Raw genomic sequence first — 57,671 nt, 5'->3', positions numbered from 1 at the left:
TTTGATTTCGAAATTACCAGGATTATTTATAGCATATTCAATTAAAACCTTCGATCCTACTTCTTTTTTATTGACTCTCTGAGAAAGTTTTTCCTTCTGGACATAGACTGAATCTCCAACTTGATAGGTTATTGTGATAATTTGAACAAATCCCATTCCTTTGGGTCCATACCCAAGTGCATTTTCTGTAATTACAGCTTTTATTTCTGCTGTTTTTGTCCAAGGAGCAAAGGGTATTTCAAAATTATTCCACGCCAGGTATAGAAAAACGCCAAGCCCTAATATTCCGATTATCCAAGGATTCTGCTTTGCCATTTTATAATTGAGTCTATCAACCTACTCGCTTTTTCAATTTCTTTGGGAGGTGTTATTTGTGAACAGGGAGGTTATTTTCTTTCTACCCAGTTTTCTAACTTTAAGTTTTTAATATGTCGGAAATCTTTTACGTTGTCGGTTACTAAAGTCATTTCATTTGCAAGTGCAGTAACCCCAATTATCAAATCAAACTCATCGTGTAGAGGCGTTCCTTTTTTACGTAGATAGACCTTGTTAAGTGCATACTGATCTACAATCCCAAAGATTGGAATTATTGTCAGTCCTCTTACAAATTTGTCAACGGCTTTGTGTGACCTTTTAGGATTATCGCTGTTTTCCGCTCCGTATTTGAGTTCAAAAACTGTTATTTCGGAAATAAAACAATTTTCAAGGCCTTTCTTCCGGATAATTCCATCAAGATTAAGTTTTCCACGCAGAAAAAATATGCAAATATTCGTGTCTAGCAAATATTGCATATGTTACAAATTCAAATCTTTTGTTCTGAACTTTCTGCTTTCCCTAATATCCTTATTAATTTCTTCTGCCGGCTTATCTGATGCAAATCCCCCGAAAGAACTGAAAAAATCTTTTTCATCAAACCTTCTGCCTTTCTTAATAGAATTTGTAAGCCGTTCGAGCAATTCCAATTTACTTACAGCACTTAAACTTTCAAAAAGTGCTGAATAAGTTTCCACAATATGGCGTTCCGCATGTGTCATACTCTGATTTTTAATAAATATACGAAATTTCTTCTTTATACTCATTTTTCATATTAGTAGGTTTCTCTAAAACTTTTTGGTAGCGTATTGCCTGTCTGAGCGAGCCAATATCATTTCAGTAATTGCCCTCGTTTTTCTACCATTTCCATCTTCAAATGGGTGGATGGTAACAAACCATAAATGTGCCATTGCCGCTTTAAGAACAGGGTCAACTTCTATTTCATTTTCAATCCAATCTAGAAGTTTTCCTTGCAAGTGCCCGATTTCACTTAATTTCAAAAGCACTTTCTTGCCATCCCAAGTAAAATCAGTCCAATTATCTCTGTTTTGAATATAAAAAGCCATATATCCGCAAATTATGCGGTTAATACACCTCCTAATCTCCGCAATTTTTGCTTTAAATAAGTTTATAATTCTCCACATTGCCCTGCTTTTTTTGATTGTTGGGTATAGTTGCGGCTGATAACCTGTCTTATTAATACCTATAAGGATAATAATAAGCAGTAAACCATCAGCACCCCCTTTATCAAACTGTAGCCTGTTAAACACAAGTGGAACTCAAAAATTAATGAAGCAAGGACTTAAAAGCGCTACTAGACAATCAATTCGTCTACTTTTTAATAATTTTACTGCCACGTAATTCCCTGAATTACCCAACAAAACCAATCCAATCCCCATAGAAGAAAGCTGACTCGGAGCTTGAGTCCAATCCCGATCGATCGGGACTACAATGAACCGAAGCCTTACTTCGCATCATTGTAGCTTAATTGTTCTCTGCTGGCTTTTTCTTTAATTCAATTTTGCTTATTCCAATATAATAGCCTGATTTTTTGAAGAATTAACTCTAAGATTTTTCTATCTTCCCTTGCATGACTTAATTGATATAACAGCTTACTGAGTTTAATTACAATCCTCTAAGGCTTCTAGTGTTTCGATTAGTTCATCAACGCCATAATTCATTTTTTTAATCGCTGCTGAAATATAATTTTTAGCATTTGATAGATAATCACTTAGGTAATCAATATTATCCTCGTAGGCTGCACTTGACAATTCGCTCATTGCTAAATTAAGTTCCCTTTTAGCTTCATAAAAATAATCTTCGGCATCATCTGCATTATCCTCAGCATCAGAACAATCTATATTTGAAGCTTCATCTTCGGCATCATCTGCTTCATCTTCTGCATATCCGATATCTCTTTTCGCATTTCCAATATAGCTTTCAGCATTACTTGCATATGATTGAATATCATTGAGACTATTATCCTTATCATAGCAGGATTCTATTTCGTACATAGCACTTTTTATTTTCTTTAAGGCATCTTCATAATATTCATAGGAATCTTCAATTTGTTCGACCACTTCTTCTTTTTGACCAAATGCTAAATGGCCCAACATTATTAGTCCGATTGTAATTATTTTTTTCATTCTTTTTTTTTATTTGCCTTCAACGTTTTGGCACTTTGAGATGGCTGGAAGTTCATAACCCATGAATTTTCAGCTTAACGAAAACTTGATGCGAAACGATAATTCTACTAAATTCCAGCTAAATCAAAATGGCTGTTAGCGGTAGTGCCTCTATTTTTTTGCGTAATCAATTAAAATTCTTGTTTTTGGTAATACTTTTAAATTCTGCCTATCTGATTTGTCAAAACCTGAATTTTCTATAATGTCAGTACACTTCTTAAACGCTTTTAAAGCTTTGGCGTCATCATTTAAAATTAGCAACAACTCCCCACAATATTTTTCCATTTTTTTGTGATTATTTAAAGTTGGTTGGTTTTCTTTTTCAGTTATTATTCTGAAAAGCATTAAAATATGAAATCTTACTTTTTTAAATGAACTGTCTATACTTCCTTTTCTAAAAAAAGATTCTAATTTGTAAAAAGCAAAAGCACTTGTATAATAAGGGGCATATGAATGGACGTTGTTGAAAATTTGAGCTTTACCTTCATTAAGTCGTTTTACGATAGTTCCAAAGAAACTTGTTACATTATGAGGTTCATCTAAAAACATTGCAGCGAAAGATTTTATTTGATATGGCACAGTTATAACTTTTGATTTCAGTACACTGTTGTCCGAATTATATTGTTTTGCTCTTCTTTCATAATATATTTTTGCATCGCCTGCGTATGAATTGTAGTATTGTTCTAAACTTCGTTGAAATTGTGTTAAGGCCGCTAATTGCTCTTTTTTAATTGGTGTTTGATTATTAGTTGCAAGTGTAATTCTGGTTTTAATTTCATCATCATTTGTTGCAATTAATTTTATAGGTATTCCAACATTATTAATATTATCACTTTTTCTATTATTATAAAGAACGTTACTTGTTTGACAACCATTTACAATTTGATAGTCTGAAATTGTAAATTGGTCTCCTGTTGGCGATATTGAACTTGCAACAATTGTTACTCCATTATTTAGTACACTAAATATTTCCGAGTCTTCATTATTTAGTGTTAAAGCGATTCCACCATTTACGTCATTATTGTCTCCTTGAAAATCTCTTACATTATCTTCAAATACATTTAAAATATTGTCTTCGCTATCTGAAACAATTTTTAAAAATTCAGAGAATGGCAGAAGTCCGATATATGCTTGAGATACACCATTTATTTTAGGTAATGTAATTCTATTGTTGAAATTTATAGTTGTACTTATGGTTTCCTTTGTTTTCCTATACGCTGTTGCCAATTCTCTCGCACCAAAAGGATTAAAGTTAACTTTTTCAAAAAGGTTAGTCTGTTCAAGATTTCCAACCCCATTTTCAATTATTCCCTTTAAATTGGCATCATTCATCCATTTCCCTGTAGTAATGTAAAAAAGTTTAATTGAAGGATTTTCTCTAAATCACGGTGCTTTATTAAATATATAGTTAGATACTTCTGCAAATTTTTTAATATCATCATTTCTAACCAATTTTGGTTTAGTTGAAAAAAAATCAAGGACTCCAAACATAAAAGTATTTATATCAGCACCATCAAAACTCGGGGAAGTTTTCGATTGCACAAACAGGTATTCAATTTCTAATGAATTGTTTTTTTCTAATAAATCATCCACTTCGTCAGTGCTTTCAACAAGTTGTCCATTCACAATTATTGCTATACCATCAATTCCTGTGTCATTTCCATCTCCAACTGTTAATGTTTCAATATCAAATGTCTTATTGTATTCGTTAGAGACGACAGTATAGTTTGCTAACTTTTCAAAATCTTTTGATTCGTCTTCAGAAATAATTTCTAAATTTGATAACAGTTCTGTAATTAAACTTTCGGTTATTCTGTCCATATTTTCAGTTTACTTTAAATGTTCTTTTTTTTCGGCATTACCGCTAACGGGATTCAGCTTGGAGACGGCGGGCTTTCTGAGACGTTCGCTTCCAGCCTATTATTCCCAACTTCTTAAAGATATTGATTTTCATATTTACTCGGTTCTGCCCGCTGTATCAAAGGTAATGTTATGCATAGGCATTCCTTGGGAGTAATCAATGATTAAATATTTTAAATCCAATTCACTACTAAGTAGATTTACTGTTTTTTCTCCAATACCTGAATAGTTTTTCACTTTCTGCTTGGGCAAATGTCCATAGGGATTTTCAGTCAATTCTCTAAGATCACTTTTATAGACTGACTCTTCAAGAGACCCACTAATTAATTCCACTATTTTTCCTGAATTAAGAACTATTGAGATTGTATTTAACCATTTCCAATAATCGAATTGTTCCCTTGAAATCCAACCATTAAACGTGTACTCATAAAAGTGATGATATTCAAGTAATAAAAATTTCACATCTTTATCTCAATCTTTCTTTTAAATAAAAATGAATGAAATCTTAAGATTTCACTTGCCTTATTAACTGTTAAGTATTATCTTTTTCCTTTAATTACCTCTATCTCTTTGCTCCCTATATCTATATCAAATTCAACAAATCTTGTTCGGAAGGGAAAATCAATCTTCATAATTTATGGATGTTTAGTCCTCCCTTCAAAAATTATTTTGTCTCGAACATCTTTTAATTTAAGTGCTTTTTTAATGGATGAAATTGAAAAATAGATTCCAATTATTATCAGGAAGATGAACATGTCCAAAAACTCCAATTTAAATTCATCCTATTCAGTTTTGTGAAGAAAATATATTGTAATAAAAATGAGGACAGGAAGGATAACAAATAGAATTCTGTTAATTAATATTTTCCTAATCATTTGGATGTCGGTTCATTTGCTTATGCATAACGTTTGGTATATGAAAAGTAGGCGATTATGAAGCACTAAACTTTCGGTTAAGTACAAAGTCTGATACGAGCCAAAAACCTTGAATTTAGCACTGTTTCGCCTATTTTTTATATACATTGTTACAAGCTGGTATTTTCCACTTCGTTTAATTTAAACTCTTTAGCATTTTTATTAATTATTGCAATTAGCGTATTTACAAATTCAGAAAAGTCAGTTCCTTTTTTATTATTTCTTGTGGTATTATACCTCTATAATCTATCAAATGAATTGAATCCGTTAGATTTTTTTCAGCACTTAAATTTTCCGAAATTAAAGGCTTAATTGTATTTCCTATGTTGGTTACAAATTTTGTAAGTGGCAACACTTCTTCAATAGGTAAATGGTATTTGTCATTTATACCTGAATATCGAGTTATATCTACAGAGCAGAGTGCATAGTTTTCGTTTTCCTCAACTGCTCTTTGAAGTTGAAGTTTACTCATTGATACTGAACTAACAGAACTCCATCTTGACTTTACTTCGATAAAATATATTGGTTTTTCATCTATAATAATAACAATATCTTGTCCTCCTTGAATATCTGATGTTTCTATTTCTTTGCTATTATCGAAAGTGACTCTTTCTTGTAATTCAAATGATAGTTTTTCTCGAATAAGTCTTTCTATGTTTGTTCCAATTTCATATTTATGTCGAAAGTCTGATTTATTTTCAATTTGTTGTTGGATTAATGTATTGGCGACATTAAGTATATCTTCAAAGTTTGATTCTTGTATTAATTTTCCAAGACTTTTTAATTGAGATTCTTTTAGCGTTACAATTGAAAAAATATCATCTTTTGTATTTTCATTTGTAACTATTTCAAGCATTAAATTAGCTTTCTTATCATCTAGTCTTGGAAATAGTTCAGCATATTCTTTTTTACTTAATTTTGAAATTATACCAAGTATTTCCTCTTTGAATGGGTGTTCGTTAATATCTCTTATATCTGTATTGAAAAAAGTTTCTTCAATTTGTGTTGTAAGGTATTTAGTTGTGATAAATCTATCTTCTGCTATGAAACTATTGAATTCTTTATAAACTAAATCTTCTCTAATTTCTTCAATATTAACTTTGTTATACAAATCTTTAATTTCTATCAAAACTTCTAAATCACGCTTCAAATCATTAATAGATTTTAACTGATTTATTTGATTTGGAAATATTTTTGAATTTGAAAAGACATCCTTTAAACTATCTTCGTTGCAATTTGCAATGTCAAGTAAAAACTGAATATTTTTTTCTACCCAAACTTTGTTATGAAATTGCAATAAATTGCAAAAGGCTTGAGCTAAAATTTTACGTGCTGACCTAATATCAAGATTGTCTTCTAAATTGCTAAGGTTATTTAATTCTATTAGGTCATCATCTAGCGTATAATAAATACTGATAATTTTAGTAAGATTAATAGGTTTACTCTGTGAATTAATGTTGTTGCTTAGTTTGCAATATTTAATAAGGCTCTTAAAAAAAACAAAATCAATTTTTTCGATTGAAGCATCTATATCATTATAATCATCTAGTTCAGTTGATTCAGGAAGGCATATTTTAGAACTAATTTGTAATTCATCTAATATAGTTTTCACACTATTAGAGAAACTTTTTCTATTAAATGTTTCGTAATGAAAGTTGAAATGGAAATCTGTATGAATTAATTTTTCAATTGAATCTGGGATTAATATTTTACCAATGTTGATTAATGTCTCGTTTAAGTCCATAGGTGTTAGTAATGGAGCTAAATAACGAAATTGACCATCTAGATTTGGAAGTAAAGTCAATTCTGAAAAATATTTTGTTTTCTCAATACCAATTAAATGACTGTAATAATTAATTAATGTTGATTTATTAAAACTAGATAATTCTTGTTCAGAAATATATTCTACAATATTTTTATGACCAACAAAGATTAGGCTTTCGTTTGACCATTCATTTGCATATTCACTCCACATTTGAACAGACGAACTGATAGGTAAGTTGTCTTTAAATTTTGATGTTATTTCGTAAATCTCATTAAAACAATTTATATTCTCTAAAATCTCTTGCTCAAAAAAGCAAACTTCATTAACTGGTTTAAAACCAGTTAATGTTTCAACAATAGGCAATGCTTTAAATTCTTCTGTCCATAATGATTGTAAACCTTCAAAATACTCGTTTAAAAGCGTATTCTCAGAATCTCTTTGAAAATTTATTTTAGCATATAATAAAGGGTTTGAAACCTTTAGAACATTGCTCTTTAGAAAATCAAAGATTATTTTGGATGCCTTTTCAATTAATCTAGTATTTTCTTGCTCTTGTTCCTGAACTTGGTCTTTATTACTCTTTAAATGAATACCATCTCTTGGTTCGGTAGGTAGGAATTGTTTACAGTTTATAATAAAGTTTAGGCCAAAATCCTCTGAACCGATTAATGGATAGTATAAAAATAAACGAGCTATTCGCTCTGGAAACGTATATAGTTCTAAATCTTCATTAATTGGTAAGATAATTTCAATTTCGTCAGTTTCATCAATAATTGAATAGACTATTTTATTGTTCCCGTTTAGTTTAATTGTTGTTTTAAAAAGATTGATTCCTTGATGGTTAGGAACTTTTATTTTTGATATTCTTTCAAAGAAAGTCTGTTTATTATCTTTTAGTATTTCAACTTTGTTTAGTCTATCATTGATTGTTAAAACAATCGGGATATAGTCTTCTAAATCTTTGCTTGATTCTTCAATGTATTTTTGTTCTTGCGAACTTTCTGGTTTAAAAGTAAAAGTTGTTTTATTGGTATGATTTGGTAAAATAGCACCTTCTCTTATTAGGTTATAAACTTTTTCTTTTTGATTTTTAATATTTTGGCTAAGTTCTTTCCATTCTCTAGGACTTCTGTCTATTAAGAAATTCTTAATCTCAAAATATGTTTCCTTTGCTTTTAATACAGAGTTAATTTCAAATTTTCGTCCAAACGTATGAGTTGTTAAAAAACCTGTTCCATATTTTCCTACTTCAGGAAGTTCTGATTCATCTCCATACTTTCCACTCACTTGTTTTATTAATGAGATAAAAGATTTAGTGTTAAATGGCGAACCATTATGTGTAAAGGAAAAGCCATTATTTCGGTAATCAATAGTAACTTCACAATTCTCCGATAAATCACAAGCGTTTTGCACTAGTTCCCAAACTGCTCTATTTGAGGAAAATGAATTGAAGTTTTCAAAACCTCTAATCATTTTATCTGCGTGTTGCTTTAAGTCTGATAATTCAGATTCATTAATTGCATTATTTAGAATTTCCTCTCTCTCTAATTTTGAAGTTTCTTCCATTTATTTTGTTTGGTAGGATGTTTTTTTATACTTGCTTGTAACGGTTAGTATAAGAATAGTAGCCGATTGCGTGGCACTTTCCTGTTAAGTTACAAGAAAATTGAAGCGGGCTACAACCCTTGTATTTACTGCTATTTCGGCTATTATTTTTATGCATTGTTGGGCACTGGTATTCTACTCTCTAGTTAAACTATAATTTTAAGACTTATTTTTTCAATATTTATATCATCTATCCATTCAGTAAGATTTTCAGTTGCTTCAAATAAAGCAAAAGCTTCTTCATTTTCTATTTTAACATGTCCACCATGAGCAACTATATTTCTATTTTCAATCCAAAAAACTCTAATAACTTCATAATGTTCTGGCTTTTCATTTTTATAATTTAAACCTATTATTCCTTCTAGAAATTCACTCACTAAACCAGGTAGAAATGTACTGCTTACTTTTTTATTTAAACGATATTTTTTCACAAATTCATCTCTATAAAACACATCTTTTGTAGATATTTTTTCATGTAAAAGTTTGAAGAATTTATTTATGGTTATATCAAGTGAATTTGCAACATTTAAAACAACTTCTCTATTTTGATTTTTTGCATATTGATATATTGCATCTAAATATAAAGTTCTAGCAAAATCAACATCAATATTATTGGTCAAATTATCTATTGCATTTTTCCATATTTCTAGATTTATAGGAATTCCTTTATTGTAGCGTATTATTGTCAGTAAATTTGAATGATGCTTAAATCTCTCGATTGCACCACTTCTTTTAATCATGCCTTCTGTTGACACTCCTTCATTATCCAATCTAGGTTTACCAATCCAAAATTGACCGGATAGATTTCTTAAGTGAGAAATAAAATTATCTATAAATTTAGGGGTATCATTTGCAAAATCTTTGGAAGTATCAAAACGTATTGTATCAACAGGTGAATAGCTCAAAAGTTTATCAGGAAGGTTAGAATCAGAGAGTTTCAGTTTTGTTGCTTTATCAAAACTGAAAAACGGATTTTGCTGAACATACATTCCAATGTGATTTATTGATTCATCATATAAAGGATAAGAACTAATACCTTGAGGAACAGGTAAATTTTCTTTTCTACCTTTTGAATTAAAATAAAATATTGGTTTGAAAGTAAAATCATGATTATATGGATATGACTTATATGGTTTATGTAATCGAAAATCGATATCCATGAATTTAAAAAATAAAGCTTGATTTAAAGACTTAGAGTCAATTATCATATTGTGTGAAAATGTATAGAAATGTGCGTATGTAAACATATTAATTTATTTTTTATGACCATCCATTGCAGAAAGCTTCTCGTACTTGTGCCCAACGTGATTCAGCTTGGAGACGGCGGGCATTCAGAGACGTTCTCTTCCAGCCTAATTCTAACTTCTTAAAGATACTAAACTTTCAATTTACTCGGAACCCCCCGCTGTATCCAAGGTGATGTTAGCAGAATTCATTTTAGTCCTTCCTGTAATACTTAATTTCCTTAACCCGCCAATTACTTTTTCTTTTTCAATCAACACTAATGTAGATGTACCAGTTTTTTGGAAACCACCATCTTTCCAAATAGTAATGTAGTAAAAACCTTGAGTGAGGCTGTCGTTGAAACTCACTCTACTTATTTCGGGCCTAAACTTGAAATTTTCATTGGTATAATTTTCTTCAAAATCTATCGGTTCAATTTTGTATTTTTCATTCAAGTAAAGAGTATTATAACCAATATATCTTGACTTAAGTGTTGCAAAGTTTTTTGTGGTAGTCAAATCAAAGTAAACAATATCACTAGTATCATAGATATTAATTAACCAATCATTTTGCTTAATTACTTCAGGTAACGAAATCAAATTACCATCAAATGCTGCAATATGGACAATACTACATTTCTTTTCTACAAGCTCCTTAAAAATAAATTCCGATGAATTATCATCTTCATTGAATGGAATTGTATCATAAAAACTACTCAAATCATCTTCAACCCACTTACAATAGTTTGAATAATAAAATGATTCAAATACTTCAGGAAGAGTTTTTGAAAGCGAAGTAATTTCTTCATTTTCATAGACATAATTACCTTTACAACTAAGTAAAAGTATCATCTTTAAAATAATGAATATCCTCGGTCTCAACTTTTTTTATGATTTTCTGCTAACGGGATTCAGCTTGGAGCCGGCGGGCATTCAGAGTCGTTCCCTTCCAGCCTAATTCTAACTTCTTAAAGATACTGAATTTTAAATTTAACGGAACCGCCCGCTGTATTCCAAGGTGATGTTATGGACTGTTTTCAATTAACTGCCTTTCAAAAAAGTAAAAATACCTTATTATGTTTTCATATTTCCCTTCAAACAATCCATCAATTATTGAAATTTTTAATCCATTTGGATACTCCACACCCATATTAAATCTTGGAGAATCGGGTGGGTTTGAAAATTTCTCATCAGGATAATCTATTATTTTAACCACTTCTAATAGGTTATTTATTTCATTTATTATTTCAATATTAAAATTATACTCGTTTGGACCTTCTATTTCAGTGTACTCTATTCCATTAAAATTAACTGTGCCATCTGGAAAAATTTCTACTTGAAAAACTGGACAAAATCCATGACAAGGTTCAATTTCGAAGTATCGCCTATTAAAATTCATGCCTTGTGTGGATTCAAATTTTTGGAATGTATAACCTACATCATCAATTGCTAAGGTTAATTCATTGTCTTTTTCAAGTTTTACAAAGCAAGTATCATAGATGTTTTCAAAGTACTCCTGAGTGTTCTTGACGATTAGCATTTCATCATTAATGGTGAACTCAAACAAGCCTGGAGCTTCATAAATAGGATGCATCATTACTGAATCCCTGGATAAAAGAATTTTATCATCGTTAAACCAAAACCCATTTAGTTTTTGAGAAATATTTTCTTCTTCTCTTTTATTGCATGAAAGGAGAGTCAAAAATAAAAATATGTAGAAGGTTATCTTCATCGTTTTTGAAATAGTCCATAACTCGTTTATATGCGCAGTTTTATTGTACAATATATCCGTATTTTGTTGACTTGGTGCAGTTTTATTTCCTTTTATATATTCACTATATGATCGCAAACCTTCTTCAATCCCTCGATAACTTAGCGCTATTTTTAAAGTCCCTTTTTACCAATCCATTTTGAAACCATGGTCCGCTGGGTCAATGTGCCATTTGTCCAATAAACCTTTGGCTGCACGTAGATCGTAATGGTTGCGGTTCAATTCTTCTGTAGCTCCGATCATTCCCAGTACTGCCTTGTGGCTGAATTCGGAATCGTCTTCTATGCAGTCTATTACATTTAAAGCATGGGTTCTGGCAAAAGAATTGGGCGTCATCAATACCTCGGCCAAGGCTTGCCTTGCTTTGTCCTTTTCTCCCAAATTGTACAGGGCTTCTGCAGCAACTGATTTGACATTTGGAGAGGGATCATTTAAAGCCGCTTCCAGTTCTTTGATGGCTGACTGGGCTTTTTCTCCCAATATTAACAGCCCTGTTGCTCCCCAATACCGCTCGGCGGCTTCCTGGGAGGACAATAGGCTTATAAGTTGTGGAATGTCTTCTTCTTTTGCGGTGGATGCTAAATTGGCTCCGTCAATCAACTTTTCTAAATCCAGGTTGGATTCCCGCATATAATCATAGGCGGTGGTGCCTTTGGTCCTGTCAATCAATTCTGCCTCAGGTATAAAACCTGTATCCCAAATTTTCAACATCCATACCTTCGCCGCTTTTCGCATCCTTTCAAGATCTTCCTTGTATTTTGGATCATTGGCCAGGTTGTTCACTTCCCAAGGGTCATTTTCCGTGTCATACAATTCTTCCGCAGGTTTGGTATTCCAGAAGGCAGATTGTATTTCGTTACATTCGCCCGCTTTATAGGCTGCTTCCCAGGACCTGATAGAAGGTGCCCTGAATAAATACTCCAGGTACTGACCATAAATCCTGTAGGGAATGTAATTTCGAATGTACCTGAATTTCTGGTCACGCACTGCCCTACTCATGTCATAGCGCTCATCCATTCTCCCGCGAAACATGTACACATATTCCGGATCTGCCGTTTTCTTCTCTCCCAAAAAGGCTTCTCCCTGCAAGTATTCAGGAATATCTGTTCCGATAATGCTAAGTAGTGTAGGAAATAAATCCACAAAACTGATCATTCTATCTACCTTGTCTCCAGGTTTTTCTGCTGGAAACAAATGCTTGTATTTTTCTGGTATTCTTACGATAAAAGGCACTCTAGTACCGGTTTCATACACATAGCGTTTGCTTCTGGCCAATACTCCTCCATGATCGCCATAATAAAAGACAATGGTGTTTTCCGCTTCTCCACTTTCTTCCAATTCTTGAAGTAGCTGCCCAATTTTTTGATCCATGTCCTCCACCTTGTCATAATACTGCGCCCAATCATGGCGCATTTCTGGGGTATCCGGATGGTAAGGAGGTAAGGTCACATCCTCCGGTTTATGCCTAAGTTCTTCTGTAGGTATAGACTTATGGATGGAGCTTTCGTGGGTGATGGTGGTGTTAAAAACGGCGAAAAAGGGTTTACCTTCCGGCCTGTTTTTATAATGGGCATCTTTACTTGACTCGTCCCAAATATTTACATTTTGTTCGGGATTGATATTGTAATCCTCCTTGACATTGTTGGTGGCATAATAACCTGCCTCTCTCAACATTTGGGGATAGAATTTTACTTCATCCGATTTGTCATAATAACTCCTCATGTGCTGGTTGCCACCCGAGATCGCATAAATACCTGTCAAAATGGTGTTCCTAGCCGGGGCGCATACCGGCACATTGGCATAGGCATGGGTATAAAGAAAGCCCTCTGCCGCTAGGGCATCCATATTCGGCGTGGTAGCAAATTCATCGCCATAACAACCCGCTATGGGACTATTATCTTCACTGGTGATCCATAAAATATTGGGGAGAGGTAATTCTTCTGCAGACTTGGCACATCCAAAAAACAATACAAGTAAAAGGGAATATAAGGTCGGTTTCATTTTGGGATTTGATAATTATTAATGCGAAACTATAAATAAACTGATTTTTTTTGGTTTTTAGTGACTACCGATGAAAAACCAATAATTCACAAGTTCCCTCATCGCATATTTATAACTAAAAAGCCCTTCAAATATTTACCTATAACCTGATTTGGATTTATATATTTACAGGTAAGATGTCGTTTAAAGGATCAAGCAAGTACCCTCCTTTTTAATAGACACAATAAGCGTTTCAGGAAAATCCCCCATTAAGCTATTAAAACATCCAAGACCTAACTTTTTTATGGCAATTCTTTACAAAAAAGAAATAAAATTCTATATATTGTATCAAATATTTTCATAGTTTATGTCTACAATACATAGAGGACTTACTGTTACTGTCACTATAGATGAGGACAAGCTGAGTAATGTCAATGCCCTTTTATTTCAATTCCGAAACGATCTTAAAACCAACAGGGATCAATTCGAAAAGTCATTGCCTGGCACCTTCTTTATAAGTTGGCTGACCCTCCCTTCTCAAATTTATAATGAGACGGAGCGACTCCCTGCAAGAATTATTTTAATGACCAGTTATGTCGGGGACAAGCAAGAACATTTGAATGAACTGGTGGATTTTCTGGCACCACAACTCAACCAAGTGTTCGGAGAAAGTCATGAATTTCCAGATAATTATAAGGGGAAAGCAGACATGCTTAATTTCCTAAATAAAAAGAGCGTTGCCAACACCTTTTACAGTGGGTTTAAATTCTTGACCACTTCTGATGTGGCCAAGGAAAAAGAACTTAAATCAGCCGTATGGGAACATGCCCAACAATTGAATGCCACCAATGACGCCTCCCAGCTATCGCCTTCCTATATTAAGCGACAGATTGAAGACTTTGTCGCCAATAACCCCGCACTCAATTGGGCCGTAGAGGAAATTCCTTTTGCCCGACAAAATAAAATTCAAATGCTTTTGCCCCTTGTTCTTCTGGGACTGGTCATGGCTACTTCCATAATCTGCATTGTGCTTTGCTTTTTTATCGATGCCCTTTTCGTGAAAATTATGGCCTGGGTTTTCCCCTTATTTGTAATCATCATGGGAGGCTTATTGTTGCTGCTTCGCCAAAATGAAAAAAATCCTCATATGGCTAGTGAGGAATTGTCAGATGAGGAAATCAGAAAAATAGTAGCTTTGGAAACACATCCTGTTCTCAATGAAATGACAGTTATCGCCCCCTTAAAAAAAGGCTGGGTAAGAAGGGCTTTTCTATTTGTCAGCCTGAAATTAGTAAACTTCTTAACTTATTTTACTTATATCCCTACTGTTCATACAGCACGTTGGTTACAGTTAGACAAGGGAAAACGCCTGGTTTTTATTGCCAATTTTGACAACCTCTCTGAGGCCTATGCACATGACTTTGTAGACAGTGAGAAGAGGACCAAAAATATGGCGGTCATATTTAGCCATGCCTTTGGTTTTCCCGCTACCCGTTGGTTGATTCACAAGCAATACAATCATCGAAGCAAATACATGAAAGGGGTCAGGGCTCATCAGAAAATCACACAATTCTGGTACTGTCAAAATCAATACGAAAGTGTGGAGAATCTAAAAAGAAACAGGGCTTTCCGGGAAGGCTTGTTCAAGGAGATGGATGATGAAGCAATTAAAAAATGGCTATTAACGATTTGAAGCTATGGAATTGGAAAAAGAAGACATTCAAGGGTTAATGGTTCGTGGTCATGGAAACCTGACAAGTGCCAGGTTTTTACTGTACAATTGCACGGATCCCAAGGGCTCTTGTGATTTTTTAAAGGAAATAACGCCCTTAATTACGCATGCAGAAGAAAAACCTGAGGAAGAAGCCATCCATATTGCCTTCACCTACGAAGGGCTAGCCTTTCTAAACCTTCCAGCACCTGTTTTAAACAGCTTTTGTAGGGAATTTAAAGAAGGCATGTCCGCAGAACAAAGGAATAGCGTATTGGGAGATATAGGTGATAATGATCCTGAAAACTGGACCTGGGGCAATGACAGCATCCATTTTCTATTGATGGTGTATGCAAAAGACCAGGCCCAACTGGATAAAAGCATGCTCAGGATAAAAGAGCAAACGGACCGATGTGGCATTAAATTGATTCACACCCTTCCTACCGGCCTTTTACAGCATCAAAAGGAACATTTTGGTTTTAGAGATGATATTTCAAGGCCCGTCATTCGGGAACTATTAAAAGAAGCTCCTCCTGAAACTGCTACCACTTTTCCTGCCGGAGAATTCATCATGGGCTATAAAAACCTTTATGATGAATATGCTCCTGCCCCCTTTGTGCCTCAGGAATTGGACAAAAAAGAATTCTTGCCCTATCATCCTGATTATCCAGAAAGAAAGGACTTGGGGAAAAATGGCAGTTACTTGATATTCAGACAAATGCACCAAAACGTCCACGCCTTTTGGAAATACATGAAAGAACAAACGGATGAAAAGGCTGCAGCCATCAAATTAGCTAGTAAAATGGTTGGCAGATGGCCAGACGGTTCTCCCCTGTCGCTGTGTCCCATGCAGCCCGATTCCGCTTTATCCGAATCCAATGATTTTGGTTTTTGGGACGATGATCAGGCCGGACTCAAGTGCCCTATGGGTGCCCATATCAGAAGGACCAACCCCAGAGATCATCTGGTGACAGAAAAAAGCAAAATAGACTCCACTGAAATGGCGGCCAAGCATCAAATGCTGAGAAAAGGAAGGCCTTATGGCCCACCAATTACTCCAGCGTTGGATCCGAATGACATAATGGACGCAAGTGAGGATGAACAAGAAAGAGGGCTTCATTTTATATGCATGGTCACAGACATTAGAAGGCAGTTTGAATTTGTCCAAAACAACTGGGTTAGCTTTCATAAATTTGGAGGCTTGGAGAATGATGCAGATCCAATTATTGGCAACCATTACAACAATGGAAAATTCAACACGGATGAGTTCAGTGTTCCCAATTATCCTATTAGGAAAAAGTATAAAAATCTGCCCAATTTCACCTTGATTAAAGGGGGTGCCTATTTCTTTTTCCCCGGTATAAAAGCTTTACAATACATCGCAAGCCATGACTGAAGAACAAAACACCTTAGCCGAGGAAAAGGAAATCCAAGACCTGATCCAAACCATGAAGGAATACCTGGACAAGGAATACCTGGCTGGTGAAAAACTCAGGAATTTCCATCCTAAAATGCATGGTCTTCTAAAAGCGACCTTAACCATTCCAGTTGATTTGCCAGAGGAATTAAAGCAAGGGCTGTTTAAAAACCCGGGGATTTACCAAGCCTGGATAAGGCTCTCCAATGCGCCTCCTAAAGTAAAATCAGACAAGCCGGCCTCTGGAAGAGGGTTGGCGATCAAAGTGCTGGATATTCCCGGGGAAGTAATTGAGCCAGATCCCATAGGAGTGCCTACCCAAAATTTCCTACTCACCACCAGCCCTATTCTGTCCGCCTGGAATATTTCCTTGTACGCAAAAGCCATTAAAGCGGTATTGTTTGGGCTTTGGGAGCAACTTAAATTCGCGGTTAACCCCTCCCATTGGCGTAGTATATTCCTGACTTTTAAGTACAGTAAGAAACATGATAACCTGCTTTCACAAACCTATTTCTCAGGAGGGGCCTTTAAATTTGGTCCTGAGCTGTTTGTGAAATTTGTGCTGACTCCTGATGATCCTAACTTGGGCTACACCCTGGATCAAGCCAAAGGGGATGACTTTCTGAAATCACAATTGATCAAAGACTGCGAAACTACAGCCCATGGCTTTACGCTAAACGTACAAATTCATAAAAATGACAAGCTACAACCATTAGAAAACACCTCCATCGCTTGGGAAGCGGAGCTTATCCCAATTGCAGAACTGAACATCCCACAACAATCTTTTGACACTGCTGAGCGGGTAGAAATGGGAAAAGAGATGGAGTTTTCTCCCTGGATGGGACTAAAGGAGCATACTCCTGTGGGAGGAATCAACCGGGCTAGAAGAAGGGTCTATAAAGAACTGGCTGCTTATCGTAAAAAGTAATGCTGGGCTGATAATTTCATCCATTGCTAATCTATTAAATGCAAGAACACTCATTTTCAACTACTTGTAAATACAGATTTGTTTTGGTATTTTAGTAAAACACCTTTTTCAATTTACCTATTGCTGAAATTTTTATCGCCATCGTTTTATTTTGTGGCCTTGAATGAAAATTGAAACCTATTGAGAAAAAGCCTGGCTATGAAAGAGACTTGCATTTCCTTGATTTTGACAATAATGCTCGCTTTTTCTACTGTCGCGCAAGTGCCATCCATTGCTTTGCCATCAAGTCCTTCACCCACCCTTGCCAACCCTTCGATAGACGCACTCACTCCTTCAAAAGGGCTCCCCTACAAAGAAGAGATAAAACAAATTCATGCGCTAAAAGAAGCTTACGATTCACTGAATCAGCAGATCAAGGAATTAAAGACTACTAAATTAGACAGTGCTAAAAAGGACAGTCTGATAAATGCTGTGAAAACAGGTGGTCAAAAAGTACTGAGCCAGGAAAAGGAGATGCTACAAAACTTGGTATCCAGCCCAAATCCTTCAAGCGATAAATTAAAAAACAGCGCCAATTACCTTTCGAAGCAGGTTGAAATATCCCAGAAAGCCTTAAAACAAGCAGAAAACATTCCCGAAGTAGAAGCCATTCTCTTGCAAAATGAAGAGAACCTAAAGGCATTGAGCAACGAATGGCTAATGCCTGAAATTGAACAACAATTGAGCGGAAATTTGAACAATAAGATTGCCCCACAAAGCACCGAATTTGTAGATTTTTATGGGAAAGGAGCAATGAAAGAACTAAGCCGGGAGAACGTGGAAGGCTATCTTTCCATGGCACAAGCCAGGTCAATAACCAAAGAAAAGGCAAAAGATATCTCTAACGAATACTTGCAAAACATTGGCAATAATTACAGCAAAATAAACCTGGACTCCCTTGGGAATATCAAAGTTACCCCGCCAAATAAAGCTGTTGAGAAATTCAGTCTTAAAGCGCCTAACACCTTGAAAAAAGCGCCAATATTAGATAGAATGGGTTTGTACCTTTGGTATGATCCACTCACTTCATTTGGAGAAGGGGTATTTGGAGATCTTGGCATTAAATACAGCATTAGCAGTCAGTGGCACACCTTTGCTGGGTTAATAATCAAACGCCAATTTAAAAATCAATTGGGGCCAACGAGTACAGGTGAAGGAATAAAAGGAGGAATGCGCTTTAGCCTGGGAAATTGGTTGCTTCAGGGAGAGTTGGCAAGAAGTCGCATAAGCTTGGCGTATGCACCGGGTTATGAAAGCAAAAATTTTGATGGCGCCATCTGGTTATCAGGTTTAGGGGCAGGAAGAACCATTCCAATGGGGAAAAAGCTTCAATCGGTAGTTTTACTGAGCTGGGATCCTCTATTTAAAGAAAGTCGTGGCCTTTCAAGTTCCAGGTTTCAATTTAGAATTGGCTTTGAGTTAAAGCAATTGAAAAAAATCACAGAAAAAATTCCCGGAAACCTTATCCCCACAAATCCCCGCCCAAAGGCTACTTCCAAAATATTGGATTGACCAGACAGTCACAATTGATAAATTCCCGGATGTTAATAACAAACCACAAAGAGCCGGAAGCAAAGTTACAACACAGCTAGTAGGTGGGTGAACGTAAATTTAATTTTCTGCATCAAGGTTCAACCCCTTACAGGGTTGCGGGTGAGGGATGTAATGGCTTTTCCGTGAGTAAAACTCACGGTTATTATTGTTCAAGTCCTTCAGACTTGGGTCATAATACCCACCTTTCATAACAAACATTTATCAGAAATGTCAGGAAAAATTTTATTTAAAAATGTAATAGAGAGAAGCTTGTAGGTACAACTCAGCTAGTAAGTGTGTGAACGTAAATTTAATTTGCGCATCACGGTTCAACCCCTTACAGGGTTGCGGGTGAGGGATGTAATGGCTTTTCCGTGAGTAAAACTCACGGTTATTATTGTTCAAGTCCTTCAGACTTGGAATAGGAATACCCACCTATCTTAACAAACAATTATCAGAAATGTCAGGATCAATTTTATCTAAAAATGTAATAGAGAGAAGCTTGTAGGTAGGTACAACACACTTAGTAGGTGGGTGGACGTAAATTTAATTTGCGCATCGCGGTTCAACCCCTTACAGGATTGCGGGTGAGGGATGTAATGGCTTTCCGTGAGTAAAACTCACGGTTATTATTGTTCAAGTCCTTCAGACTTGGGGTAGTAATACCCACCTATCTTAACAAACATTTATCAGAAATGTCTGGAACAATTTTATTTAAAAAGTTAATCGAAAGAAGCCTGTAGGGCTTCAATAATAATAACCACGGGTGAAACCCGTGGACGGCCAATTCCACATCTATTCCTCAACCCCGATAGCGGGTTGAACAAGACTTCACATCACAAGCGTTACCCAATCATAGATTTCGGCTGTTAGGTTTTAAAGCTACTTTAAAGGTGCCCTGAAATTTGCAAACACTTATCAGAAACGTCAGGAACAGTTTATTTAAAAATGTAATAACCTGAGTTCGACCCAAGATGATGAAAAAATCGTCATTCCAAGACCTATCATTTCCGAAATGCAGAAATCCAGATGACAATATCCAATGCCGCACTCCAGCAGAGTGCAATCTTTGTGTTATATGTCCGATTTTCATATACATATTCAATTAAAAAGACAATTGTCACTTTTTTGCTGCAGGCCTGCCCTGAAGCGGAGCAACTCAGGGCCTGTCCTGACCCTAGTCAGTGGCCCAAAAAGTAACCAACCTGTCCAGAGACATCGGGAAAAAGCCCGCCGCTATGTATCTTTTTGGCTAAAATTTAAGGCCTCCCACACACAGGCAAACTCCTTGTTTTGGTTTCAATGTTGGCATTGCTTTTTTAATGTTAAACCAAAAACTTCGTCAAACAGTGCCTATGCCCTTGCCAATCGCTGCTTAAATTTCTTAACGCCAAAAAGCTACAAGGCGGAAATTAATATTTTTGTCATTCCGAGACTTTGCAGGGGCTTTACGTAAAGAAAGTCGAAGGAATCTTAAACGTTATGAGATTGCCACACCCTTTCCAACCTCCAACTACCCCTAAAAAGGGTTCGCAGTGATGGTGTATTCGTTTTTTTAGGACAATTTCAAATCGAACTGAAGTTAATCGAAAGAAGCCTGAAGGGCTTCAACAACAATAACCACGGTTGAAACCCGTGGACGGCCAATTCCATCTATTCCCCAACCCCGATAGCGGGTTGAACAATACTTCTCATCATAAGCCTTATCCAATCTTAGATTTCAGCTATTAGGTGTTAAAGCTACTTTAAAGGTGCCCTGAAATTTGCAAACACTTATCAGAAACGGCAGGAACAGTTTATTTAAAAATGTAATAACCTGAGTTCGACTCAGGACGATGAAAAAATCGTCATTCCGAGACCTATCATTTTCGAAATGCAGAAATCCAGATGACAATATCCAATGCCGCACTCCAGCGAAGTGCAATCTTTGTGTTATATGTCCGATTTTCATATACATATTCAATTAAAAAGACAATTGTCACTTTTTTGCTGCAGGCCTGCCCTGAAGCGGAGCAACTCAGGGCCTGCCCTGAGGTGATTCAGTGGTCAAAAAACTAACGAACCTGCCCTGAGACGTCAGGGAAAACCCCGCCGCTGAGTAGCTTTTCGGCTAAAATTTAAGGCTTCTCGCACACAGGCAAACTCCTTGTTTTTGGTTTTAATGTTTGCGTTGCTTTTTTAATGTTAACTAAACCAAAAACTTCGTCAAACAGTGCCTGTGCCCTTGCCAATCGCTGCTTAAATTTCTTAACGCCAAAAAGCTACAAGGCGGAAATTAATATATCTGTCATTCCGAGACTTTATTAGGGCTTGGTGTAGAGAAAGTCGAAGAAATCTCCAACGGTATGAGATTGCCACACCCTTTCCAACCTCAACTACCTCTAAAAAGGGTTCGCAGTGATGGTGAAGCCGTTTTTTTGGACAATTTTAAATCGAACTGAAGTTAATCGAAAGAAGCCTGTAGGGCTTCAATAATAATAAGCACGGGTAAATTCCATGGACGGCCAATTCCACATCTATTCCTCAACCCCGGTAGCGGGTTGAACAAGACTTCTTGTCACAAGCGTTACCCAATCATATATTTCGGCAGTTAAACTGAGTTCGATTATAAAATAGTGCCAATTACGGGATATAATCACTTCCGAAGCAAATCGATAATCGCATGCTAAAGCAAACCATTTTACAATCAACCCAAATCTCATTTTCAGCGACTCTCCCATAATCAAGAATGCAGAGCCTGTCCCGGCCAAAGTCGGGAGGGATTTTAATGGGAATAATAAAGCTATCACGAAATTGATATTAGTGACGGTTGCGAAAAAAATCCCCTTCCCCCCTTTAAAAGAAAGGGGGATTTACCAATCTGCTTTTTCTGTGTCTATTTCAGGGAGGGAACTGCTTGACTAAATAAACCCAATTTTACCAGCAAGTATTTAAATCGATCTGAAGTTAGAAGTTAATCGAAAGAAGCCTGTAGGGCTTCAACAATAATAACCACGGGTGAAACCCGTGGACGGCCAATTCCACATCAATTCCTCAACCCCGATAGCGGGTTGAACAATCCTTCTTGCCACAAGAGCCACCCAATCATAAATTCGGGCTGTTAGGTTTTAAAGCTATTTTAAAGTTGCCACAAAATTTGCAAACAGTGAAATCAAACAAAGGATTATGAATCCTGGATACGCGACAAAAAGGCATTTTTGAAAGTCTCCCCACCAAAAAAGGCTTGTTGGACTTCCCAATCTTTAAATCTTGGAAAGGCTTTCTCAACTCGCTCTCTGTACCAAGGCTCTACAGATAGCCCCCAATGTGGAATGGCACCAAAGTCCAGCAACTCTCTTTCTAAACGCTTAAACAAAGGCAAGCTACCAGTCACTCCTTTTACGCTCACCAACTCAATCATACAAATATCTTGTTGGTTCATCATGGATAAATGGGCATCACATTGTTTGACAAATCGCAAAGAAAAAGGTGCTGCCAACAGGTGTTGGTAAGCCTGGGCTTCTTCACAGACTTTAATGATTAGGTCTACCGCATCGAAAACCTTTTCCAATGGAAAGCCAAATTCTACTGCATAGCCATAGAATTTTAGTTCCCCCAACCCCTGATCCAGCACAAAACGAGACTCATCTTCAAAGCCTCCTCCTTCATCTCCACGATGGTCGATTAATCTGTGAATGGAATTGTTGGTCATTGCAGGAATGGCCTGGTGATTTTTATTGAACACCCAAGGGGAAAGCCTACCTGAAATTGCTATTCCTGAGATAAAGGAGGAAATATAATTCCTTTCTCTCCCCGCCTGTTCTGTATTTGGTTTTTCACTGTAATCTCGGGTAGTCACCAGGCATTTTCTTTGTTTGCCATCTTCAGTGGCGGCAGTCATGTCCCGATAAGGATTGATCAAAACTTCAAAATGTCGGTGCGCATTGATGAATGTGTACACATCCTCTTTCTGCATCTCTGCTTTAAGTTCTTCCCAATTGTAACTGATCCTTTCTTCGAAAAGTCTATAATTGGGTTGGGCTTCTAAAATCATAGAAAACACAATCCCTACAGAACCAATTCCAACCATTACTGCATTGAATTTTTCATCGTCCTGAATCAATTCAATCCCGTGTTTTTTCACTTCTTCATCCTTATTAAATTCAATAGGATTAGTTATTCCATCGCTAGGTTCTACCCTGAAAATCTTACCCCCTTTTCCTACAATGGTCATTGATTTGGCAAAAGCTGAAACAGGACCAATTCCAATTCCAGAACCATGAGTTGAGGTAGAAATGGCCCCAGTAATGGACTGAATGCTTGAGCCCCCCTGATTGATCAAGGCCAATTTATGATAAGTCAACGCTTGAATTAAATGCCTGATTTTTGTTCCTCCCCCTGTCTCAAAGAGGCAATGCTTTTCCAATGTTTTTTTATTGCCGAAATTCACGGCAACATCAAACCCATTTTTATATTCCTCTTTTATCCATTGTTTGGCAGGTCTCTGGGTCATGTTCATGTTTTGGGTGCAAACCAAAAAATCTTCACATTGGGCTACTGCCGTAAGCGCATGTCCAGAACCTACTGCCCTCACTTTTCTATTTTCTTTCTCAGCATTTTTCACCATTTCACTCACATCCAACAAGCCCTTAAAATCATACCATTGACAGGATTCATCCTCGGGAGAGAAATTTTCATAATCCCCATTGCCCGGCACAAAAAACTTCAAAGGCTCAGAAAAATGATTGCCATACCAATTGCTCCACATCCGCCTGAGAGGCTTGTCCTTCTCAAAAAAATCATCTCTGGTCAAATCCTTATCGAGGGATAAAATCACACACTCATGGGCTGCCATTTTCTTATTCAATTGGCCCTCGATGAGCCTTCTAATAAACCTTGGTGTAACCACAAAATTGATAATGTTTACCCAACGGTTTCTTTTCGTTCTCGAACAATGATGCGTAAGGGTATCGTCCAATACTTCAATATGCGAAGGAACATTCTTTCTATTAAAAACTACCTGAACCAATAATCCAAAAAGCACCCAAGAGACTACTGTATTACCTTTCTTCCAGGTAATAAATTTCGTTAATGCGGACATGTATCTAATCTTCTATTTTAAAAACCATTAAACAACTACCTAATTTATTGAAAATATTAAAAACACGCATGATTTACGCTTCATTAATTTCAATTTATTAACAGTCTAGGCGTTCCCTTAGAAATGACTGCTTGCTTTATATGGGTTATTCGATATCTTTGTGTCCATATACTATGCACGGGGTGCTTGACATTTGTCAGGCTGAGAAAATACCCGAAACCTGATTTGGATAATGCCAACGTAGGGATGCAAGCCAGATTTCCTTTTGTAATTTGAAGCTACATTCCACTGGTTTTTTCCGGTCGAATGTTTTTTTTATAAACGAATTACAAAATGGAAATAGAAAAGCAAAAAACTGGGCTGATTCCTCAGCAACAGAGAAACTGGCAAAACAGACCCGAATGGTTTTTCAACCGAGACCATACTGACACCTATGAACTTTGGTATGAAGGCCGCTACAAAAGAGCTGAAGTCTGGCAGAAAAAAATAATGGAACAGTTGGTGACCAAAGACAAAAGGGTGAAAACCTTATTGGAATTTGGCTGTGGCACGACCAGGTTCACTAGATGGTGGAAAGAAATTGGCATAGAATCCACTGGTGGAGACATCTCTCCTTTAATGCTTTCTCAGGCCATTCATTTGTTTGATGGTGACCTGGTAATGGCAGATTCACACCACATGCCCTTCAAGGACAACACATTTGATTCCCTCGCCTTTATCACCACTTTCGAATATTACAAAGATCCGGTAAAAGTGATCCGTGAAGCGGCAAGAGTTGGCAAATATGGCATTGCGATGGGAATGATGAACAAGAACTCCCCTAAAGTACTTCGCCGCAGGGTGCAACAACTTTTTGGCAAGAACCCATTTTATGTTACGGCAACATTTTACACCCCAAACCACCTGATCAAAATAATAGACGAGGCCTTGGAAGGGAGGGATTACACCATTAGCTGGTCTTGTACTGGTTTGCCTAGTTGGTTCCCTGTACAGCAATGGAACATGCCCTACGGAGATTTCTTTGGGCTATATGTGCAGTTTAACGACGTTAAATAGATGAGCGAACAAGTCGGAAAGGTAGATGAGCGATTATTGGGTGATTTTATCACCTCCCATTGTGGGAAACTCAATAAAAATGTAAGTGTAGGTCCTGGTTTTGGCATTGATGTGTCTATTGTTGAATTACCGGGAGGACAGGCCATGGCCCTCACCAGTGATCCTCTTTCCTTAATTCCAACCTTGGGATTACAGGAGTCCGCATGGTTGTCCGTTCATTTAATGGCCAACGACATGGCCACCACAGGTTTTGCGCCACAGTATGGACAATTTGTTTTGAACTTGCCAGCGACTTTGAGTCAGGCTGATTTCAAAATTTATTGGCAGTATATACATGAGTATTGTGCTGCTTTAGGTGTGGCCATCACCGGAGGCCATACCGGTTTTGTAGAAGGACAAAATTCCACCATTGCAGGAGGAGGTACCTTTATATGTGTAGGCCCCAAAGATCAAATGCTGGCGACTCCTAAAGCTCAGGAAGGTGACTGTATTTTGATCACCAAAGGAGCGGCAATCTCTTCGGCTGCTATTTTGGCCATGAGCTTTCCGAAAACGGTAACCAACAAGCTCGGAAAAGAAGTATTTCAAGAAGCTGAAGCTTCCTTTCAATTCACAAGTTCTATTAAGGATGCACTCATTGCTGCTGGAAACCCTGAGGAAAAGAATGTAACCGCCATGCATGATGTCACCGAAGGAGGAGTACTGGGAGCCATTTATGAATTGGCCAGTGCTGCCAATTGTGGAGCAGTTATCAATGAGGAGTTGATCCCCGTTGGAGCTGTTCAGGCAGCGGTTTGCCAGCTTTTCTCCTTAGATCCAAACCATTGCATTGGAGCAGGTGCCATGCTCATCACTTGTAAAATGGAGCAGGTAGAGAAAATAAAAAGCAGGTTGGCGAATGAAAATATTGACTGTACTGAAATAGGCCAGTTAACTTCAGCTGACAAGGGAATTTTAATTGATAAAGGTGGCATTAAAGCCCCTATGATTTATCAGTCGACAGACCCCTATTGGGAAGCTTTTTTTTGGAGCATATAAAAAAGGTTGGCAATGAAAAAACTAAATATACAAACGGGAAAAGGTATTTATCTGGTGATTGACCCATCGGACAAACCAGAGGAAATATTGTTCCCTACCCTTGAAAAACTATTTACTTTTCCTCTTTCCGCTGTACAAATATGGGATCATTTCGGAGAAGGACAAGATGCAGTAGCATTTACCAGTAAAGTCGTGGAATTGGCTGCTGCTTATGACTTTCCAATTTTGGTAAACAATAGATGGGATTTACTCAAAGTAAAAGAGGTAGACGGCATCCATTTGGACAGTATCCCTTCGGATTTATCCTCCATCAATGCGTTTTTGGACAAAAAACACTTGATAGGATTGACGGTCAACAATGACCTTGAATTGATCCGTCAGGCAGCCAATCTGGGATTTGATTATGTTTCCTTTTGTTCTGTATTCCCAACCAATACCACCCAACATTGTGACTTGGTAAGCTTCGATGTTATCAGAGAAGCTGGTAAAATCACAGACATGCCCCTATTCTTGGCTGGAGGGATCAAAACTGAAAATCTACCCGAACTCCAAACGCTGCCCCATTCAGGGATAGCTTTAATTTCAGGTGTGATGCAAAATCAAGACCCCGTCAGCGCCTTACAAAATTATTTTAATTCATTACAATCAAAATAACGATGAGATTATCCACAATTGATAAATTATGTTGCCCATTTGATAAAGCTGATCTGGAGTTGACCAGTATAACAGAAGATACAGAGAAACGAATTTTAGAAGGCTGGCTACACTGCAAAGAATGTAAAAGGATCTACCCTATCGTCAAAGGATTACCCATTATGAATCCGGATGAATACAGAGAGGTAGAATTGGAAAAACCATTATTGGAAAAATGGAGCAAACACCTCGAAGGAAAAACGGTCAGCAATTTCCGTTTAATCGAAGCCGGAAAAGATATTTAACCTTAAATAATTTTACCCAGATTGTGTAATGTACAATGCATTGCATGATCTGGTTTTATAAGTTTTTCCCAATCTACCTACCAGACCAATATTCCCCTCCTAGGATTACCAACTATTTCACCACTCGTATAGCATCCTTTTATACTTTCTACATTTTGAAAAAACCTTTTCAACAAGGTTAGCCTCCAGGAAAAGGCATATGTCGCAATGGTTATGTACAGACGCTAAACAACTTTGTCGTTTATTGTAACTTAATTTTTATATTGAAGGGCAGAAAAACTCCTGTTTAAAAATTGTATGCGATTAAAAAGACCTAGAATTCGGCGGAAAATTTTATTTACATTAGAAAGGCAGTTGGTAAAAGGTGCTCAGTATCAGCTTTTGGTAGTTGCAGCATTGATAGGCATGATTTCCATTTTTGGGGGATTATTAGTGATACCTACTGATACACCCAATCAATCCTTAGGCGAGGCTGTCTGGTGGGCATTCCTCCGACTTACCGACCCTGGTTATCTAGGAGATGACCAAGGCAATTGGCGCCGCTTTATCTCCACCTTGCTTACAATAGCAGGCTATGTGATATTCCTGGGTTCATTGGTGGCCATTATCACTACCTGGATGAACAGGAAAATTCGACATTTAGAGCAAGGGCTTACGCCAGTAACGGCCAATAACCATATCGTCATCCTGGGTTGGTCCAATAGAACAATCCATATCGCTGCCGAAATCTTCCAATCCTCTGGAAGGTTGAAAAGATTGTTTGAAAAGTTTAACATCAAGAAATTACAATTGATTATCCTATCTGAAGAGGTAAGTCCTTTTCAGATGCAGGAGTTAAAGGACAATCCAATGATTGGCCGCCGAGCCCACGAAATAATTTTGCGTACAGGAGTAGCGATTGACAGGGAGCATTTACGAAGGGTGGATGCGCTAAATGCCGCGGTCATTATTATTCCAAGTTTGGCCTATGACCGAAAAGAGCTGATTAATCCAGATGTGGAGACCATAAAATGTTTGCTTTCTTTAAATGCTGAAGCCAGGCAGTTTAACTTCACTACGCTTCCCTATGTCATCGCCGAAATTCAGGATGATCATAAGATAAATGCCGCCTACAGGTCCTATAGCGGACCTTTGGAAATCATTGGTAGTAATGCAATCATTAGCCGCTTAATGGCGCAAAACATCCGTCATCCAGGGCTTTCCCAAGTGTACAACGAGCTCTTGTCACAGTTGACTAAAAACAATATTTTTACCCAGGAATTTCCAGAAACGATTAATCTCCCATTAGAATCTGTTAAAAAGGCTTTCACTAAAGCGATTGTTTTGGGAATAGTTAGAGAGGAAAATGGTGCCTTTGTTCCTTACTTAAATATTGATGGCAATGAAATCATAAAAGAGAAGGACCAGTTGATACTAATCGCCAGAAATTTCTCAGACCTGGAATTGCATAAGGACCTAATTGAAAAAGAAGGAACCCATCTCCCTAAGAAAAAGGCCTTGTCTGTAGAGGAACAGACGGGAATAATTAGAATTTTGGTATTGGGCTGGAATGAGCATGTGCCCTCTTTAATCAAAGAATTGACCACCTATGAGGATGAATCCTATTACATTAGGATCGTCTCTTTAAAACCCCTTCAAGACAGGAGAAAGGATTTTGGGATCATAAATGAAGAGCATAAAAGGATAGAAATAGACCATATAGTCGCAGATTATTTAAGAGAGTCCGTCATCAAGAAAGTCGAAGCGGAAACATTTGATCATATCTTAATGGTAAGTAGTGACAGGATGGAGGAAGAAGAAGAGGCAGATGCCAGGACCATGGTGGGCTTTGTTTTGCTAGAAGAGGTATTGGAAAGGTCCATAAAAAACCCATCTATTTTATTGGAATTGGCTGACCCTAGTAACGAATCCTTGCTAAAATCATTTCAAAGCGAAGTAATCATCAGCCCAATGATTTTGAGTCATCTACTGGCAAGTATAGCCATGCAGAGAGAGCTTTATAGCATATACAATGAGTTATTTACGGTTGGGGGGCCTGAAATAATCTTTAGGAACATTGAAGAGTACGAAATAAATGTTGCCACAGCGACTTTTTCAGAATTAGAAGAACAGGCTTCGTCCTATGGTGAAACTGCTCTTGGGGTATTTATGCAGGGAGACAAAGGGAAACGTCTTGTGTTAAATCCACCAAAAGAGGTTACAATAAACTTGTCTGCCATTGACAGCCTTGTAATCCTAACGACCGTTTATTAAAGCTAAAATGGGCAATAGGCTTTCTACGAGAGTATAAATCCCATTGCAATATTCCATCTTACCCTAGATAGACTTAGAGTAATCATAGTAAAATTAAGTCATCCTCCCGATTTATCAGCCCTAAAGGGGCGAAATATAACAGCCACGGGTAAAGCCCGTGGTTCTGTGAATCCACATTAAATGATTTTAGCGGTATTGTTGCTTGTTTTCTGCAACAATGCTGACAAAATCTTGAGCCAAGTAAGCTAATATAATTATGGATATTAATTAACCCCTTAATATGATTTAAAGGCTTTAGCTATTGGTTACACTTATCACTTCTTGTTCATTTTTTCCCCTGAGTTGCTACGCTTCAGGGCAGGCCCTGAGTGAATTGTAATTCAGGGCAGGCTTAACACAAAAACGAACCAAAAAAATCAAGGCTCTATGTAAATCTTAACGCAAAATGAATACTCACTGGCTAAACAAAAAAAACTCAGCCGAAAAGGCGTCAGACAGCTTTTTTGTTCTTAACGCCATTGAGCAATCCATTTTTACTAATTTCCATAAGGCCGGAATAAAAAGAAATTGGTATTGATTTTTATTAACTGCCAAACGTTATTTATTACCGAGGTTTTAGAATTCCATCTAATTCTCCATTGATTTAAATTCCGTGCATGTCAATTTTACCGTTACCTAAAACTCCGGAGGAGTGATATTTTTGTAGCTAGGGGTGCAAACCCCTGGTAGAAATAACATACACAGCTTGATTTTGGCGGTATTGTTGCTTGTTTTTTGCAACAATACTGACAAAATCTCGAAGCAAGTAAGCAACCTAACATTAGATTTTTCCTTTTCTTCGAATCCAGGCGTAATAAAAACAGGTATTGGTTCGATAGAAGTAAGCTACCAAACCCTAATTTTAGCCAATGTCTTCGAATTCAGGTGAAAAAATAACATTTCATACCCCGAATAAATACATTTGGATACCCTATACCATACCCCTATTTGATATATTTGAACAATGTTAGGGACGTGTAATACAAACACTATATACCTTATCAAAACCTATTTTTCCGAACTACCGGTTTCTCATAGACCGGTAGTTTTTTTTGACTTTTCTCTAAAAAAATCCAATGCTAGCCTATTCCTATTCAGAGCTCGACTCTTTTCCTCGGCATGTTTGATAAAATCAAATTCTGCTCAATGGCGCCACGCTTACGTTTTTACAAATTTCCATTTTCCTTTTCTAAAAAACCACAAGGCAATCACCGCATGAAGAGAATGGCAAAAGGCAATGGTAATAAATATACCCGTTGTATTGAGCCCATAGACGATCGCTAAATAATAGGCCAAAGGAATTTCCAATAACCAGAAAACACTAATATTAATGTACGCAGGTGTGGTGGTATCCCCTGCACCATTGAAGGCTTGAACCATCACCATGCCTACCGCATAAAACACATAGCCCAGAACAGTCACCTTTAATCCTGTTGCCGCAATAGCCCTTACTTCTTCTTCCTGTGTAAATACCCCTACTAGCGCATCTGCGAAAAATAAATAGATTATTGTAACTCCTGCTAAAAACATAAAGTTATACCTGGCAGTAAGGTAAGTGGCAATTTCTGCACGGTATGCTTTGCCCGCCCCCAAATTTTGCCCAACAAGTGTCGCCGCGGCTGCCGATAAACCCCAGGCCGGCATTAGACTAAAAAGCAATATTCTAAAAGCAATGGTGTATCCCGCTACCGCTACACTACCAAATTCAGAAGCGATTCGCGTAAGCACTATCCATGCAGCAGAGTCGACCAAAAATTGCCCCATTCCTCCTATCGATATAATAATGATTTTCTTAAGCGTCCCCCAGCGGATCACAAGGTTAGAAGACCTTATAACCAAGCGGTGTTTGCCATTAAAGAGGTGGTACAATTGGTACAGCACACCTATACTTCTACCTATAGTAGTGGCCCAGGCAGCGCCAACCAAGCCAAGGCCTTCAATAGATCCAAGACCAAAAATTAACAATGGATCCAAAAAGATATTCAATCCATTGGAAATCCACAATGCCCGCATTGCCAAATGAGCAGACCCTGCACCTCTGAATATACCATTGATCAAAAACAATAGCATAACAGCCGTATTGCCCGCAAAAATTATTTTGGTGTAGGAGGTCCCTGTTTCTAAAACTTCTGATTCAGCTCCCATTAATCGGAGGATGTCTTCCGCAAAATGAAAACCAGCAATTCCCAAAGCCATAGACACCAATACGCCTACCAACAACAACTGGAAAGCCAATGTCCCAGCTTGCTTATAGTTTTTTTCACCGAATCTTCGCGCCACCAAAGCGGTGCCTGCCATACTAATGCCGACCCCAAGTGAATAAATTATTGATAACACGGCTTCAGTGAGACCTACGGTGGCTACGGCATGTTCGCCAAGCCTACCAACAAAAAATATATCCACTACTGCAAAAAGTGATTCCATGATCATTTCCAGGATCATCGGAATCGCCAAAAGAAATATACCTGTCTTTATGGGTAGTTTGGTAAAGTCCTGCTCACTCCCACGGATGGCAAGTAAAAATAATTGATAGGTAGAAACTAGCTTTTTCATAAGGGTAATCAATTGCCAAAGAGCTGTAGATTTATCTGGTATTGACCTACCATTATATACTTTCTATATTCGAAACTAAGGTTAATCCTATTGGAGGATTTCCTCAAGAACCCCACTATTTTTTGAAATATGCTCCCATTCTTCTACATAAAAGCTAATTCTTACCATCATCCCCGGAGAAAAGAGCAAATGATCCTCACCGGTGAGATAAGCGGCGAAATGACTCACTCCAGGATTATGCCCTACCATCATGACATGATTTGTTTCGCTACCAAAGCGATGTAATACCTGAAGTAATTCTCTGTGATCAGCCTGATAAATTTCATTGACAAGTGAAGATTTGTCAATCGCTATTTGAGAAGCCAAAATATCAGCAGTTTGCCTACATCGATTGGCTGGGCTGTAAACTTGATGATTACAGACCTGACCACTGACTTTCAACAGGTTGGATAATCTTTTCAATTGATCTATTCCAGGCATTGTGAGGTTCCTCTTAAGATCTTTGGTCTCAAAACTTGATGCCTCGGTGAGGCCATGTCGAACCAATAATAATTCCTTAGCCATTTGCTTAATTTTAACTACAAAATGAAAAATAAATATGTGTAAATTTTATCGGCAATAAAAATTGCTTTGAATGATTATTTGGAAGAGAATAATATGACATCTATTTTTAGGACTTGAATTGTGGAATTTTACCTGATCCCATTTACTTTTATCTATAAAGAAACCAACCATGCCAAAGAATTTAGTCATAGTCGAGTCACCTGCAAAGGCCAAGACAATAGAGGGATACCTGGGGAAAGACTTTAAAGTTGCTTCCAGCTACGGGCATGTTCGAGATCTCCCAAAGGGTGAAAATGCTATAGATGTAAAGAATAAGTTCAAACCTACTTATGAAGTCACCGCCGATAAAAAGGAGGTTATAAAAGAATTAAAAAAATTAGTGAAGGGTGCAGAAACTGTATTCCTAGCAAGTGATGATGACCGTGAAGGAGAGGCAATTTCTTGGCATTTAAAAGAGGTTCTTAATTTAAAAGATGAAAACACCAAAAGGATCGTTTTTAGGGAAATTACAAAATCTGCAATTACAAAAGCATTAGAATCCCCCAGAACCATCGATTATGACCTGGTAAATGCACAGCAAGCCAGAAGAATCCTGGACCGGTTGGTTGGATTTGAGCTCTCCCCTGTTTTATGGAAAAAAATTAAAGCAGGTCTTTCCGCAGGAAGGGTTCAGTCAGTAGCTGTTCGCTTTATTGTGGATAGGGAAAGGGAAATTGATAAATTTAATCCTACCGTTTCTTTTAAAATAACGGCTCTTTTCGATGTTGAAGGAAAGACACTTCAGGCTGAATTACCTAAAAAGTTTGAAACCAAAGAGGAAGCAGAGGCATTTTTAAAGAATTGTCTTGAGGCAGATTTTTCTATCAAATCCCTGGAAACCAAGCCAGCAAAGAAAAGTCCGGCACCCCCTTTTACTACTTCCACATTGCAACAAGAAGCAAGTAGGAAACTGTATTTCTCTGTAGCTCAGACAATGAACATTGCCCAGAAGCTATATGAATCGGGTAAAATTACCTACATGAGAACAGACAGTCTTAATTTGTCTGAGGATGCTTTAAAGGATGCTGAAAATGAAATAAAATCAGCTTATGGTAATGAATACCATAACAAAAGAAAATTTAAATCGAAATCTGAAGGTGCACAGGAAGCTCACGAAGCCATCAGGCCAACTTCCTTTTCAGAGTCAAATGCAGGCAAAGACAGGAACGAACAGCGTTTGTATGAATTGATTTGGAAAAGAGCAATTGCTTCTCAAATGGCAGATGCTCAATTAGAAAAACCAATGTTTCCATTGCCATTTCAAATGCCGATCAAACATTAAGTGCCAATGGTGAAGTGATCAAATTTCAAGGATTCCTAAAAGTATACCTTGAAAGTACAGATGAAGACGAAGAAGAAGAGACAACTGGAAAAGGATTATTACCTCCATTGACGGTAGGACAGCTTTTACAGCTTGTTGAGATGAAAGGGCGCCAATCTTATACCCGACCATCCGCAAGATATACAGAAGCATCCCTAGTGAAGAAACTTGAGGAGATGGGAATAGGAAGACCATCCACTTATGCTCCTACCATTTCTACAGTACAAAAGAGAAATTATGTAATAAAGGAGTCAAGGGATGGCACGCAAAGGAAGTACATTGAAATGATCATCCAAAATGGGTCGTTTACTGAAACAGAAAAAACAGAAACCACAGGGACAGAAAAAACAAACTCTTCCCAACCAATATTGCAATGGTGGTGAATGATTTTCTTGTTGAGCATTTCCCAAATGTGATTGACTTTTCCTTTACTGCTAAAGTGGAGAAGGAATTTGACCAAATTGCGCAAGGCTTACAACCTTGGGAGGAAATGATTCAGAATTTCTACGGCAATTTCCATACTAAGGTGGAATTGACCGAAAACATCAAAAGGACGGATGTTAATTCAAGCAAGGAATTGGGTATAGACCCCAAAACTGGCAAGGTTATTATCGCCAGACTGGGGAAATTCGGTCCTTTGGTCCAAATAGGTGATGCTGAAGATGAAGAAAAACAATTTGCCAGCTTACTTAAAGGGCAGTTCATTGAAAGCATTACGCTTGAGGATGCACTGGAACTGTTTAAGCTTCCAAGAGATGTTGGAATGTTTGAGGATAAAAAGATAGTTGCTGCTATTGGCCGCTTTGGACCTTATATCAGGCACGATAGCAAGTTTGTTTCTCTAGGGAAAGAATACGATCCTTTGTCAGTCTCTGAAGAAGTAGCCATACAACTGATAAAAGACAAGCGGGAAGCAGATGCCAAAAAGCACATCAAGTCATTTGATGAAAACCCTGACATACAGGTTCTGAATGGTAGATGGGGTCCATTTATAAAGATGGGAAAAAGCAACTTTAAAATTCCTAAAGACAAAGAAGCTGAATCTTTGACTTACGAAGAAGTCATGAAGATCATTGAAACCCAGGGAGACCCTAAAAAAGCCAAGCCAAAAAAGGCTCCGGCAAAGAAAGCTCCAGCAAAAAAGAAAACGGAAACGAAGAAGAAAGCGGAAACGAAAACTAAAAATAAAAAAAGGCAGGTTTATACCTGCCTTTTTTGTTTCATTAAACCTAAACTTAATAAACACCCTCACTTTTTGTAGTAAATCACTTGTCCTAGGGTTATAATCATTCACTCATCCTTCTAAACACTGCGCTCAAGTGGATTTTCTTGAATAGACTAATTTTTTCCCTGATAATGCTACTAATTATAAATACTATACCGGATTTTGGCATGATGTTTTCATAATATTTAGGAATAACTATTCATTTAAATAAAGAAACAAATGGAAGATAAATCCTCAATATTTAAAAAGCACAGTGATTTTAGACCGCAGTTAAAACCTTCAATTTGGGTATCTCTTTTATTAATGGCTATCGTTCCACATGGGCTAATGGCACAAATTCAAGAAGGCCTTCCAAAACCTTCTGATCCAATAGATCTTTCCGACACCAGTGATTTGGTAATATTTATTATTTTACCCATTCTGGTTTTTATTTTATACCTGTTTTGGAGAAAAGCCATAAAAAAAAGAAATGATAGACGGAAATAATTCTCACCTAAGCACTATTATTCTATAAGAGCAATCAGGCCCGAAATTGGGTTAGTCATAAGATTTCCTATGCTATTTTGGGTTCATCCTACTGATTGCTCTAAATAGATAATGGCTGATCGGTTCCAAATTGTAACCCCTCAAGGCATCTATTCTTTTCTTTCTACAAGAGAAATTGCTTAACAATTTAATCGAAAGGTTAAGCTGTGTGTATTAATGGCTCCTAATGACAAGGGTTGAACTCAAGTTAACTTTGGTAGAGCCATCAATGATTTCTTAACTTATCAATTAGCTCCCCTTTCTTCAGATGGCTTACCTTTTCCAAGCCAATTTCTTTTGTTTTGTTATATAGTTCTTCTCTTGTCCACTCCTCATATGGAGGTGCTTTTCCGCCTTTTTTTCCAGTTTCAGTATCTGGAGCGTTAGCGATTCTTGCAGATTTCTCTTTACTGTATCCTTTATCTCTAAGGGCCTCATATTGGGCCTCATTTTTAATACTTTTCATCTTTCCTTTTGGCATGATGATATCGTTTATGCATTATCCCTTCTGTATTTTTCACTTTCGGTAGTTACTTCTTTATCGGCATTTTTGGCGCGCATTAATTCATCTTTAGCTTTTGCTTTCGCTTCAGATTTTTCTTCTACCATCTTTGAAGATTTCTTGCCAGCTTTTCCATCTTCGGCCTCTTTCTGAGCTTCTATGAAACTATTGTTCTGGAAATCATCCTGTTTATTGTTTTGATTATTCTTTTCCATCTTTATTTATTTTGTTTTATTCTATGTAAATTATAACCAAAACCATTCCAAATTGTCTTTGTCACCTATTTTCACAGTAAAATTTCACCCTAAGTCCCTTTTTATTTGTTTATCCTTTCACAAGGAAATATATTCACGGATCAATAGTTCAGAAAAATTTTAATTAAATATGAGCAGTAACTTAAAAAATTCCAGAAGAACCTTCCTAAAAGGTAGTCTTTTGGCGCTAGGAGGTATAAGTATTGTACCCCGACACGTTTTGGGTAAAGGACATCTGGCACCCAGCGACCATTTAACAAAAGGTATAATTGGTGTTGGTGGAATGGGAAGAGGCCATTTCAATTATGCAGGAACTAAAACTGTAGCCATTTGTGATGTTGATACTCGCCACATTGGAATCGCTCAAGAAACTTTGGGTAAAACGTTAAAACTTTTGCTGATTATAGAGACCTCATACAACTTCCTGAGGTTGACATTGTACACATTGCTACACCCCCACATTGGCATGGTATAATGGCTGCTGATGCGGCAAGAGAAGGCAAAGACATTTGGTGCGAAAAACCAATGACAAGAACTATTGGTGAAGGAAAAAAAGTCATGGAAGCAGTAAAGCAGCATGGCAATATTTTTAGATTAAACACTTGGTTTCGCTTTGACAGTAACTTTTACGGTATGAATACCGAAGTCAAAAACATCAAGAAATTGGTGGATTCTGGAATGCTAGGTTGGCCACTCAAAGTAACTGTAGGTAAATTAACAGGCTTTGATTGGAAATTTTACTGGGTAGGAAAAACCGGTTTGAATGAAATGCCTATTCCCAAAGAGCTTGATTATGATCGTTGGTTAGGTCCAGCACCTTACAAACCTTATAATGAACACCGAACCCATGGTACCTTCAGAGGTTACTGGGATTATGATGGTGGTGGATTAGGAGACATGGGACAGCACTACCTGGACCCAGTACAATACTTCCTTGGAAAAGACAATACAAGTCCTGTGAAAGTAGAAGTAGATGCGCCACAGCAACACCCAGAAGCAGTAGGCACCTGGAGAAAAATCACTTACACCTATGAAGATGGCTGTCAGATTATATTGGATGGAGAAGGTACTACTGAAGCACCTTATATAGCCGGACCAAATGGTAAACTCTACAGAGGCTTTAAATCCGACATTCCTAATATGGAAAGAAAATTGGCACAATTCCCTGAGCCTACACCTCAGGTTACGGACTTTGTGGATGCGGTTAAAAACAGAAAGAAATTTGCGCTCAATGAGCAAAATGGTTTTCGTTCATGCACCTTGGTAAACATGGGATTAGCTGCCTTGAGAGTTAATAGGACTTTGAATTTTGACCCTGTTAAATTAGAATTCATAAATGATGAAGGAGCTAACAGACTCATTAATCAGCCTATGAGAGCACCTTATACCATTTGATCTAAAACATAAAAGGAATACCAGTATTATGGAAAAATATTTTATAAAAAAAGTGGCTATCCTACTTTGCCTTTTTATGGGGCAGGTGTTTTTAAGCCAGGCACAGAATCAACTTGATGCGGGAAGAACAACTGCCACTAAAATTGCAGATTTGCTTAACCGATTTCCGGCCGAAAATGCAAGCAGCTTAGAGACGGCTATGAAGCAAATGGAAAACCTTGGTGCGAGTGGCATTACAGAAATGACGCTTATGCAGCAACCGGGTGTCAACAATGAAAAAATAGAGTATGCTTTGGCCGGGTTTGCATTTTATGCCGGTAAAGATGGCAGAGAAGAGCAAGCGAATATGGCGGTAAATGCATATATCGATGCTTTGGGAAAACTTAATGATCCTGAAGCACAAAACTTTGTATTGAAGCAAATAAAATGGATTGCCAAAGACACAAATGTGGAAGGCATCCAACCTTATTTAACCAATGAAAGACTTTCCGGAACAGCTTCCAGGGTTTTGGCTAATATTGGTTCTTCCAATGCTCAGGCGGCATTAATGGCAGCTTTAGAAACAGCTAGCAATGACGATCAAAAGGCTAATTTTATAGAAGCTTTAGGAGATATTGGGTCAGTAGCCGCTACTGAAATGATTTCACCCTATGTTAGTTCTAGCAATCCATCGTTGAAAAGGGTAGCCATATATGCGCTTGCCAATATCGCCGAGCCTTCAAGTGCTGGGCTATTGTTTGCTTCCGCTGAGAGCGCAGGGTTTACTTTTGAACCAAGCAATGCTTCTGCACAATACCTAAGCTATATTGACAATATTGGTGCTAAAGGAAATAATAAGTTGGCGCTAAAACTGGCGAAAAAATTAGACAAATCCACCAACATCACACAGCATTACCACACCAAAGCCGGTGCCTTGGAATTATTGGTGAAATTTGCGCCTGAAAAAGCAAACAAACAAATAATCAAGGCTTCTCAATCCGATGAATACAGGTATAGAGGTACAGCTTTAAGCTACCTTAGCGATGATCAACTCATTCAGGGATTGGATGATTGGAAAAAAGCATTGAGCAAAGGCTCTGATGATACAGTTGTAGCCATACTCCAACGAATGGGTAGTGTTAAAAACAATGCCATCGCCCAAACCATTTTACCTTACCTGGGAAGTACCAATGACAAAATTCGTCAAACAGCCATTTCTTCCATTGTAACATCTGGAGATAATTTGGCCTTGACGGAAATATTGGATCTTTTTGCGGTTGTTGATGACGCCGATAAAAAGCAATTGGTAGCTGCTTTGCAAACCATGAAAGGAGACAATGTCACTTCTGAAATTGCAAAAAAGATTGCCAATGCATCCAATGAAAACAAAATAGCATTGTTGGGTCTCTTGGCTTCAAGAGCTGCAGAGGACCAAATTGATGTTGTTTTTGCTGCTACTTCCAGCAATGACCCTGAAGTCAAAACTGCTGCGCTAACGGCTCTTTCTTCAATGGCCACGCCAGATGATTTATCAAAATTGATAAGCCTTCTAAAAAGCGAAAGCGATATTGATGACCTGGAGAAAATTCAGGAGGCCATCATTGTTGCAAACGCCTTAAAAGGAAATATAGCTTCAGAAACCCAGTGGGCAATGGACCTATTGCCTCAATTGGCTTTGGATAAACAAATGTACTTATACAAAGTAATGGCCAAAACCGGTGGAGAATCGGCTTTGAAGAAGCTTCAGGACATATATGAAACAGGAAATACGGGACAAAGACAAGCTGTAGTAAGTGCCTTAAACCAGTCAGAAGATCCTGCAGCAACGGGTCCTTTATTACACATCGCTCGAAATGCAAGCACTGATAATTTGATGGACGAAGCATTGGCAGGTTATGTAAGGTTAGTACCAGCAACCGAAGGAGCTGACGTTCAGAAAGTATTGATGCTGAGAGACGCTTTGGAATTGGCAAAAAGTCAAGAGAATATCCAAGCGATATTAAACAAATTGGGCAACTACCCTACTTTCCAAGCATTACTTGTTGCTGGAAAATACCAGGAAAACCCAACTTATCAGCAAGCTGCAGCAAGAGCAGTGATGAACATTGTGCAGAACAATGATGCCATTTTCGGTGATAAAGTGAAGACTATTGTAGAACGCACAATCGAAGTAATCTCTGGGCAGGACAGCCAATATTATAAAACTTCTCTTAAGAAGTTCCTTGATGAGATGCCTACAACGGCAGGTTTTTATAGCTTATTCAACGAAGAAAACTTAGAAGGTTGGAAAGGTGTATTCAGCAATCCAATAAAAAGAGCTGAAATGACTGAAAGAACTTTCAAGCGTGAACAGGAAAAAGCCAATGAAACCATGGCCACTGGCTGGATTGCTGAGGACGGTTTACTTGTTTTCACAGGTAAAGGTCAGAACATTGCTGCGGAAAAAGACTTTGGTGATTTTGAAATGTTTGTAGATTGGAAGATCACTGCTGATGGAGATGCGGGTATCTATTTGAGAGGAACCCCTCAAGTTCAAATTTGGGATATTGCAAGAACAAATGTAGGTGCTGAAGTAGGATCAGGAGGATTGTACAACAACAAAAAACATCCTAGTAAGCCTATAAAAGTTGCGGATAACCCAGTAGGAGAATGGAATACTTTCCACATCGTTATGCAAGGCGAAAAGGTTACTGTTTATTTAAATGGTGAATTGGTAGTAGATGATGTAACACTTGAGAATTTTTGGGACAGAGAATTACCGATATTCCCAACTGGACAGATCGAACTACAAGCGCATGGCACTTACGTAGCCTACAGAGACATTTATATTCGTGAGCTAGTTGGAGCCCCAAAATTCGAGCTTAGCGAACAAGAGAAAAAAGATGGCTTTGAAGTATTGTTTGATGGAACAAATTTGGATAAATGGACGGGCAATAAAATAGACTATGTTGTTGAAAATGGGGTATTGGCTATATATCCTGATAAAGGCGGCAGTGGTAATTTGATGACCAGTGAAGAATATGGTGATTTTGAATTCAGATTTGAATTCAAACTTACTCCCGGAGCAAACAATGGCTTGGGTATTAGAGCACCATTAAAAGGAGATGCTGCTTATGAGGGCATGGAACTTCAAATTTTGGATGATACTGCAGAAATATACAGCAAGTTGAAGCCTTATCAATATCATGGCTCCTTATATGGTACTAGTGCTGCCAAAAAAGGACACCTTAAGCCTGTAGGTGAGTGGAACTATCAAGAAGTTATCGTAAAAGGTGATCGGATTCAGGTCATTTTAAATGGTACTAAAACCCTTGACGTGAATATTGCAGATGCCCGTAAAAATGGAACTTTGGACAAAAGAGAGCATCCTGGACTTTCCAATAAAAAAGGACATATTGGATTTCTTGGTCATGGCGACAACTTGTTTTTCAAAAACATCAGGATAAAAACACTTTAAAAAAAGCCAGGCAGTGAGGATTTAAATATTAAGAAATTTCTTTGAACCCTCCCAACTGATGCCTATTTGAAGTACAATTAGAATCATAAATTAAAAAAGGAGAGACAATCAAATTGTCTCTCCTTTTTTTGTGCCCTATATTTTTAGAAGGGGTTTACCCGAAAAATGAAATAGTAAAAAAAAAGTCTTCTAAAGCAAACATTTTGTATGAAAGAATGCTTACTCATACACCAATTATTGCTTCGGATGCCAATTATTTTGAACCAACTAAAAACTAAGCCATAATCTGGCATGATTATAGATTAATTTATAATATTCAATATTAAAAAACATTATTGTATAAAAATTAATTTTATAAAATATTTATCTACATTGACCCATTCCAATCTAATAATATGATGAAAAATTTATTAATCTTATGTTTAGTCTTGACCTTACCTATGGAGGTTATTGGTCAAATAAAGTCGGTAAGTTTCTCTCCTGAAAAAAATCAGATTAATTCAGGACTTCCCCTACCCTCAGAAGAAAGATTCCTAATAGACGGCCTTCTTCCTGAAGGCATACGGCGAGTAGAGGTAAAAATTCATAAAACCACAAAAAAAATCAATACTGCTGAAACTTATACATGGAAGGCCGCTTACCTAACAACCCCTTCCGTTTTTGAAATCTATGTTGCCTACCCACTTAGAAGTAGTGAAAATTATACTTTGAACTTCTATTATTACAACACCACAGACACCACGGAAATGGCAGCTGTAAAGGATGCTATCCATACCAATCTGGAAACTTACCTAAAGGCAAATTTTGAAGTCACCAAAAAAGAGGTGAAGGCCTTGGTCTCTCAAAAGGCCATGATCATTCAATTAAACGAAATAGTTAACCAAGGGCTTAGCAATTATACCCACCAATTGGATCAGGATTTCGCCGGTTTCAGTGACGTAGTAAAACAAAAATCGAACAGGTTCATGGTGTTAAGCTGAAAAATGCCAAGTTTAATTTATTAAAGAAAACAATGCCTCTGAAGGCACTGACAAAGCGTACTATGCCAATCAACTCATAGACCAACTTGTAGCTCTTACAAAGGCAGAATCAGATCAATACCTGCGTTCTAATCTGCTAATGCTTGTTGATATACGGGAAATCGACAACTATCCAACCGATAAGAAGCCCCATTATTTACCAATTAATATCGGATACGCTGGGACTTACTTTGGTGGAGGCTTCAATGATCTGGAATATGGAACCTCAGCATTTGCTGGTATCTCCTTGCCCTTAGGTAATAAAAATTTCACTAAGTTCTTAGGAAATGCTTCAATTTCAACTGGCGTATTCTTCTCAAATATGACTGACGGAAACCAAACAGAGATTAGTGGCCCGCTTATCGGTAGACCTTCCTACATTGGTTTAGGCTACAGTATTTTCAGAATATTGCGTTTTAATGCCGGAGCAGTATTGACCTCTTCTAGTGTTAATTCAAATCTTGAAAATGTAACCTTGTATCCATTTGTTGGCTTTAGTGCTGAATTCAATATTTGGTTAGGGCTAAAACAATAAAGCTATGTTTAGAACCATCTTTCTACTCTTAGGATTATTGATAGGCCAGGCAAGCGATCTATCGGCACAACTGAATCCATACAAGCTCCGCATAGGCGCAGGGATAGGGTATTCCAATTATTACGGTGATCTCAGTAATTACCGCCATGAACAATTTTTGGACTGGAATGCATTAGGCGAAGCCTACTCCTATAATGTAAATTATAACCAGACTCCTTCTCTGTCTTTGTCCATAGAACAAAGAATCAGTGCAAGTTGGGGACTTCTTTTAAGCGGAGGACAATACACTTTGTCTATGAGTGATAGGTTTTTAGACAAAGAGGATCGTTTACAATTAGAGATGCCGAACTTCAACAGGGCCTTAAATTTTGAAACCCAGGTTAGAGACTTGGGTTTAGGTTTTGTTTTCAGAACCGATAATGGAAAAATCTTATTGGAAAATTCATTGGTAGCCCCATACTTCACTGCGAGTGGTGGATGGATGCAATTCAAGCCGAAAGGTGACCTTTTAGATGCAAACGGAAACCAATACGATTATTCGCAAAACACATTAGAAACTGATGGGGTTTTCGAAACAGACCTGAGTAAACTACAAGCGTCCAGTGACAATGGCTATAAGGATAACACCTTTTATTTGGCTGCGGGAATTGGCTTGAGGCTAAGGTTAACAAAACAAATTGAATTGTATGTCCAATCAGATGTAAAAAGAACAAATACGGACTATATTGATGATGTCGATGGAGCGAGCAGAACAATATTTACCAACGATTTTCAAGAGTATGCCGCTTATCCAGGCATAGTCTTAAGTCCAGGTGAGCCCCCCTTTAGAGGTGACGCCCAAAACAACAAAGATTGGTTCTTCAATCACCATTTTGGAATAAAAATCAGTTTATTCCCTTCCAAAACTGCATTCAGAGCCAATCCTATAAGTCCGTCCTCGACAATAATTAGAACAATTACAGAGCTAAAAGCTGCTAATTCCGAAACGGATACTTTAGCACCTATCATGGCTTCTGTCAAGGTCAAAAACAGTAATGGCATCTATAAGGAAAACGAGGTTATTCCTGAAGGAATAGCAGTTTCTACTAAAAATAATGCAAGAGAAACCCCTACTGAAATAGGAGCCGTTACCAATACTGACAGTACCCTTACTTTTTCGGTACTTAATTCTCAAAGTATTGAAACCGCAGAAGGGACTGATTCGGTAGTGGTTTGGCAATATCCCTTTAGAAGAACGCAAGAGGAAATGATTTATCCTCAAGAAACAGAGAATGTTTACAGGAGGTACAATGAAAACACTGTGGTGGAAGCAAATGAGCCATACGTCGGTGGCTTATACTTAGAATCTTCAAAAGGCCAGGGTTCCAATTATAATATTCCTTATCCAATGCCTTATTACAGCCAATCTTCTACAGTAAACCGTCCTAATTATTCTAATAACATCGCCCCTCTTGATTCACTTGATTCAATGGCTATAGGAGACACAACTGCATTTGCTTATTTGGATAGCACTGAAATGGCTCCAGGCACAGGTTTTAAAGCTGTTCCGGGAAAAGCTGTAGGTGGACAAAAATACAAGTTTGCCCAACCAATACTATCAACTCGTGTCGCTGTTCCACTTCCATTGTCAAATCCTACTGAAAGCACTGCTGAATTAATAGAGAATGGCTTTTATGCTGAAATTTATTTTGAATCAAATAAGAGTACCTTATCGGAAAATGAAGTATTAAAGTTAGTCCCTTTGGTAAAAAGACTAAACCAAACCCCCAAAGCAAAAATATTGGTGAAAGGATTTGCTGACAATACTGGAAGTACCTCCTATAATTTGACACTGATAGAAAAGAGAGCAGCTGTAGTAGAGGAAAGTTTATTGAATCAGTTTGGGGTAGACAAGGACAAGATAGCACGCCAACCAGGTGCATTATTGATTCGGGGAAGTAAAAGGAGTTCAAGACCTGAAGACCGTAAGGTGGAAGTTCAGGTTCTATATTAGAATTATTTAAATATAATTAAAAGGAAATTTTAAATGAAGCATCTAGTAATTCTAACCGGTGCTGGTATTTCAGCGGAAAGTGGTTTGAAAACTTTCCGTGACGACAACGGGCTTTGGGAAGGCCATGATGTTATGGAAGTTGCCTCTCCCAAAGGCTGGGAAAATGACAAAGAGAAAGTACTGAATTTTTACAATTTACGAAGGAAAGCTTGCCTCAATGCCAAACCGAATAAGGCGCACCTTAAACTTGCAGCCTTAGAGGACACTTATAAAATAACCATAATCACCCAGAATGTCGACAACTTGCATGAGATAGCAGGCTCTTCCTCAGTCCTGCACCTACATGGAGAATTGTTTAAAGCGCAGAGCACTATTGATCCCAACCTGATTTATCCAATAGAAGGTTGGGAGTTAAATCTTGGTGACAAATGCGAGAAAGGAAGTCAACTAAGGCCTTATATTGTTTGGTTCGGTGAACCTGTCCCAAAAATGAGTCAAGCCATATTAGAAGTGGAAAGTGCAGATGCTTTGGCAGTGATAGGCACATCCATGCTTGTCTATCCCGCCGCCGGGCTGATAGACTTTGCTGCCAAAGGCATTCCAAAATTTATCATTGACCCTAAAATCCCAGTTTTAAATAGTCAAGAAAATATATTCGCAATCAAAGAAAAAGCCAGCACTGGAGTGAACAAGTTGGAAAACCTTTTGAAAAATTGGAATTTTAAGAACTAATAAAAATATATTTTATAGTTTTGCTTTTCACTTTTAAAACTGACTACTTGGATACGGAATACAGTAAAACAACAGCAACCGAAACCTGCAGCATAATTGCCAAAAACATCATTAAGCTTACCCTTGCAGGTTTTCTCATTGGTTTTTTTCATGCTTATGATTTTTGGATAGGTCTATTACTTGCTTGTTACCTTACCTACTCTCTGGTGAAAAGATGGAAGCGAGATGCTGAGGATAAAATGGTGTTCCTTACTGGCACTATATTAGGAGGTATTTTGGGTGTTTGTTGTGAACTATGGGGAATCTATTTTGGCTATTGGGAATACCATGACCTGTCTTTAGGCAGGTCTTTTCCATATTGGCTACCATTCGCCTGGGCATTGGCTTTTACATATATTTATCAGCTCGAAAAAGATTTATTTTCGTCCTTTAAAATCAGCAAAACCTCAACCAAGATTCTACTTTCAATCGTGGTGGCAATGATATTCCCTACCTATGGAGAGATCATAACCATTAACTTAGGAGTTTGGACTTATCACTGGCCTTTACAAATACTAGGGGTACCATTATTGGCCATTTTCTTACTTGTAGTCTTCCACACTGGTGTTAATTTTTTGATGGTGAAGATTTGTAAACATTTCGGCTGGAAAAACGCAGTTTTCAACCCTTAAGCCCGGATCATAAAACCGCTTCAGCTAACCTTTAAGAAAAGTGGGTTACCCTCAAGAAATTCGACCCAATAAAAAAATGAAGTGAACCCACAAAAATGATTAAACAGAAACAGCCACAATGTGGCTGTTTCTGTTTAATCATTGAAATGAAAAGGGCGTAATCTGCTTTGAAATTATCGTACAATGGATTGCAAGGTTGCCAAATAGACCCATTTTTGTTCTCTGGATTTCAAACCTTCAAGCATGGCTTCTTGCTCTTTATCCGTCATTTCCATGTCTTCGTACTCCATAGAATTGAAGAATTGAATATAATCCCTATAAATATTCATGGTTAAATGAGTAGACTTTGCTTCACTCCCTGTCGGAAGTGCAGTCCTTAAAAATCTCCAATCCTCCATTAAATCATTGTTGATTTTCTTCTGATGGAGAGGTAAGAAAATTTCCTCTTCTGCAGTTTCGTATTCTTGAAATTTCCCTTCTACCGCCTTCATTAGATCGAAAGTAGCCAATATCCCTGGTTTGTATTGAAAATCATCATCCGTTTTTGCTACCTCTAACATATAGCTTCTCACAGCTAAATCACGCATTTCTAACGAGGATGCGATTTTATCTTTTGCTTGTTCAGCACTCATTTCGGGAAAAGCCTGCACGGCACTATTGATCAAATGGTTCATGTTGTTCCCATTCATCATGGATACCGGATCATCGTAATAGGTGACTGTCACATATTGAAAATTCTCCCCTTCCAATTCAGAACCTGATTGAAGTGACCAGAAATCCCAACCTTTGATATGACCATCTTTTTTTTCTTGTTGATAAACTTCGGCTAAAAACTCTTTATACTCTAAATAATCCAAAACTTTATTAGGCTCGACTTTAATAAATTCCAAGACTAAAAATCTTTCATCCTGTCCATAAACATTGACTACTGCCATTACGGATATTAACCAAATAATTAGCTGCTTTTTCATATCTTCTTGCTTTTGGGTTCTAAGCCAATATACAAATTTAAAATAGAATATAAACCGATTATAAGTAATTTTTACCTTTAAAAATATAAATATTGGAAAATAAAAAGACCCTAAGTTTGAAAACAAACAGTTAGGGCCTTTTTTGTTAGTGTACGGTAAGATAAAGCACTTTTAATCGTTTAAAATAGCTTCTATCTTCATTAATTCTTCCTTCGAGAAACTTAAATTACTCAAACTATTTACATTGTCCTGTAGTTGAGACGCCTTACTTACACCCACTAATACTGAGGTGATTACCGGACTCTTCAAAAGCCAGGCAATGGCCATTTGCGCAAGGCTTTGTCCTCTCTCTTCTGCTAGAGTATTTAATTTTTTACTTGCCCCAACACTTCAGGTGTGATATTACTTGATTTAAGATATCTACCATCTTTTATTGCTCTTGAATCCTCAGGAAATCCGTTAAGGTATTTATTGGTTAGTACCCCTTGTTCCAATGGGGAAAAGGCAATTGCTCCTATACCCGAATCTCCCAATTCAGCTAGCAAATCTTTCTCAGCCCATCTATCCATCATGTTATATCTTGGCTGATGGATCAAACATGGAGTACCCAGTTCTTTAAGTATTTTAGAGGCCTTAGCAGTGTCCTCAGCATTGTATTGAGAAATACCTACATAGAGGGCCTTCCCCTGACGAACGATCAAATCCAGCGCTCCCATGGTCTCTTCTAGTGGTGTATCCGGATCTGGGCGATGGTGATAGAAAATATCCACATAATCCAGCCCCATTCTTTTTAAACTCTGATCCAGGCTAGACACCAGGTATTTCTTAGATCCAAAGTTCCCATATGGCCCTGGCCACATGTCCCAACCTGCTTTGGAGGAAATCAATAATTCGTCCCTATAGGGTAAAAAATCTTTTTTAAGAATTCTGCCAAAATTCTCTTCCGCAGCACCATATGGGGGACCATAGTTGTTTGCCAGGTCAAAATGTGTAATGCCCAAATCAAATGCCGTTCTTAAGATTTGCCTGCCTATTTTAAAGTCATCGCTATGACCGAAATTGTGCCAAAGGCCTAAGGAAATGGCAGGTAAATCAAGACCGCTTTTCCCACACCTTCTGTACTTCATACCTTCATACCTTGAAGGGCTCGGTACATACATCTCTAAAGGTTCTTTATCGTTAATTGTCATACTATATTTTTGTTTTATAGAAATTATAACTGTTGGAGAATTTCAACTATTTGCTAAATATATGATGTTATTTTCTGGTATCTTATCCCAAAAGGCCTTTAAAAGATAGCGGGTTTCTATCACTCTTTTAACAGGTTTTAGCGCGGACACCACTTCTTCGGATGAACTGTAAGAATTGCTTAAATCTAAAAAACCATAGGCAGACAGGAATCCATCTTCAAAGAATAAGGCCACTTCTTCTTCCGGATTTCTCCCCTTGTCTTTTATTAAAAACCTTTCTCCCTCCATCTTCACAGCAGCAAAAACTTCAGTTGCCCTTTGATTGTAATCCTCGGAAGTTTCCTTTCCACAACAAGCACCTTTGCACTCCCCTTCCTGAAAATCATAACAGGCCCCATTCTTTTTTTGTATCCCATTTAGTTTGGGGCATAGGTTAAATTCTTTGTTCTTCTCTACCAGGAATTTCCAAGCTGTAGCATGGCTGGTGAAAGTGGCCAATGGTTGAAAACCTGTTGCTATTTTATTGATTTGAAACCGCGTATAATCCTCCCTGTCTGAATAAGAAAAAATCCCCCAGGACATTGCCTTTACTTTAAGCGACCTGTTGTACTTTGGCCACAGTCTTTTGATCTCCATGGCCTCTAATAACAATGCCAACAATTCGCTACCTGTAACCTCATAGCTTACATCACAAATCTCACTTTTAAGGTTCAATTTAGCTTTGCCTGTAAAGTGACCATTGAAACGGCTTTGAATATTGATCGCCTTTCCCACATATATCACCTTTCCGTTAGAATCATGGAAATAATACACTCCAGTAGATTGCGGAATTTCATTAAACTGTTCCTTGCTAATATTCGGTGGCAATGTTAAGGCTTTGTTCTTGCCTTTTATTGCTTGATCGATAAGCCCATCCTGATCTGTCTCCAGAAGTTGCCCAAACAATATCGTAGTAGCCCAGGCATCTCCCATGGCACGGTGACGGTCATTTACTACAATCCCTCTGGACTCACACAATCGTCCTAAGCTGTAACTTCTAAGACCCGGAAAAAGCTTCCTACTTAACCTGACAGTACATAAGCGTTTGGGTTTGTATTCTTTGCCTTCTTTTTCAAATGCCTGTTTAACAAAACTATAATCAAAGCCTACATTATGAGCAACAAATATTTCACCTTCCAATAAGCCAAAAAGCTCCTCTGCTATTTGGCCAAATGTTGGTGCGCCTTCAAGCATCTGGGAATCTATACCTGTCAGGCCTGTTATAAAACCGGGTATCGGAATTCCCGGATCCAATAGCTTTTCGTATTGGCCAGTTATTTTCTCTCCATCATGGAAAACTACGGCGATTTCTATAATGCTATTGTTAGCAGTAAATCCCCCCGTAGTTTCAATATCTACAATTGCATACATAAATAGGTTATAAATAAAAACAATACTAAGCAGAAACAAAATTGATTCATTTAATTTCTACTTGAATAAAAGTTACCAAATGTGTAATATTAAATATTAAACTGAAGAATTAACCAAACAATTTCCTTCATGGCATCTTTTAATTCAATTACTTATTAAAACAGAGCGATAATGAAAGAAAAAGCAGATGCCTGGCAAATGGAATTGACCAAGATCACCTGGGACTTTGAGAAGCTTTTAGAGGAATATGACCTTACTACTTTAAACCTAAAGCCAAGCCCGGGAAAATGGAGTCCGATGGAGATCATTGACCATTTAATCAAAGTTAACGTTTCTTATTTCTCCATCTTTGATCGAATTATTGACCAAAACTTTAAGGAACCACTATTAGGTAAACTCCCTTTTTATGGTAAAAAAGATGGGAGAACAAATCCTTTCAGCCTTGAATAAAGAAGCCAGATTTAAAACTTTCAGGGCTTGGGAGCCAATAGAAAAAACACATAACAATGACCTAAAAGCTGATTTTCGCAATAAGCAAGATCAATTGTCCAATTATATACTACAGCTAGAACCTTACTTGGGCAATAATCTAATGATTACCTCTCCAGGCAATAAATGGATCGTATATCCTTTGGACACTGCAATAGAAATCATTTTGAGTCATGAAAAAAGACACCTTTCTCAAATCAAGAAACAACTAAACCTGGATTAATTTATGAAATCTGAAAAAGAAAAAATGCTCGCAGGAGAACTGTATCTAGCATCAGATGAAGAACTTGGCAAGGACCGGTTTCAGGCAAGACAATTACTTAAGGAGCTTAATCATGAGTTACCGGGCGATATTGCGCATACAAATAAAATTGTCCACAAACTTTTTAAAAGTGTAGGAAAGGATTTTGGTTTGGAACCTCCTTTTTTCTGTGATTACGGTTATAATATCAGTGTTGGCGATCAGGTTTTTTTTAATTTCAATTGTGTCCTTTTAGACATCACACCAATAAAAATCGGTAACCGAAGTATGTTTGGTCCGGGAGTTCATATTTATTCCGCCACTCATCCCTTAGACGCCAAGACCAGAGGTAGCTCACTAGAATTTGGCAAGCCAGTTACGGTTGGTGATGATGTATGGGTGGGAGGAGGAGCAATTATATGCCCTGGTGTAACCATCGGAGACAGAAGCATCGTAGCTGCTGGCGCAGTGGTTACTCGTGATGTACCAGCAGATGTAATCGTGGGTGGAAATCCAGCCAAAATCATTAAGAACATAGACCAGGGAGAGAAGATGGCTTAATCTGCCATCTTCTTTAAGTGATTTTCTTTAATTACCCGCCTTAGGATTTTTCCCACGTTAGACTTGGGAAGTTCATCTACAAAATAAATTTCTTTGGGTACTTTATAGCTTGTCAAGGTTTCTCTGGAGAAAGCAATCAAGTCTTCAGCCGTGAGTGACTTATCATTGAGGACAGCATAGGCAATTACACGCTCGGTTGATTTGTCGTCAGGAATACCTACGACCCCTACTTCGTTTACCATGTCATGAGCAGACAAGGCATCCTCCACTTCATTAGGATATACGTTAAAACCAGAAACCAAAATCATTTCTTTTTTCCGGTCAACAATCTTAAAAAAACCGTCGGCATCCATGACAGCAATGTCTCCAGTTTTAAACCATTCACCAATAAAACTATCTGCAGTTTCTTCAGGTCTCTCCCAATACCCAGGCATTACCTGAGGACCTTTTACGCATAATTCACCTCTTTCACCCAATGCCAGGTCATTTCCTGCATCGTCTACGATTTTCACATCTGTATTTGGCAAAGGAATACCAATTGTACCTAGCCTTTCAGTACCATCTATAGGATTACAAGAAACTACTGGAGAGGTTTCAGTAAGGCCGTACCCTTCAGAAATAGGAACACCGGTAACTTCTTTCCACCTCTTGGCTACGGATGATTGTAGAGCCATTCCTCCTGCAACTGAAATTTTCAAAGAGCTAAAATCCAAAGACCTAAAAGCTTCTTGATTTAGCAAACCATTGAAAAGTGTATTGACTCCTGTAAAGACACTAAAGGGGTGCTTCTTAAGGGTTTTACAAAATTCCGGCATGTCCCGAGGATTGGTAATTAAAACATTATGGGCACCGATTTTCATCATCGCAAGACAATTGACTGTCAAGGCAAAAATATGGTACAAAGGAAGGGCTGTAATTACTGTTTCTTCGCTTTCTATTAACTTTGGCTTCATCCATGCAGAAATCTGCTGCATATTCGCCACAATATTGGCATGGCTCAGCATGGCTCCTTTAGACACGCCAGTAGTACCTCCAGTATATTGCAAAAAGGCCAAATCCTCCCCTTTTAATTGCTGTTTTTCATAGGCTTTGTTTTCGCCTGCCGCCATGGCCTTTTTAAAACTCCAAGCTTCAGGGATATTATAAGCAGGCACCATTTTTTTAATGTACTTGACTACCAAATTGACTATGGTCCCTTTAAATCCGCCAAGTGAATCACCAATTCCGGTAACCACAATGTTCTTGACACCAATTTTTTCTCTGATTTTTTCAAGGTTATGTGCAAAATTGGCTACGATAACTATGGCTTTAACTTTAGCATCAGAAAATTGATGTTCCATTTCAGATGAAGTGTACAAAGGATTGGTATTGACCACAATCAAACCTGCTCTGAGCGCTCCAAACATCACTATAGGATACTGGAGTAAATTAGGCATTTGAATCCCTATTCTATCTCCTTTTTTTAATTTAAACTCATGCTGTAAAAAGGAGGCAAAAGTAGCAGATAACTTATCCAATTCATTAAAAGAAATGGTTTTATCCATGCATTCATAGGCGATTGCATCTCCATATTTTTTTATGCTTTCTTCAAAAAGGTCTACTGCACTACTGTATTGCTCCGGATCAATTTGCCTGGGAACGGCTTCCGGATAAAACTTGAACCATGGAAAATCCATCATAATTGTTAATTTGAGTGTATTGATTTGGGCTTTCGTACTAATATATTCAATGTATTTCTTTTATTAAAAGGTTTTTCCTATTAAAATTTTCCTACAATATTCTAAGTCCATCTGCTTTCAACTATTATTTTATAGGAAGGCAATCTATTTCTCCTTTCATTTGTTAGATTAATAAGGTCTTCCAGTTTATTATGCAAAATTATGTTTAGGTTTTTGGCAGGAATCATTACCGCAATAGCTGTTATTTGGTCGTTTCAGTATTTTATGGGCAAAAGCAATCAGCAAGAAGAAATACAACTCAATTCGGCATTATTGGAGCAACAAATAAAGCAAGTAGGCAAACTGATCGTAACTGAAGGGCAGTTTTCTCAAGTGTTGAGTTATAAAAACACGAAAAAAAATTACTTTGACATTTTCACTGCCAACAAAAAGGCACTGGTCATCGTGAATGCGAAAGTAACCATCGCGTATGACCTAAGGCAAATTAAAACAGAAATAGATCAAGAAGCCAAGCAAGTGAACATCCTATTTCTTCCCGAACCAGAAATAAGCATTTATCCTGACCTTCAGTATTACGATGTCAGCCAGGACTATTTCAATAAGTTTGATGCTGCTGACTATAACAAGATCAAAGGCAGTGTAGATAAAATGATCCAGGCAAAAATCAACCAGTCTGATTTGAAAGAGGATGCCAAAGAAAGGCTGATAAATGAGCTTTCTAAAATCTATATTTTGACCAATTCCTTGGGATGGAGTTTGCAATACCAGGAGACGACCATAAACTCTCCTACTGATTTAGACAATTTGAATTTTTAAACCAATAACCACTATTCGTAAATGTAAAATTAAAGCCAGTCAACGATATTGGTTACAATTAATTTGAACCGGTTTCCATTTTTTCCGATGAAATATTTCCCGTCATTAAAACGCCTATTCCATTCTCGATATTAGAAAAAACCTGTACTGGTTGGGCAAAAGGATCCCCTTCATTCCAGTCTTGTAAGCCGGAGGTAGATCGATAATAATAATAACTTGGAGACACTGCTTTCAATACAAAATGAACCTCTCCCCCATTGTCTAATTCCATATAATTCCCCCCGGTAAAAAAGTCAATCCTAGCCTCTTTTCCTTCAAAAAGTTTATCATCTACAGATACTGCACCATTTGAGAAAAAATCACTCTCGTAAGTGGGATTTTTAGGTTCCAGATAAATCGGCTGATTATCAGAATAATAAAACTCATTCCCATATTGATCTGTATAGGAATTAAGGCGGTAATAATAGGCGGAAATTTCATAGTGATTTTCACCTATCGGATCGTCAAAAATCAGTGTAATGTCGTCACTCGTGGAGTAAGCGTCTACTTGTGCCTTTCCATTGTAAACCAGGCCTTTAATTGGAACCTGATTTGGGACAATTTCAGTAGCACTAATTATGTCATAGCCCTCAACATTGGCTTCAACAGTATATTCTTTTCCTTCCATCACCATATAGTCCAAACTAATGTATTCCTCACTTTCCTCATTATAGTCCAGGTAAAAGGATTGACCATCAGCAGTTAACTTCACTTCCGCCGTTGTTATTGGTTCGAATTCCCAATTGTTGTCAAGAATATGTCTCGAATAAGTTAGCCTTACCTTTGGAAAGGTATTGTGAATGAGGGTTGCATTCAATGTCACCTGAGGTTTTACAAAAGGAATATCAATGTCCACTGTGTTTTCACAAGAACTCATGAACATGCCTCCTACTATAGGAATAAGCAGGAAATATCTACGAAAGCTAAGTAATGTATTCATCTTCATTTAAAATTTAAACCCGTAAGAAAACGAAGGAATAATAGGGAAAAGACTGTATTGTTTCACTTGTTTATTGCTCTGCTTATCATAACCAATATCCATAAAGAAAGGATTCATCCGGTTGTAAACATTGTAGATTCCAAGCGTCCATTTTCGTTCTCCCCACTTTTTGGTCTTCCACCAACTAAAACTCACGTCAAGTCTATGGTAGTCTCTGTTACGGAAGTTATTTCTACTTTCATAATATTCTATATCTGGTCGCCATGAACCACCATTTGAATTTACCGACGCTCCTTCGTAACGTTGTGTTGGAAGTGAAACAGCATTTCCTGTACCATATACCCACACCACAGAAAAATCTTTGTTCTCTTTCCACTCATGGGCAAGGGCAAGGCTCACGTCGTGCCTTCGATCGTATTTATAAGGAAACCATTCCCCGAAGTTAATCTCTTCAAATCTCCTTTCAGTTTTAGAAAGCGTATAACCTATCCATCCGGATATTTTGCCTACTTTCTTTTGAAGCAATAATTCAAGTCCATAACTCAACCCTTCTCCTGCAGCCACTTTATCCTGCCAGTCTTCATCCAGGTTGAGGTAGGTTGCCCCATCTTTGTATTCAATTAGCCCATCCATGGTCTTGTAATACGCCTCGGCACTCAGTTCGAAACTCTTGAAATTCTTAACCCCTCCAATGGCCACCTGCATCGCTTTTTGAGGTCCAATATTGGCAGTCGCTGGTACCCATAGATCTGTAGGCAAACCTAGGCCTGCATTGGTAAGTAAATGGATAAATTGTGCCATGGTGACGTAGGACGCTTTTACAGAGGTGCTGGAATTGACCAGGTACCTGGCTGCTATTCTGGGTTGAAGGGAATTGTAATTTTGACCTTCTGTGTTAAATCCTGAGTAATGCAGTCCTAAATTGGCTTTCAACCGGGAAGTAATGTTTATATCATCTTCGGCATAGACGGCATATTCTGTTGAATTTAATTCCTCTGCACCTAACTGTAGATCATTGTCTCCCACACTGCTTTTGCTAGCATATACACCAGGTGAGAACTTATGAAAAATCACATTTGTACCAAATCGGAAATAATGATCCGGATTAGGTATAAATTCAAAATCTGCTCTCCCCGCCCAATCCCTAATGCCAGAAAAATACCTGTCTGAATAGGTATTGGTCTCAGTGGCACCTAAACCAGTGATTTTCTCTTCATAATTGCTAAAGAGGTCAAAATTGTACTTGCTGTAGGTAAAAGTATAATTACTAAACAGTCGACTATTAATCACGTTATTCCATCGGAGTGCAGAGATGAAATTCCCCCACTTCAAGCCAAATTCCTCATCATATTCCGTCCTTTCGTTGTCATTGACATAAAAGTTTTTAAACTTGGAATAGGCCTTATCATCTCCAGAATAGACACTCAGGTACAACCTGTTTTTATCATTGACGATATGATTGACTTTGCCATTCAAGTCATAAAAATAATAACCTAAATTTTCATCTCCCTCAGTAGCAGCTTTGATAAGCGGTCTGGCCAAAATATCCAGGTAAGTCCGCCTGGCAGACAAAATAAAAGAGGTTTTGTCCTTCTTTATGGGCCCCTCCACAGTCACTTTTGAAGCAATTAATCCTATGGAACCTTCTCCTTTAAACTCCTGCATGTTCCCTTCTTTCATGCTTATATCAATCACAGAAGAAAGTCTGCCGCCATATCGCGAAGGAAAGCCACCTTTGATAAGTTCAACATTATTGATGGCATCCGCATTGAAAACTGAAAAGAACCAAAAAGGTGTGATGCATTGTATACAGGCACTCCATCTAATAATATGAGGTTTTGATCCGGTCCTCCTCCTCTTACATACAAACCGCTTCCTCCCTCTGTACCAGATTGCACGCCTGGCAGCAATTGTAAAACTTTAAAAACATCTACCTCACCCATTAATGCTGGCAATTCCTTGATTTGCTCAATTGGCACATTAATAGAACTCATTCTCGTAACCTCTTGGATTTGATCCATATCAGAAGCTGAAACCACCACCTCTTCAAGTGTCCCATCAGGGACCAGCGTTACGTTGATTACCGTGTCTGAATTTGCAACAAATCTTATCTGCTTCGCCTGAAACCCTACAAAGCTGAAAAACAAATCCAAACTATCGCTGGAAGTTGTATAACTGTAAAAACCAAACTGATTGGTAACAGCCCCTTTTTGGGAGATTTTATCGTAAATATTCGCACCAATCAGATTTTCTCCTGTCCCTTCTTCTTTTACTGTTCCACTAATGGTGATTTTTTGAGAAAACCCTGGGAAAGCAAAAAGTATTGATAATATACAAAATGTAAGGAATCTCATTTTTTATATATAATAAGTATAACACCAAAAATTATTTGGCAAATATAATTTAAAGCACTGACTTGGCAACTAATTTATTTAACCTTAAACCAAACATAACAGTAGTAGTTCAAATAAAGAACTGGTAAAGCTCCCACAGGAAACTATAAGTTATTTACTACATTAAATATTTGTAATTATTTGATTAGCAGGGTTAATTTCAAAAATTATGACTAGCCCAATCACAAGACGTAAAATAAATGTCTTTCGCTACACTATTTAATTATAAAACTTATTGAAATAAGGGTTCAGATTGCCGGATCCTAAACAGGGCCGAAAGAGTAGGTAAATTCGGATACGTCACCCTTTGGCTTCGACTCCACTCAGCCGCCGGAAGGTGGTCAAAACCAAGTTGGACCTTTACAATTCAGACACACTTTTTAGGGCAGTATGACCCTCTCCCTGCTCAGCCCCTCATAAAAAGGGTTCGCAATGACGATCCGATTACAATGACTATAGTAATACTATTGTCCACTTTTCTAAAAAACCCAGACCTGAAGGGTCTGAACTACAATAACCGTGGGTGGCAA

At 37.6% G+C, this 57,671-nt stretch carries 45 protein-coding genes, 3 pseudogenes and 1 riboswitch (1 of these 49 running past the window's edge); of the genes and pseudogenes, 23 read left to right on the top strand and 25 right to left on the bottom strand.

Annotated features, from left to right (window positions below):
• From ADICYQ_RS03615 to ADICYQ_RS03560, 13 genes and pseudogenes are all read right to left on the bottom strand, one after another.
• Positions 1–315, bottom strand: partial view of a hypothetical protein gene (locus tag ADICYQ_RS03615; protein WP_020891680.1) — the 5' portion only. Its footprint begins 18 nt before the window's first position; 315 of the gene's 333 nt are visible here — the first part of the coding sequence; it begins with the start codon at positions 313–315; its stop codon lies beyond the left edge, outside the window.
• 71 nt (positions 316–386) lie between these two features.
• Positions 387–791, bottom strand: coding sequence for a type II toxin-antitoxin system VapC family toxin (locus tag ADICYQ_RS03610; protein ID WP_020891679.1), 405 nt, complete (start codon positions 789–791; stop codon positions 387–389).
• A gap of 3 nt (positions 792–794) precedes the next feature.
• On the bottom strand, positions 795–1,034 hold the full coding sequence (locus tag ADICYQ_RS03605; protein ID WP_020891678.1) for a hypothetical protein: 240 nt from the start codon (positions 1,032–1,034) through the stop codon (positions 795–797).
• Positions 1,035–1,124: 90 nt separating this feature from the next.
• A pseudogene (locus ADICYQ_RS29235) lies at positions 1,125–1,379 on the bottom strand (Fic family protein); the annotation flags it as partial.
• A 555-nt stretch (positions 1,380–1,934) separates the two neighbouring features.
• Positions 1,935–2,459 carry a hypothetical protein gene (locus ADICYQ_RS03595; protein ID WP_040414351.1) on the bottom strand — a complete coding sequence of 175 codons (525 nt, stop codon included), beginning with the start codon at positions 2,457–2,459 and terminating at the stop codon, positions 1,935–1,937.
• A gap of 150 nt (positions 2,460–2,609) precedes the next feature.
• A complete protein-coding gene (locus ADICYQ_RS03590) occupies positions 2,610–3,830 on the bottom strand; it encodes an AIPR family protein (RefSeq protein ID WP_020891674.1) in 1,221 nt (406 codons plus the stop codon).
• Positions 3,831–3,881: 51 nt separating this feature from the next.
• Positions 3,882–4,319 carry a hypothetical protein gene (locus tag ADICYQ_RS27565; RefSeq protein WP_020891673.1) on the bottom strand — a complete coding sequence of 146 codons (438 nt, stop codon included), beginning with the start codon at positions 4,317–4,319 and terminating at the stop codon, positions 3,882–3,884.
• Between the two features lie 135 nt (positions 4,320–4,454).
• Positions 4,455–4,820 carry a hypothetical protein gene (locus ADICYQ_RS03585; RefSeq protein ID WP_040414348.1) on the bottom strand — a complete coding sequence of 122 codons (366 nt, stop codon included), beginning with the start codon at positions 4,818–4,820 and terminating at the stop codon, positions 4,455–4,457.
• Between the two features lie 636 nt (positions 4,821–5,456).
• Entirely contained in the window at positions 5,457–8,603 is a 3,147-nt protein-coding gene (locus ADICYQ_RS03580) for a sacsin N-terminal ATP-binding-like domain-containing protein (RefSeq protein ID WP_020891670.1), read from the bottom strand.
• A gap of 185 nt (positions 8,604–8,788) precedes the next feature.
• Positions 8,789–9,802 carry a hypothetical protein gene (locus ADICYQ_RS03575; protein WP_146948633.1) on the bottom strand — a complete coding sequence of 338 codons (1,014 nt, stop codon included), beginning with the start codon at positions 9,800–9,802 and terminating at the stop codon, positions 8,789–8,791.
• A gap of 228 nt (positions 9,803–10,030) precedes the next feature.
• On the bottom strand, positions 10,031–10,717 hold the full coding sequence (locus tag ADICYQ_RS03570) for a hypothetical protein (protein ID WP_040414344.1): 687 nt from the start codon (positions 10,715–10,717) through the stop codon (positions 10,031–10,033).
• A 172-nt stretch (positions 10,718–10,889) separates the two neighbouring features.
• Entirely contained in the window at positions 10,890–11,648 is a 759-nt protein-coding gene (locus ADICYQ_RS03565; RefSeq protein ID WP_235114343.1) for a DUF6438 domain-containing protein, read from the bottom strand.
• A 114-nt stretch (positions 11,649–11,762) separates the two neighbouring features.
• Positions 11,763–13,637, bottom strand: coding sequence for a sulfatase-like hydrolase/transferase (locus ADICYQ_RS03560; RefSeq protein ID WP_040414340.1), 1,875 nt, complete (start codon positions 13,635–13,637; stop codon positions 11,763–11,765).
• Between the two features lie 346 nt (positions 13,638–13,983).
• Between ADICYQ_RS03560 and ADICYQ_RS03555 the strand changes: the two genes are divergently transcribed.
• The 4 genes from ADICYQ_RS03555 to ADICYQ_RS03540 all read left to right on the top strand — a co-directional run bounded on the left by ADICYQ_RS03555 (position 13,984) and on the right by ADICYQ_RS03540 (position 19,223).
• Positions 13,984–15,309: a hypothetical protein gene (locus tag ADICYQ_RS03555; RefSeq protein ID WP_020891663.1), complete on the top strand. Its 1,326-nt coding sequence runs from the start codon at positions 13,984–13,986 to the stop codon at positions 15,307–15,309.
• A 4-nt stretch (positions 15,310–15,313) separates the two neighbouring features.
• Positions 15,314–16,723 carry a Dyp-type peroxidase gene (locus ADICYQ_RS03550; RefSeq protein ID WP_020891662.1) on the top strand — a complete coding sequence of 470 codons (1,410 nt, stop codon included), beginning with the start codon at positions 15,314–15,316 and terminating at the stop codon, positions 16,721–16,723.
• A complete protein-coding gene (locus tag ADICYQ_RS03545) occupies positions 16,716–17,672 on the top strand; it encodes a catalase family protein (RefSeq protein WP_020891661.1) in 957 nt (318 codons plus the stop codon). The genes ADICYQ_RS03550 and ADICYQ_RS03545 overlap by 8 nt, the downstream gene beginning before the upstream one ends.
• Positions 17,673–17,870: 198 nt before the next feature.
• Positions 17,871–19,223, top strand: a complete 1,353-nt coding sequence (locus ADICYQ_RS03540; protein ID WP_146948637.1) for a hypothetical protein — start codon at positions 17,871–17,873, stop codon at positions 19,221–19,223.
• A 3,184-nt stretch (positions 19,224–22,407) separates the two neighbouring features.
• On the opposite strand, the gene ADICYQ_RS03530 is transcribed toward ADICYQ_RS03540, so the two are convergent.
• Positions 22,408–24,324, bottom strand: coding sequence for a D-arabinono-1,4-lactone oxidase (locus ADICYQ_RS03530; protein WP_020891655.1), 1,917 nt, complete (start codon positions 24,322–24,324; stop codon positions 22,408–22,410).
• Between the two features lie 168 nt (positions 24,325–24,492).
• Positions 24,493–24,588: riboswitch (TPP riboswitch) on the top strand.
• Between the two features lie 69 nt (positions 24,589–24,657).
• Here ADICYQ_RS03530 and ADICYQ_RS03525 point away from each other — a divergent pair.
• The 5 genes from ADICYQ_RS03525 to ADICYQ_RS03505 all read left to right on the top strand — a co-directional run bounded on the left by ADICYQ_RS03525 (position 24,658) and on the right by ADICYQ_RS03505 (position 29,609).
• Positions 24,658–25,380: a class I SAM-dependent methyltransferase gene (locus ADICYQ_RS03525; protein WP_020891654.1), complete on the top strand. Its 723-nt coding sequence runs from the start codon at positions 24,658–24,660 to the stop codon at positions 25,378–25,380.
• Positions 25,381–26,418, top strand: a complete 1,038-nt coding sequence (locus tag ADICYQ_RS03520; protein ID WP_020891653.1) for an AIR synthase-related protein — start codon at positions 25,381–25,383, stop codon at positions 26,416–26,418.
• 12 nt (positions 26,419–26,430) lie between these two features.
• Entirely contained in the window at positions 26,431–27,072 is a 642-nt protein-coding gene (locus ADICYQ_RS03515) for a thiamine phosphate synthase (RefSeq protein WP_020891652.1), read from the top strand.
• 2 nt (positions 27,073–27,074) lie between these two features.
• Complete coding sequence (locus tag ADICYQ_RS03510; RefSeq protein WP_040414334.1) at positions 27,075–27,356, top strand: Trm112 family protein; 282 nt, start codon at positions 27,075–27,077, stop codon at positions 27,354–27,356.
• Positions 27,357–27,653: 297 nt separating this feature from the next.
• The gene (locus ADICYQ_RS03505; protein ID WP_020891650.1) at positions 27,654–29,609 is read left to right on the top strand and encodes a CASTOR/POLLUX-related putative ion channel; all 1,956 of its coding nucleotides are present in this window, start codon (positions 27,654–27,656) and stop codon (positions 29,607–29,609) included.
• A 1,197-nt stretch (positions 29,610–30,806) separates the two neighbouring features.
• Here ADICYQ_RS03505 and ADICYQ_RS03495 read toward each other — a convergent pair.
• Together ADICYQ_RS03495 and ADICYQ_RS03490 are read right to left on the bottom strand one after the other, a co-directional pair.
• The gene (locus tag ADICYQ_RS03495) at positions 30,807–32,201 is read right to left on the bottom strand and encodes an MATE family efflux transporter (protein ID WP_020891648.1); all 1,395 of its coding nucleotides are present in this window, start codon (positions 32,199–32,201) and stop codon (positions 30,807–30,809) included.
• Between the two features lie 87 nt (positions 32,202–32,288).
• Positions 32,289–32,765, bottom strand: coding sequence for a SixA phosphatase family protein (locus tag ADICYQ_RS03490; protein WP_040414330.1), 477 nt, complete (start codon positions 32,763–32,765; stop codon positions 32,289–32,291).
• A 169-nt stretch (positions 32,766–32,934) separates the two neighbouring features.
• On the opposite strand from ADICYQ_RS03490, the pseudogene topA reads away from it, so the two are divergent.
• Positions 32,935–35,386 (top strand): annotated as a pseudogene (gene topA, locus ADICYQ_RS03485) (type I DNA topoisomerase).
• A 183-nt stretch (positions 35,387–35,569) separates the two neighbouring features.
• On the top strand, positions 35,570–35,836 hold the full coding sequence (locus ADICYQ_RS03480; protein ID WP_020891643.1) for a hypothetical protein: 267 nt from the start codon (positions 35,570–35,572) through the stop codon (positions 35,834–35,836).
• A 265-nt stretch (positions 35,837–36,101) separates the two neighbouring features.
• On the opposite strand, the gene ADICYQ_RS03475 is transcribed toward ADICYQ_RS03480, so the two are convergent.
• Together ADICYQ_RS03475 and ADICYQ_RS03470 are read right to left on the bottom strand one after the other, a co-directional pair.
• The gene (locus tag ADICYQ_RS03475; protein ID WP_020891642.1) at positions 36,102–36,356 is read right to left on the bottom strand and encodes a DUF7218 family protein; all 255 of its coding nucleotides are present in this window, start codon (positions 36,354–36,356) and stop codon (positions 36,102–36,104) included.
• Between the two features lie 11 nt (positions 36,357–36,367).
• A complete protein-coding gene (locus tag ADICYQ_RS03470; RefSeq protein WP_020891641.1) occupies positions 36,368–36,592 on the bottom strand; it encodes a hypothetical protein in 225 nt (74 codons plus the stop codon).
• Between the two features lie 169 nt (positions 36,593–36,761).
• On the opposite strand from ADICYQ_RS03470, the gene ADICYQ_RS28155 reads away from it, so the two are divergent.
• From ADICYQ_RS28155 to ADICYQ_RS03440, 8 genes are all read left to right on the top strand, one after another.
• Entirely contained in the window at positions 36,762–37,106 is a 345-nt protein-coding gene (locus tag ADICYQ_RS28155; protein WP_020891640.1) for a hypothetical protein, read from the top strand.
• Positions 37,046–38,026 (top strand): Gfo/Idh/MocA family oxidoreductase, encoded by a 981-nt coding sequence (locus ADICYQ_RS03465; RefSeq protein ID WP_316929259.1) that lies wholly within the window; start codon positions 37,046–37,048, stop codon positions 38,024–38,026. The genes ADICYQ_RS28155 and ADICYQ_RS03465 overlap by 61 nt, the downstream gene beginning before the upstream one ends.
• Before the next feature lie 28 nt (positions 38,027–38,054).
• Positions 38,055–41,462, top strand: coding sequence for a 3-keto-alpha-glucoside-1,2-lyase-like domain-containing protein (locus tag ADICYQ_RS03460; RefSeq protein WP_020891638.1), 3,408 nt, complete (start codon positions 38,055–38,057; stop codon positions 41,460–41,462).
• 395 nt (positions 41,463–41,857) lie between these two features.
• On the top strand, positions 41,858–42,442 hold the full coding sequence (locus tag ADICYQ_RS27025) for a hypothetical protein (RefSeq protein ID WP_020891636.1): 585 nt from the start codon (positions 41,858–41,860) through the stop codon (positions 42,440–42,442).
• A gap of 139 nt (positions 42,443–42,581) precedes the next feature.
• Positions 42,582–43,016: a hypothetical protein gene (locus ADICYQ_RS27020; protein ID WP_020891635.1), complete on the top strand. Its 435-nt coding sequence runs from the start codon at positions 42,582–42,584 to the stop codon at positions 43,014–43,016.
• Between the two features lie 4 nt (positions 43,017–43,020).
• Positions 43,021–45,009, top strand: coding sequence for an OmpA family protein (locus ADICYQ_RS03450; RefSeq protein ID WP_020891634.1), 1,989 nt, complete (start codon positions 43,021–43,023; stop codon positions 45,007–45,009).
• A 33-nt stretch (positions 45,010–45,042) separates the two neighbouring features.
• Positions 45,043–45,741 carry an SIR2 family NAD-dependent protein deacylase gene (locus ADICYQ_RS03445; RefSeq protein WP_020891633.1) on the top strand — a complete coding sequence of 233 codons (699 nt, stop codon included), beginning with the start codon at positions 45,043–45,045 and terminating at the stop codon, positions 45,739–45,741.
• A 47-nt stretch (positions 45,742–45,788) separates the two neighbouring features.
• Positions 45,789–46,412, top strand: a complete 624-nt coding sequence (locus tag ADICYQ_RS03440; protein ID WP_020891632.1) for a hypothetical protein — start codon at positions 45,789–45,791, stop codon at positions 46,410–46,412.
• A gap of 173 nt (positions 46,413–46,585) precedes the next feature.
• On the opposite strand, the gene ADICYQ_RS03435 is transcribed toward ADICYQ_RS03440, so the two are convergent.
• The 3 genes and pseudogenes from ADICYQ_RS03435 to ADICYQ_RS03425 all read right to left on the bottom strand — a co-directional run bounded on the left by ADICYQ_RS03435 (position 46,586) and on the right by ADICYQ_RS03425 (position 49,983).
• Positions 46,586–47,383, bottom strand: a complete 798-nt coding sequence (locus ADICYQ_RS03435) for a hypothetical protein (RefSeq protein WP_020891631.1) — start codon at positions 47,381–47,383, stop codon at positions 46,586–46,588.
• A 171-nt stretch (positions 47,384–47,554) separates the two neighbouring features.
• Positions 47,555–48,573 (bottom strand): annotated as a pseudogene (gene mgrA, locus ADICYQ_RS03430) (L-glyceraldehyde 3-phosphate reductase).
• A gap of 42 nt (positions 48,574–48,615) precedes the next feature.
• The gene (locus tag ADICYQ_RS03425; RefSeq protein ID WP_020891628.1) at positions 48,616–49,983 is read right to left on the bottom strand and encodes an exonuclease domain-containing protein; all 1,368 of its coding nucleotides are present in this window, start codon (positions 49,981–49,983) and stop codon (positions 48,616–48,618) included.
• A 171-nt stretch (positions 49,984–50,154) separates the two neighbouring features.
• Here ADICYQ_RS03425 and ADICYQ_RS28150 point away from each other — a divergent pair, with 171 nt between their 5' ends.
• Genes ADICYQ_RS28150 through ADICYQ_RS03415 form a run of 3 tightly spaced genes read left to right on the top strand, consistent with a single transcriptional unit; the run spans position 50,155 to position 51,274 of the window.
• Positions 50,155–50,433, top strand: a complete 279-nt coding sequence (locus ADICYQ_RS28150; RefSeq protein ID WP_020891627.1) for a DinB family protein — start codon at positions 50,155–50,157, stop codon at positions 50,431–50,433.
• On the top strand, positions 50,390–50,695 hold the full coding sequence (locus ADICYQ_RS28145) for a hypothetical protein (protein ID WP_235114341.1): 306 nt from the start codon (positions 50,390–50,392) through the stop codon (positions 50,693–50,695). Before ADICYQ_RS28150 ends, ADICYQ_RS28145 begins: the two co-directional genes overlap by 44 nt.
• 3 nt (positions 50,696–50,698) lie before the next feature.
• Positions 50,699–51,274 carry a sugar O-acetyltransferase gene (locus ADICYQ_RS03415; protein WP_020891625.1) on the top strand — a complete coding sequence of 192 codons (576 nt, stop codon included), beginning with the start codon at positions 50,699–50,701 and terminating at the stop codon, positions 51,272–51,274.
• Here the strand turns inward: ADICYQ_RS03415 and ADICYQ_RS03410 are convergent.
• The gene (locus ADICYQ_RS03410) at positions 51,271–52,953 is read right to left on the bottom strand and encodes a long-chain-fatty-acid--CoA ligase (protein ID WP_020891624.1); all 1,683 of its coding nucleotides are present in this window, start codon (positions 52,951–52,953) and stop codon (positions 51,271–51,273) included. The two genes, ADICYQ_RS03415 and ADICYQ_RS03410, sit on opposite strands and share 4 nt — an antisense overlap.
• A 201-nt stretch (positions 52,954–53,154) precedes the next feature.
• On the opposite strand from ADICYQ_RS03410, the gene ADICYQ_RS03405 reads away from it, so the two are divergent.
• On the top strand, positions 53,155–53,769 hold the full coding sequence (locus ADICYQ_RS03405) for a DUF4230 domain-containing protein (protein WP_020891622.1): 615 nt from the start codon (positions 53,155–53,157) through the stop codon (positions 53,767–53,769).
• Positions 53,770–53,827: 58 nt separating this feature from the next.
• Here ADICYQ_RS03405 and ADICYQ_RS03400 read toward each other — a convergent pair whose 3' ends face one another.
• From ADICYQ_RS03400 to ADICYQ_RS28140, 3 genes are read right to left on the bottom strand one after another with little or no spacing between them, the layout of a single operon-like run.
• A complete protein-coding gene (locus ADICYQ_RS03400) occupies positions 53,828–54,748 on the bottom strand; it encodes a DUF4249 domain-containing protein (RefSeq protein WP_161625571.1) in 921 nt (306 codons plus the stop codon).
• A gap of 6 nt (positions 54,749–54,754) precedes the next feature.
• Positions 54,755–56,428, bottom strand: coding sequence for a TonB-dependent receptor plug domain-containing protein (locus ADICYQ_RS03395; protein WP_020891620.1), 1,674 nt, complete (start codon positions 56,426–56,428; stop codon positions 54,755–54,757).
• Between the two features lie 11 nt (positions 56,429–56,439).
• Complete coding sequence (locus tag ADICYQ_RS28140; protein ID WP_020891619.1) at positions 56,440–57,102, bottom strand: carboxypeptidase-like regulatory domain-containing protein; 663 nt, start codon at positions 57,100–57,102, stop codon at positions 56,440–56,442.
• Positions 57,103–57,671: the final 569 nt, after the last annotated feature.

The organism is Cyclobacterium qasimii M12-11B, from assembly GCF_000427295.1.
In the GTDB taxonomy this organism is placed as follows: Bacteria; Bacteroidota; Bacteroidia; order Cytophagales; family Cyclobacteriaceae; genus Cyclobacterium; species Cyclobacterium qasimii.
This window is presented reverse-complemented; position numbering and strand designations above follow the sequence as displayed.

Bases quoted from the DNA above. Each gene is read 5' to 3' on its own strand.
- ADICYQ_RS03610 (WP_020891679.1), bottom strand. From the start codon at position 791: ATGCAATATTTGCTAGACACGAATATTTGCATATTTTTTCTGCGTGGA.
- ADICYQ_RS03605 (WP_020891678.1), bottom strand. From the start codon at position 1,034: ATGACACATGCGGAACGCCATATTGTGGAAACTTATTCAGCACTTTTT.
- ADICYQ_RS03595 (WP_040414351.1), bottom strand. From the start codon at position 2,459: ATGAAAAAAATAATTACAATCGGACTAATAATGTTGGGCCATTTAGCA.
- ADICYQ_RS03590 (WP_020891674.1), bottom strand. From the start codon at position 3,830: ATGAATGATGCCAATTTAAAGGGAATAATTGAAAATGGGGTTGGAAAT.
- ADICYQ_RS27565 (WP_020891673.1), bottom strand. From the start codon at position 4,319: ATGGACAGAATAACCGAAAGTTTAATTACAGAACTGTTATCAAATTTA.
- ADICYQ_RS03580 (WP_020891670.1), bottom strand. From the start codon at position 8,603: ATGGAAGAAACTTCAAAATTAGAGAGAGAGGAAATTCTAAATAATGCA.
- ADICYQ_RS03575 (WP_146948633.1), bottom strand. From the start codon at position 9,802: ATGGATATCGATTTTCGATTACATAAACCATATAAGTCATATCCATAT.
- ADICYQ_RS03570 (WP_040414344.1), bottom strand. From the start codon at position 10,717: ATGATACTTTTACTTAGTTGTAAAGGTAATTATGTCTATGAAAATGAA.
- ADICYQ_RS03560 (WP_040414340.1), bottom strand. From the start codon at position 13,637: ATGAAACCGACCTTATATTCCCTTTTACTTGTATTGTTTTTTGGATGT.
- ADICYQ_RS03555 (WP_020891663.1), top strand. From the start codon at position 13,984: ATGTCTACAATACATAGAGGACTTACTGTTACTGTCACTATAGATGAG.
- ADICYQ_RS03550 (WP_020891662.1), top strand. From the start codon at position 15,314: ATGGAATTGGAAAAAGAAGACATTCAAGGGTTAATGGTTCGTGGTCAT.
- ADICYQ_RS03545 (WP_020891661.1), top strand. From the start codon at position 16,716: ATGACTGAAGAACAAAACACCTTAGCCGAGGAAAAGGAAATCCAAGAC.
- ADICYQ_RS03540 (WP_146948637.1), top strand. From the start codon at position 17,871: ATGAAAGAGACTTGCATTTCCTTGATTTTGACAATAATGCTCGCTTTT.
- ADICYQ_RS03530 (WP_020891655.1), bottom strand. From the start codon at position 24,324: ATGTCCGCATTAACGAAATTTATTACCTGGAAGAAAGGTAATACAGTA.
- ADICYQ_RS03525 (WP_020891654.1), top strand. From the start codon at position 24,658: ATGGAAATAGAAAAGCAAAAAACTGGGCTGATTCCTCAGCAACAGAGA.
- ADICYQ_RS03520 (WP_020891653.1), top strand. From the start codon at position 25,381: ATGAGCGAACAAGTCGGAAAGGTAGATGAGCGATTATTGGGTGATTTT.
- ADICYQ_RS03515 (WP_020891652.1), top strand. From the start codon at position 26,431: ATGAAAAAACTAAATATACAAACGGGAAAAGGTATTTATCTGGTGATT.
- ADICYQ_RS03510 (WP_040414334.1), top strand. From the start codon at position 27,075: ATGAGATTATCCACAATTGATAAATTATGTTGCCCATTTGATAAAGCT.
- ADICYQ_RS03505 (WP_020891650.1), top strand. From the start codon at position 27,654: ATGCGATTAAAAAGACCTAGAATTCGGCGGAAAATTTTATTTACATTA.
- ADICYQ_RS03495 (WP_020891648.1), bottom strand. From the start codon at position 32,201: ATGAAAAAGCTAGTTTCTACCTATCAATTATTTTTACTTGCCATCCGT.
- ADICYQ_RS03490 (WP_040414330.1), bottom strand. From the start codon at position 32,765: ATGGCTAAGGAATTATTATTGGTTCGACATGGCCTCACCGAGGCATCA.
- ADICYQ_RS03480 (WP_020891643.1), top strand. From the start codon at position 35,570: ATGGAAGATAAATCCTCAATATTTAAAAAGCACAGTGATTTTAGACCG.
- ADICYQ_RS03475 (WP_020891642.1), bottom strand. From the start codon at position 36,356: ATGCCAAAAGGAAAGATGAAAAGTATTAAAAATGAGGCCCAATATGAG.
- ADICYQ_RS03470 (WP_020891641.1), bottom strand. From the start codon at position 36,592: ATGGAAAAGAATAATCAAAACAATAAACAGGATGATTTCCAGAACAAT.
- ADICYQ_RS28155 (WP_020891640.1), top strand. From the start codon at position 36,762: ATGAGCAGTAACTTAAAAAATTCCAGAAGAACCTTCCTAAAAGGTAGT.
- ADICYQ_RS03460 (WP_020891638.1), top strand. From the start codon at position 38,055: ATGGAAAAATATTTTATAAAAAAAGTGGCTATCCTACTTTGCCTTTTT.
- ADICYQ_RS27025 (WP_020891636.1), top strand. From the start codon at position 41,858: ATGATGAAAAATTTATTAATCTTATGTTTAGTCTTGACCTTACCTATG.
- ADICYQ_RS27020 (WP_020891635.1), top strand. From the start codon at position 42,582: ATGCTTGTTGATATACGGGAAATCGACAACTATCCAACCGATAAGAAG.
- ADICYQ_RS03450 (WP_020891634.1), top strand. From the start codon at position 43,021: ATGTTTAGAACCATCTTTCTACTCTTAGGATTATTGATAGGCCAGGCA.
- ADICYQ_RS03445 (WP_020891633.1), top strand. From the start codon at position 45,043: ATGAAGCATCTAGTAATTCTAACCGGTGCTGGTATTTCAGCGGAAAGT.
- ADICYQ_RS03435 (WP_020891631.1), bottom strand. From the start codon at position 47,383: ATGAAAAAGCAGCTAATTATTTGGTTAATATCCGTAATGGCAGTAGTC.
- ADICYQ_RS03425 (WP_020891628.1), bottom strand. From the start codon at position 49,983: ATGTATGCAATTGTAGATATTGAAACTACGGGGGGATTTACTGCTAAC.
- ADICYQ_RS28150 (WP_020891627.1), top strand. From the start codon at position 50,155: ATGAAAGAAAAAGCAGATGCCTGGCAAATGGAATTGACCAAGATCACC.
- ADICYQ_RS28145 (WP_235114341.1), top strand. From the start codon at position 50,390: ATGGTAAAAAAGATGGGAGAACAAATCCTTTCAGCCTTGAATAAAGAA.
- ADICYQ_RS03415 (WP_020891625.1), top strand. From the start codon at position 50,699: ATGAAATCTGAAAAAGAAAAAATGCTCGCAGGAGAACTGTATCTAGCA.
- ADICYQ_RS03410 (WP_020891624.1), bottom strand. From the start codon at position 52,953: ATGATGGATTTTCCATGGTTCAAGTTTTATCCGGAAGCCGTTCCCAGG.
- ADICYQ_RS03405 (WP_020891622.1), top strand. From the start codon at position 53,155: ATGTTTAGGTTTTTGGCAGGAATCATTACCGCAATAGCTGTTATTTGG.
- ADICYQ_RS03400 (WP_161625571.1), bottom strand. From the start codon at position 54,748: ATGAATACATTACTTAGCTTTCGTAGATATTTCCTGCTTATTCCTATA.
- ADICYQ_RS03395 (WP_020891620.1), bottom strand. From the start codon at position 56,428: ATGAAAGAAGGGAACATGCAGGAGTTTAAAGGAGAAGGTTCCATAGGA.
- ADICYQ_RS28140 (WP_020891619.1), bottom strand. From the start codon at position 57,102: ATGAGATTCCTTACATTTTGTATATTATCAATACTTTTTGCTTTCCCA.